This window comes from Blastococcus sp. SYSU DS0533 (genome assembly GCF_054050775.1).
In genome coordinates, this window is record NZ_JBJGZZ010000003.1 from 1 (window position 1) to 55647 (window position 55647).

Here is a 55647-nt window from a genome sequence, read left to right on the forward strand (position 1 = left end):
CGACCAGCGCTCAGCCGCGCTTGCTCCCTGGCTGGAGCACTACAACACTCAACGCCGCCACAGCGCCCTCGGCGGGGAGCCCCCGATCAGCCGACTGGCACCAACGTGATGGCTCGGTACACCTAGGCTCGGACCACCATGAGCAGCCTCTCGGAGCGTCTCACCCGCGGCACGGCCTCCAGCCCCGCCCAGATCGACCACGCGCGGCGCCTGGTGGCCGACTGGCAGCTGTTGGCCGACCTGGCGTTCGCCGACCTGACGCTCTGGGTGCCGCAGTCCTGCGGGTCGTGGTGGTGCGTGGCCCAGGTGCGCCCGCTCACCGCACCCACCAGCCGGCCGGAGGACATGGTGGGCGTCGAGCTGGACGCCGACTCCGCCCGCCCGTTCACCGTGGCGCTCCGGGAGGGGCGCCCCGTCACCGACGGTGAGCCCGACTGGTCGGGGGCGACCCCGCGCCGCCGCGAGGTCATCCCCGTGGCACACGAGGGCACCGGGATCGCCGTGCTGGCCAAGGACACCAACCTCGCGGTGACCAGGTCGCCGTCGACGCTGGAGCTCACCTACCTCGACATCGCCGCCGACCTCTGCCTCATGGTGTCCGCGGGCACCTTCCCCCCGGTCACGCTGCAGGACGCGGAGATGAGCCCTCGGGTGGGGGACGGGCTGGTGCGCCTGGACCGGGCCGGCCGGGTCACCTACGCCAGCCCGAACGCGCTGTCGGCCTACCGCCGGATCGGTGTGGCCGGTGACCTGGCCGGCGCCGTCCTCGCCGAGGTGACGTGCCGCGTGGTGACCGATCGCGTCGCCGGGGAGGCGGCGGCCGCGGGGATCGCAGCTGCGGTCGGCGGGCGCTACCTCGACCCGGTGGACGTCGAGGGCGCCAGCGCGACACTGCTGCTGCGGGCGCTGCCGCTGCAGGCCCCCGGCGCCGAGCACGGCGCGCTGGTGCTCGTCCGCGACGTGACCGACGTCCGCCGGCGCGACCGCGCGCTGCTGACCAAGGACGCGACCATCCGGGAGATCCACCACCGGGTGAAGAACAACCTGCAGACGGTCGCCGCGCTGCTGCGCCTGCAGGCCCGGCGGATGACCGAGCCGGCGGCCCGGGCGGCGCTGGAGGAGTCGGTGCGGCGGGTCGCCTCCATCGCCGTCGTGCACGAGACGCTGGCGGGCAGCCGGGAGGACGTCGTCGACGTCGACGACGTCCTCGACCAGGTGCTGCCGATGCTCGGTGATCTCACCAGCGTGGGCCCCGCAGCCCGCACCCGGCGGATCGGATCGTTCGGGGAGCTGCCCGCGGCCGCCGCGACGCCGCTGGTGCTCGCGGTGACCGAGCTGCTGCACAACGCGGCGGAGCACGCCTTCCCGGAGGGGGCACCGGGCGTGATCGAGCTGGTCGCCGAGCGCGAGGGGGAAGACCTCCGCGTGCGCGTCCGCGACGACGGGCAGGGGCTGCCGCCGGACTTCGACCCCGCGGCGAGCGAGGGGCTCGGGCTGCAGATCGTGCGCACGCTGATCATCAGCGAGCTGGGCGGGAGCCTGGCGATGGGCCCGCTGGAGGGCCGCTCGGGCACCGAGGTGGTGCTGACGCTCCCGGAGAGCGCCCGGCCCCGGCGCTGAGCGCGGCGGGCCCCGGACGACGCCGAGGCCGGCCCGGGAGGTCCCGGACCGGCCTCGTGGCGGTCGGTGCGACTGCGGTGGTGCGGTCGCCGCCAGGTGCACCGGCGGCGCGGTCGTGCTCCGCGGTCAGGCGGTGTGGACCCGGGTGCGAGCCTGGCGCCGCTTCAGCGCGCGTCGCTCGTCCTCGGAGAGCCCACCCCAGACACCGGAGTCCTGGCCGGAGCGCAGGGCCCAGTCCAGGCACGACGAGACCACCGGGCAGCGCTGGCACACGGCCTTGGCCTGCTCGATCTGGACGAGCGCGGGGCCGGTCGTCCCGATCGGGAAGAACAGCTCCGGGTCCTCGTCCCGGCAGAGCGCGCGGTGGCGCCAGTCCATGGCGTTGTACTCCTCGATATCGTCTGCGGTCGGTACGTCAGTCGCTGTACTCGGTCTGCCATCGCCGGGCCGACGCCGGGTCACCCAGCGTCATGTCGTAAGCGACTACCTGCTTTGTTACCGGCAGGTTGCGTTCCAGCAGCGATGTTTTCACGTGCCGGACGCCTGTCAAGGGAAACGCGGTCAGCGCTGACCCCCGCGTGAGCAACCTCACCACGCCCGTGCTAGGCCCGCCACCCGGCAGGAGGAAAACCCTTGCCGGACGATCGAGGAACGCCTCTCAGGCGATGACGCGCAACGCGTGGGGGACGTTCGTGATCCGCACGCCCGTGGCGGTGCCGAGGTGGTCGCCGTCGAGCTGCCAGCCCTGCGGTCGCACCGCCGTCACGGTGAGCTCCTGGAGGTCGTGCCACCGGTGCAGGCCGCGTCCGCGCAGGTCGGGCTCGGGGCGCATGGACTGGCGGAGCGCGCGCAGCATCCGGGCGGTGCCCGTGCGCCCGAGGGCGAAGACGTCCAGCCCGGTGTCGAAGGACGCCTGCGGTGTCGGGTTGACCGGCCGGGCCCCCAGGTACGTCCAGGGGCTGACGTTGGAGACCAGGCAGAGGAACAGCTGCTCCACGGGCGGTTCGCCCGGTACCTCGAGGGCCATGGCCGGCCGCCGCCGCTCGCGGCCGAAGAGGAAGGCGCTCGTGCCCTCCCGGACGTAGAGCGCGCCGGTCGACCGCCGCCCCCGGGCGCGACGGGCCTCGACCCGGGCGATGACCTCGGCGTCGAACCCGAAGCCGGCGGCGAACACGAACCAGCGGGGATCGGTCCACCCGGGGCCGTCGGCCTCGGCGTCTGCGCGGGCGACCGCCTCCGCCGCCGCGGGTGCGACGCCGGTGACCGCCGCGGTGCTGGTACCGGTCGCGCTGGCGGTGCCCAGCGAGACCGACCGGGTGCGGCCGCTGCGCAGCGAGGCGAGGATCTCCGCGGTCGCCTCCACCGGGTCCCGGGACCGGCCCAGCGCCCGGGAGAACACGTTGGTCGACCCGCCGGGCACGACCGCCAGCGCGGGCACATCCGGCCCCGGCCCCTGGGCGAGCAGGCCGTTGACCACCTCGTTGACCGTTCCGTCGCCCCCGAGCGCGACGACGACGTCGATGCCGTCGGCCGCGGCCCGGGCGCCGAGTTCGTGGCCGTGCCCGCGGTGCGTCGTCTCGGCGACGTCGACCTTCAGCTCGCTGGCCAGGGCGCCGACGAGCACGTTGCGCATCTTGGCCGTGGTGGTCGTGGCCGCAGGGTTGACGACCACGAGCGCGCGCATGCCGTCAGGCTAACCAGGGCGTCCCGGCGCCTGCCGGGGATCGCCGGCGCGGGCCGTGGCCGGCGGCCGGCCGCGTAGTCTCGCCGGTGTGACCGAGGACCGCGGCACGCCCGCCCCGCCGCCCCGTCGCCTCGCCGACCGGTTGTTCGGCGCCTCGGCGGCGCAGCCGGCGGCGCGCCCCGTCGAGCCGGGGACGCAGGCGCCGCCGTCGCTGCGCCGGGCCGCGCTCGTGGTGGGGCTGGAGGGCGTGGTCCTCGTCGTCGTCGCGCTCGTCCTGCTCTACCTCACGCTGACCGGCGACCCGGAGAGCGTGCCGCGCGCCCTCGCCGAGGTGGTGCTCGCGTCGCTGGCGGCCGGCGTGCTCCTGGCCGCCGCGCGGGGGCTCTGGCACGTGGCGGCCTGGGCCCGCGGGCCGGTGGTGGCCCTCCAGCTGTTCCTGGGGCTGACCGGCTTCACCTTCGCGTTCTCGGCTCAGCAGCCGCTCGTCGGGCTGCCGATCCTGGCGCTGGTGGCGGCGGTGCTGTACCTGCTGGCCGCACCCGACTCGCGGCTGGCCTACGAGGAGGGCTGAGCCGCCGCCGCGCTCCTCACACCAGCTCGATGACGTCTGCGATCGAGTCGCAGACCCGGCTGGGCCGGAACGGGAAGCGGCTGACCTCGTGCGCCGCCGTCGAGCCGGAGAGGACCAGCACGGTCTCCAGCCCGGCCTCGATGCCGGCGACGACGTCGGTGTCCATGCGGTCACCCACCATGATCGTGGACTCCGAGTGGGCCTCGATCCGGTTCATGGCGCTGCGGAACATCATCGGGTTCGGCTTGCCGACGAAGTAGGGCTTCGCGCCGGTCGCCGCGGTGATCATCGCGGCCACCGACCCGGTCGCCGGGAGCGGGCCCTCGGGGGAGGGGCCGGTGACGTCGGGGTTGGTGGCGATGAAGCGGGCGCCGTTGCCCACGAGCCGGATCGCCCGGGTGATCGCCTCGAAGGAGTACGTGCGGGTCTCCCCGAGGACGACGTAGTCGGGGTCGGTGTCGGTCATGACGTACCCGACCTCGTGCAGCGCGGTGGTGAGCCCCGCCTCGCCGATGACGTACGCCGAGCCGCCGGGCAGCTGCGTGGCGAGGAAGTCCGCCGTCGCGAGCGCCGAGGTCCAGATCGCCTCCTCGGGGACGAGCAGGCCGGTGCGGCTGAGCCGGGCCGCCAGGTCGCGCGGCGTGAAGATGGAGTTGTTGGTGAGCACGAGGAACCGGCGTCGCCGCTCGACCAACCGGTCGAGGAACTCCTTGGCGCCGGGCAGGGCGTTCCCCTCGTGGACGAGGACGCCGTCCATGTCGGTCAGCCAGCACTCGATCGGTCCGCGCTCGGTGGTCACGGGACGAACGCTAGCGCCGAGTGGTCAGCTCCGTCCCGCCGAGGCGAACGAGGCGAGCGCGTCGTCCGTCAGGCGGAACACCGTCCACTCGTCCATGGGGACGGCGCCGGCGGCGCGGTAGAACTCGATCGACGGCGTGTTCCAGTCCAGCACCGACCACTCGAGCCGGCTGTACCCGCGGTCGACGCACACCTGCGCCAGGGTGCGCAGCAGCTCCTTGCCCAGGCCGGCGCCCCGGTGCTGCGGCTGCACGTAGAGGTCCTCGAGGTACACCCCGTGCGTGCCGCGCCAGGTGGAGAAGTTGAGGAACCACAGCGCCGTGCCGACGACCTCGCCCCCGACCACTGCCACGTGGCCGAAGAGGGCGGGGGTGTCGCCGAACAGGCAGGCGGTGAGCTGCTCCTCGGTGAGGCGGACCTCGTGCAGCGCGCGCTCGTACTCGGCGAGCTCGCGCACCAGGCCGACGACGGCGGGGACGTCGTCGGGGCGGATCGGCCGCACGCTCACGACAGGGCCTCCTTGAGCCGGGTGGGCACCAGGCGGCCCAACGGGGAGAGCAGCGGCACCAGGACCGGCGCCAGCAGGTAGCCGTACGCCAACAGGCAGCCGGTGACGACGGGGAACAGCGCGAAACCGATCACCAGCAGCACCGCGGTCGCGACCAGCCCGTACGGGCGGCCGCTCTTCGGGCTGACCAGCGAGCGGAAGGAGCGGAACCGGATGTTGGTGACCATCAGCACCGCCGGGACGGCGACGACCAGGAGCACCCAGAGCCGGTCGCGGCCCTGCATGTCGTCGCCGAAAGCGAAGACCGACGCGAGCACGACGCCCGCCGCGCCCGGGCTGGGCATGCCGGTGAAGTACCGCTTGTCGGCGGTCGGGTCGATCGTCGTGTTGAAGCGGGCCAGCCGGATCGCCGCGCACGCCACCCAGAGGAAGCAGACCACCCAGCCCAGCGGGTCCCACTCGTCGCGGCCCTCGGAGAAGAGCGTGAAGGCCAGCAGCGCCGGGGCCAGACCGAAGGACACCAGGTCGGCCAGCGAGTCGAACTGCAGGCCGAAGGGGGTCACCGCCCCGACCAGCCGGGCGACGGCGCCGTCGGTGATGTCGAACAGCACCGAGAGGCCGATGAGGACGGCGGCGAGGCCGTGGTCACCGCGGATGGAGACCAGGATCGCGCCGAAGCCGCACATCATGTTGCCGAGGGTGAACAGGCTGGGCAGGGTGGCCAGCGCCCGCCGGCGGGTGCCGCGCACCGAGCCCCGCACGAACTCGACGGTGGCCGTGCGCCGTGTCGCCACGGGTGGCCTCAGCGGGTGGCGGGCCAGCGGGCGATGACGGTCTCGCCGCCGCGCACGCGCTGTCCCTCCGTCACGGTGATGGTGCACTCGCGCGGCACGAACACGTCCATGCGCGAGCCGAACTTCATCAGCCCCATGCGTTCCCCCGTCGCCAGCGAGCGGCCGACCCCGGTGCGGGTCACGATCCGGCGCGCGAGGACGCCCACGATCTGCCGGAAGACCACCGTGCGGTCGCCGTCGCGGAGCCGGATCTCGCTGCGCTCGTTCCGGTGCGCCGACTCCTTGCGGTAGGCCGCCAGGAAGCTGCCCTTGCGGTAGGAGCTCTCGACGACCTCCCCGCGGTAGGGCGAGCGGTTCACGTGCACGTCGACCACCGAGAGGAAGACGCTCACCTGCTGCCAGCCGCTCTCGGGGGCGTCGCCTGGGGCCACGCCCTCCTGCGGTTCGCCGGCCACCATGACGACGCCGTCGGCGGGGGAGAGGACGTCGTCCGGACCGGGGGGCGTGGTGTCGCACCGGCGGTCGGGATCCCGGAAGAAGAGCGCCATGTAGGCGGAGAGCCCGAGCAGGGGCCAGGCGGCCAGGCGTGGCCAGCGGCGGCCCGTGACCCGGGCTCCCGCGGCGAGCAGTGCGGCCGGGGTCAGCGGGCCGGCGATGAAGGGCCAGCCGGCGGGGTCGATGCGCATGGTGGCCCCCACGCTACCGGGGGCGGTCGCGCGGGCGCCGTGCCGTCGTCGGACCGCCGGACCCGTGGGCCACGTCCGGGGCTCAGGAGGCGGGTGTGGCGGCGTTGACCAGCCAGCGGACGCCGAACCGGTCGGTGACCTGCCCGAACGTGTCCCCCCACACCTGCTTCTCGAACGGCACGTCCACGGTGCCGCCCGCGGCGAGCCCCTCGAAGTAGCCGGTGAGGGTCTCGGCGTCGTCGCCCGAGAGGGAGCACGAGACCTTGTCGGGCCCGCCCGACTGCGGGTCGTGCCCGTCAGAGGCCATCAGCTCGAGGCCGGTGTCGGTGCGGAGGAAGGCGTGCATGACGCCGTCGTCCGGGTGCTCGCCGCCCCCGCCGCCGGCGTCGCCGAAGGTCATCACCTCCAGCTCCCCACCCAGCACGGAGCGGTAGAACTCCATCGCGGCGCGCGCATCGCCGGCGAAGTGCAGGTACGGGTTGAGACGGACGGCCATGGTCGCTCCTCGGGTCGGTGGCGTTCCGAGGTGGGACGAGGCCCGTGCCCGGAACTCATCGGTGCCCGGGGACGCCACCGGCCGGTGACCCCGAGGGGTCACCGGCCGGCAAGATGCTGGAACGGCCCCGTCCCGAGGCTCGCCCCGAGCGTGCGAGGGGTGAGGAGGACGGGGTCCTCTTTCAGGCCGCGGCCTTGGTCTCCCAGAAGATCTTGTCGATCTCGGCGATGTAGTCGAGCAGCTTCTGTCCCTCGGCCGGGTCCATGCTGCCCTTGCCGCCGGCGGCGCCCGCCTGCTTGGTGGCCTTGTTGAAGAGCTCGTGCAGCTGCGGGTACTTCTCGAAGTGCGGGGGCTTGAAGTAGTCGGTCCACAGCACCCACAGGTGGTGCTTGACCAGGTCCGCCCGCTGCTCCTTGATCATGATCGCCCGGGTCCGGAAGACCGGGTCCTCGTTGCTCTGGTACTTCTCCTGGATGGCCTTGACCGACTCCGCCTCGATGCGGGCCTGGGCCGGGTCGTACACGCCGCAGGGGAGGTCGCAGTGCGCGGTGGCCTCCACGGCGGAGAACATGCGGAACAGACGCATGGGAGGTGCCTCCGGGTTCGTGGGGATGGATCTTCTGCGACCCTACCCGCGGTGATCAGCGCGAACACGTCGGCCGGTCGCGGTCCGGAGGGTCTCCCCGGGCTGGCGACGCGCTGGGTGCTGGCCCGGGTGAGCGGCCCGTCGATGTCCCCGACGGTCCGGCACGGGGACCGCCTGCTCGTGCGCCGGCTGCGGTCGGGTGCGGCGGTGCGCGAGGGCGACGTCGTGCTGGCGCGGTTCCCCACCCGGCCCGAGCTGCTCGTGGTCAAGCGGGTCCGCCGCGCCGTCGAGGGCGGGCACTGGGTGGAGGGCGACAACCCGTTCGTGGCCGACGACAGCCGCGCCTTCGGGGCCGCCGCCGTCGTGGGCCGGGTGGTGGGCCGGGTGTGGCCGCGCCCGGGCCGGCTGCCGCCGGTGCCCCGGGCGTCCGGCTCAGGCCCCGCGTAGCTGCGCGTACCGCTGCGCGCACTCCTCCACCGTGGGCAGCAGACCCTGGTCCCGCGCCTCGGCGAGGGTGGGCGCCGTGCGGTCCTTGGCCGACATCTCGAGCGCGACGTCGGCCGGCCACGGCAGGGCGAGGTCGGGGTCCAGCGGAGAGACGCCGAACTCGCGCCCGGGGTCGTAGGGGGAGGACACCAGGTAGGTGACCGAGCTGCCGTCGGCCAGGGCGAGGAAGGCGTGCCCGAGCCCCTCGGCGAGGTACACCGCCCGCGGCCGCTCGCTGTCGAGCAGCACCGTGTCGTGCACCCCGAACGTCGGCGAGCCGACCCGGACGTCGACGACGACGTCGAGCACCCGGCCCGCCGGGCAGTAGACGTACTTGGCCTGGCCAGGGGGCACGAGGGCGAAGTGGACCCCGCGCAGCACGCCCGCCGCCGAGACGCTGTGGTTGGCCTGCGCGACAGTCGGCGGGTGTCCCAGCCACTGGGACAGGAGGTCGGCGCGGTACCACTCCGTGAAACGCCCCCGCGTGTCCTCGTGCGGCGGCAGGTCGATCACGTAGCTGTCGGGCACGGCGAGCTCGCGGATCTCCACGACCGCACCGTAGCGACAGGGCGGTCCCCGGCCGGGTTTACGCTGCTGTGCCCATGAGCGGAAATCCGACCTCCGGGGACCACGTCGGCACCGACCGTTTCGCCGCCGACCCGGCGTTCGCGGTGCACGAGGGCGGCAAGCTCGTGGTGTCGTCGACCCGCTCGATCGGCTCCGTCGCCGACCTCGCCCTCACCTACACCCCGGGGGTCGCGCGGGTCTCGAGCGCGATCGCCGCCGAGCCGGACCTCGCGCGCCGGTTCACCTGGGCCCCCCGCGTCGTCGCCGTCGTCTCGGACGGCACCGCGGTGCTGGGCCTGGGGGACATCGGGCCGGCCGCGTCCCTGCCGGTCATGGAGGGCAAGGCCTGCCTCTTCAGCGAGTTCGCCGGCCTCTCGTCGGTGCCGATCGTCCTCTCCACCACGGACGTGGACGAGATCGTCGAGACGGTGGCGGCGATCGCACCGTCCTTCGGCGGGATCAACCTGGAGGACATCAGCGCGCCCCGGTGCTTCGAGATCGAGGCCCGGCTGCGCGAGCGCCTGGACATCCCGGTCATGCACGACGACCAGCACGGGACGGCGATCGTGGTGCTCGCCGCGCTGCGCAACGCCGCGAGGGTCGTGGGCCGCGAGCTGGCGGACCTGCGGGTCGTGGTCTCCGGCGCCGGGGCCGCGGGCGTCGCCTGCACCAAGATCCTGCTCGAGGCGGGTGTCGGCGAGATCGCCGTCGCCGACTCGCAGGGCATCCTGCACGCGGGCCGCGAGGTCACGGGCACCAAGCAGTGGCTGGTCGAGAACACCAACCGGGGCGGGTTCGCCGGCACCATGGTGTCCGCTCTCGAGGGCGCCGACGTCTACCTCGGGGTCTCCGGTGGCTCGGTGCCCGAGGCGGCGATCGCCTCGATGGCCGACAACTGCATCGTGTTCTCCCTCGCCAACCCGACGCCGGAGGTCGACCCCGGGATGGCGGCGAAGTACGCCGCCGTCGTCGCGACCGGCCGCAGCGACCTGCCCAACCAGATCAACAACGTGCTGGCCTTCCCAGGCGTCTTCCGCGGCGCCATCGACGCCGGTGCCACGCGCATCACCGAGGAGATGAAGCTGGCGGCCGCCACCGCGATCGCGGGCGTCGTGGGCGACGACCTGCGGCCGGACTACATCGTGCCCAGCCCCCTGGACCGCCGGGTCGCGACCGCCGTCGCCGAGGCCGTGGGCGCCTGCGCCCGGAGGCAGGGGGTCACCCGCTGAGCGTGGGTCGGTAGACCCGCCCCAGCACCCCGGCCAGCAACCGCTCGGCGACCGGCCGGGGGAGGGCTGCCACGAGGGCGTGCACCGGTGCCATGCGCTCGGGGAGCGCGCCGCCGGAGACCCCGGCCAGCTCCAGCAGCGCCTCGACCTCGGCGACCGTCAGCGCCGCCGGGTCGGTGGTCGCGCCCGCGGACACCAGGGCGGGGTCGGGCACGGGGCGGGGGAGGGCGGCCGCCGCGCGCGCGGCGTCGCGGAGGTCGGCCAGCAGCGCGTCCACCCGGTCGGCGGTGGCCGCGGTGACGGTGAGGTGCAGGGTGGCGGGCAGGTCGCCGCCGTCCTGGGCGAAGGGCGGCTGCGGCTGCAGCAGCCAGCCGCGTGCCGTCATCTCGTCGGCGAGGTGCAGCACGTCGATGCCCTCGGGGCCGTCCGCGGCCAGGGCGACGAGCGTCGCGACCGGCCGGCCGACGACCCGCAGCCCGTCGATGGCGGCGGCGCCGGAGGCGAGCCGGACGGCGGCGCCCCGGGCGCGGCGGGCCAGCTCCCGGTACCCGTCGGTGCCCAGCCAGCGGTGCACCGCCCAGGCGGCCGCCATGGCCCCGGCGGGGCGGGTGCCGGCCAGGGTCGGGTTGACCACCGGGTACCCGGGCCAGCCCGCGGTGGCGAACCAGTGCGCGTGCCGCAGCTCCGGGGTGGCGGTGAGCAGCAGCGAGACGCCCTTGGGCGCGTAGCCGTACTTGTGCAGGTCCACCGACAGCGAGGTCACGCCGGGCACCGAGAGGTCGAACGGCCCGGGGACGTCGTCGAGGAACGGCAGGACCCAGCCGCCGATGCAGGCGTCCACGTGGCAGGGGATCCCGGCGGCGGCGGCGAGCCCCGCGACCGTCCCGACCGGGTCGAGCACGCCGTGGGGGTAGGACGGCGCGCTGACGACCACCAGGACCGTGCGCTCGTCGAGCTGGCGGACGACCGCCGACGGGTCGGCCCGGCAGGTGACCGGGTCCACCGGGATGTCCACGACCTCGATGCCGAAGAGGTGCGCGGCCTTGCGGAAGGCGGCGTGGGCCGTCACGGGCAGGAGCACGCGGGGGCGCCCGGTGCCGCCCCGGGCGCGCCACTGCTCGCGCGCGGCCAGGACCGCGAGCGCGCAGCTCTCCGTGCCGCCGCTGGTCAGCGTCCCCACGGCGTCCGGCCCACCCCCGAGCAGCTCGAGCGCGGCGCCGACCAGGTCGTTCTCGATGCGGGCGACGCTGGGGAAGGCGGTGGGGTCGAGCGCGTTGGTCCACTGGAACGCGGCCTGCGCGGCCGAGGCCAGCTCGTCGACCTCGGCGAGCCCGGAATCGTAGACGTAGGCCATCGTCGCCCCGCCGTGGGTGGGCACGTCGTCGCGCTGCAGCGCGGTCAGCTCGGCGAGCACGTCCTGGGGCGTCACGCGGGGACCTCCTGGGTGGGGACGGCGTCGAGCCGGTAGCGGGCGAGCACGGGCAGGCTGGCGAGCACGAGCAGGGCGGGCACCAGGGTGAAGCCGACCCGCACGGCGAGGACGGCGCCGGCCGGCTGTGCGACGACCTCGCCGCCGGTGGAGGAGACGTAGCCGGCGACGGCGAGCAGCCCACCCAGGAGGCCGGGGCCGATGGCGAGGCCCAGGGTCTCGGCCGCCGTCCAGACGCCGGTGAAGACACCCGCCCGGCGCGCGCCGGAGGAGGCCTCGTCGGCGGCGATGACGTCGGGCAGCATGGCCAGCGGGAACATCTGCATGCCGGCGTAGCCGACCCCGACCAGCGCCACGAGGCCGACCGCGAACCCCGTGCCGCCCTCGGGGACGACGGCGAGCGCGCCCGCTGCCCCGGCGAACAGCAGCGAGGCGGCCAGCAGCCCCGCCCGCTTGCCCACCCGGCGGCCCGTCCGCAGCCACAGCGGCATGACCAGGATCGCCGGGCCGACCAGCGCGGCGAACAGCAGCGTCCCCGCCGCGGGGTCACCGAGCACCTGCTCGGAGAAGTACGGCACCCCGGCCAGCATCACGCCGATGCCCAGCGCCTGGACGACGAATCCGGTCAGCAGGACCCGGAAGGGCCGGGAACGCCACGCCAGTCGCAGGGTGGCGCCGAGCCGTCCCTCGCTGCGCACCCGGGTCAGCGTCGGCGCGCCCCGGGTGCCGACGACGGCGCCGAGCATCCCGAGGGCCAGCAGCACGGCGACGAACACCGACATGGCCAGGTGGCCGCTGCGCCCGCCCCCGAAGGCGTCGACGACGGCGGGCGCGCCCGCGCCCGCCAGCAGGATGCCGACCGCGAGCGCGGCGACCCGCCAGGACATCAGCGTCGACCGCTCGTCCGGGTCGTCGGTGATCTCGGCCGGCTGGGCGACGTAGGGCACCTGGAAGCAGCCGTAGGCCGTGGCGGCGAGCAGGAACGTGACGGCCACCCAGCCCGCGGCTGCCGCCGGCGGGGCGCCCGGCCCCGCGAACACCAGGACGAACAGCGGGGGGAGGGCGACGCCGCCGGCCAGCATCCACGGCCGGCGGGGCCCCCAGCGGCTCTCGGTGCGGTCCGAGCGGCTGCCGATCCACGGGTTGAGCAGCACGTCCCAGGCCTTGGGGGCGAAGACCACCAGCCCGGCGATGCCCGCGGCCACGCCCAGCACGTCGGTCAGGTAGTACAGGAGCAGCAGCCCGGGGACCGTGCCGAAGGCGGCCGTCCCGATCGACCCCGTGGCGTAGCCCAGGTGCGTGCCCCGGGTCAGCCGGGGGCCCGATGAGACGGCGGTCACAAGATCGAGACGGTACCCCTTCACGCTGCCGCGGGGTGGCCCCTGCAGGGGACCCGCCGCGAGCGAACGGTGGGGGTCCTGCGTCAGTCGCCCTTGACGTTGACCAGCTGGCGCAGCGTGTGCCGGACCTCGACGAGATCGGCGGCGTCGGCCATCACGACGTCGACGTCCTTGTACGCAGCGGGGATCTCGTCGAGGAACGCGTCGCTGTGCCGCCACTCGATCCCGCGCATCGACTCGTCGAGCTGGGCCCGCGTGAAGGTCCGGCGCGCCTTGCTGCGCGAGTACACCCGGCCGGCGCCGTGCGGCGAGCTGTTCAGCGAGTCCGCGTTGCCCAGGCCGGTGACGACGTAGCTCGCCGTCCCCATCGAGCCGGGGATCAGGCCGGCCTGCCCCCTCTCCGCCTGGATGGCGCCCTTGCGCGACACCCACAGCTCCTCGCCGAAGTGCCGCTCGTGCTGCGTGAAGTTGTGGTGGCAGTTGACCCGCTCCAGCTCCGGGGTCGCGTCGGCGCGCATGTGCCGGGCCAGGGCGTCGGCGACCCGGTCCATCATCTCCTCGCGGTTGAGGAGCGCGAAGTGCTGCGCCCACCGCAGCTCGGCGATGTAGCGGTCGAACTCCGGGGTCCCCTCGTCCAGCCAGGCGAGGTCGCGGTCGGGCAGGTCGAGGCCGTCGCGCCGCGCACGCTCCTGCGCGATCGCGATGTGCTTCTGGGCGATCTTGTTGCCCACTCCGCGGCTGCCGGAGTGGAGGAACAGCCAGACGCGGTCCCGCTCGTCCGCGGTCACCTCGATGAAGTGGTTGCCCGACCCGAGGCTGCCCAGCTGGAGCGCCCAGTTCGGGGCCGTCGTCGTCACCGAGTGCAGGACGCGGTCGCCGAGCTCCTCGGCCGTGGCCTCGAGCTCCGCGACCCGGCGGCGGGCGGTCTCGGTCAGCTTCTTGTTGTAGCGGCCCGCCGACAGCGGGACGGCGCGCTCGATGTCACCGCGCAGCGGCGCGAGCGGGCCCCGTGCCCGCACCTCGTCCACCGACCAGGGCGTGCGGACGGCGATCATGCCGCAGCCGATGTCGACACCGACCGCCGCCGGGATGATCGCCCGCCGGGTGGGCAGCACCGAGCCCACGGTGGCGCCCTTGCCCAGGTGGGCGTCCGGCATCAGCGCGACGTGCGGGTCGACGATGTCGAGGGAGGCGGTGCGCTCGGCCTGCCGGCGGGTCTCCTCGTCGAGGATGCTCGCCCAGTTCAGCAGCTTGTCCGAAAGTCTCTCCACCCGCTGGATTCTCCGGCGGGGCACGGTCGGCGGCGACTCGTTCACCCGGCGCCCGGTCGCGGGTACAGGTGCGGCCATGGCAGCGGGCAGGGCGGCGGTGGCCGCGACGGACCAGTGGGTCGACCCCGACGACGGGATCCGGTACCCCGCAGGGGAGGTGCACGCGTGGGAGCGCGGGCGGAACGAGACGGTCTGCGGGCTGTCGCTGAGCCGCTCGCGCCTCACCCGCTTCCCGCACGTCGGCTGGCCGGACGTGCAGCCGGAGTCGGGCCGGCACGCCGAGGAGGTCCAGGCGGTGTGCCGCCGCTGCCGCGCCGGTCAGGGCGCCCGCCGCGACGACCGCGGGTGGACGCGGACCGATCCACGCCCGTGACCCGGCTCAGCCCCAGCTGAGCAGCCGGTCCACGATCGGGTCGAGCGCGGTGTGCAGCTCGGTGTTGGTGTACGCGAACACGGCCGTGGCGACGACGAACAGCGGGACCAGCGCGACCTTCTCCACGGTGGCGCCGGTGCGGACCGGCGAGAGCGCCAGGCGCTTGCGCTTCACCAGCCAGAGCAGCGGCACCGGCACTCCCGCGGTGGTGATCGCGTCGCCGACGACGTGGGTGAGCACGCCGGCGGCGACCGCCCAGGGCAGCCAGGACGGGGTGCCGGTGTGGTCGAGCAGCAGCCAGGCGCCACACCAGGACAGCAGCAGGTTGCCCAGGATCGTCGTCTCGGCGCGGCCCGGGATCACGAAGTGCAGGGCACGGAGCGCGAGCCCGATCGCGAGCGCGAGCAGCAGCAGGCTGGACCAGAAGGCCCCGGAGGCCGCCATCGCCAGCGCACCGAAGGCCACCGGCGCGAGGACGGCGTCGTGCGTACCCCAGCGGTGCCCGCCCGCGAGCGCCCCGACCGCGCCGGCGGGCACGTCGGTCACGGGGCCCCACATGTCCGACACCGTGGAGTTGCGGTGGTCGAGGTCGGGGAGCATCGCGAACCCGCCGACGGCCGCGACCCATGCACCCTGGCCCACCGCGCCCTGCACCGGGGCCCACGGCAGCGTCGCGGCGCCGGCGGCGAGGCCGGAGAGCGCATGGGAGTGACCGAGCACGTGCCCAGCGTGCCGCCGCGCCGCGCCGGACCGCGGCAGGTGCGGCGGCGTGTCCGGCCTTCAGCCGGCGAGCAGGTGGCGCAGCAGGCGCTCCGGGGGTCGAAGAAGGCCTGCCAGTCGCGGACACAGGTCGAGTTCCGCCCACGGCCGCTCGATGAACCCCGTGCCGTCCAGCTCGTAGACGCGCGCACCCGGCAGGGCCGCGAGCACGGGGAGTGGGTGGCCACCAGGACCTGGGAGCCGGTCGCTGCCACGCCGTGCAGCAACGCCACCAGCCGGAGCGACGACCGGAACGACAGGGCGGACTCCGGTTCGTCGAGCACCCACAACCCGCGCTCGGTGGTCCGCGACTCCAGCAAGGCGAGGGAACCCGCACCATGGGAGCAGGCGGCGAGCGGTACGCCGTCGAAGGCGCGCAGCTCGTGGGCGGCGCTGTCGATGCCGGCGAAGACGTCGTGCACGGCCTCACCGCGCAGCCAGACCCCGCCCTGCGGGCGGGGGCGCTCGCCGGGGAGCTCGAGGTCGCGCCACAGCGCGGCGTCCTCGGTGAAGGGCAGGGGCCCCCAGTGCTTCACCTGACGGTCAGCGACGCCCGCCAGGCGTGCGCGACGGCCTCGACGATCGTCGACTTGCCACTGCCGTTCTCACCGACGAGCACCGCGAGCGGGGGCCCTCACTCGTCGAGGTCGTCGTCGTCCGTGCCGCCCCGGGCGAGCCAGGTGGCCAGCCGCTCGACGGGCACCTCGAAGTCGGGGTGCTGGTCGACGAACGCCTGCATCTGGTCGGCGAGCCAGGCGAGCGTGACCTGCTCCCCGCCCCGCCGTTCGGCGAGCTCTTCCAGGCCCCGGTCGGTGAAGTACATGCCGGAGAACCTACGACGCCCGACCCCCGGGGTGATCGGGGGCCGGGCGTCGTAGGTGGTCGCGCGCGGAGGAGGCCCGGTCAGTCCGCGAAGGCCTCGGCGACCAGCTTGCGCTGCTCGACCTCGTGCACCTTCGCGGAGCCGACCGCCGGGCTCGCCGAAGCCCGGCGGCTGACCCGCCGGAGCTTCCGGCCCGCGGGCAGCTCCTCGGGCAGGTTGACGGCCATGAACTGCCAGGCGCCCATGTTCGCCGGCTCCTCCTGCACCCAGACCACGTCGGTGGCCTCCGGGTAGCGCTCGAGCTCGGCGCGGATCTGCTCGGCCGGCAGCGGGTAGAGCTGCTCGACGCGGACGATCGCGGTGTCGGCGATGCCCTCGTTCTCCCGCTGCGCCATCAGGTCGTAGGCGACCTTGCCGCTGCACAGGAGCACGCGCTTCACCGCGGACCCGTCCAGCGGCTCGCCGCCCACGCCGGTGTCGGCCAGGACCGGGCGGAAGCCCTCGTCGGTGAACGCCTCGACCGGGCTGACCGCCGCCTTGGCCCGCAGCAGCGACTTCGGCGTGAAGACGACCAGCGGCCGGTGCACGTCCGACAGCGCCTGGCGGCGGAGCAGGTGGAAGTAGTTGCCCGGGGTGGTGCAGTTGGCGACGGTCATGTTGTTCTCCGCCGACAGCTGCAGGAACCGCTCGATCCGGCCGCTGGAGTGGTCGGGTCCCTGCCCCTCCATGCCGTGCGGCAGCAGCAGGACGACGCCGGAGCGCTGCCCCCACTTGGCCTCGCCGGAGCTGATGAACTCGTCGATGACCATCTGGGCACCGTCGACGAAGTCACCGAACTGCGCCTCCCAGAGCACCAGGGCCCGGGGGTTGGCCACGGAGTAGCCGTACTCGAAGCCGAGGGCGGCGTACTCGCTCAGCAGCGAGTCGTAGACGAAGAACTTGGCCTGCTCGTCGGTGAGGTTGGCCAGGGGCGTGTACTCCGCGCCGTTCTCCCGGTCGATGAGCACCGAGTGGCGCTGCACGAAGGTGCCGCGGCGGGAGTCCTGCCCGGCCAGCCGGACCGGCACGCCCTCCATCAGCAGCGACCCGAAGGCCAGCAGCTCGCCCATGGCCCAGTCGATGCCGCCCTCGCTCGCCATCGCGGCCCGCTTCTCCAACATCTTCTGGAGCTTCGGGTGCGGGGTGAAGTCCGGCGGGAAGGAGACGTGCGCGTCGCCGATGGTCTTGAGGACCTCCTGCGTGATCGCCGTCCGCACCGTGGACTCCTGCGGCGTGCGCGGGTCCATGACCGGCTCGGGCTTGGAGGAGTCCTGCGCGTCGTGCGTCTCGGCGAACGCCCGCTCGAGCTGACCGCGGTAGTCCTTGAGGGCCTCCTCGGCCTCCTCGAGCGTGATGTCACCGCGGCCGACCAGCGCCTCGGTGTACAGCTTCCGCACCGAGCGCTTGCGGTCGATGATGTCGTACATCTGCGGCTGGGTCATCGAGGGGTCGTCGCCCTCGTTGTGCCCGCGGCGGCGGTAGCAGACGAGGTCGATGACGACGTCCTTCTTGAACTGCTGCCGGTACTCGACCGCCAGCCGGGCCACCCGGACGCAGGCCTCCGGGTCATCGCCGTTGACGTGGAAGATCGGGGCGTTGACCATCCGGGCGACGTCGGTCGAGTAGAGCGTCGAGCGCGCCGAGCCGGGGCTGGTCGTGAAGCCGACCTGGTTGTTGATGACCACGTGGACCGTGCCGCCGGTGCGGTAGCCGCGCAGCTGGGAGAGGTTCAGCGTCTCCTGCACCACGCCCTGGCCGGCGAACGCGGAGTCGCCGTGCAGCAGCACCGGGAGCACCGTGAAGCCCTGCTCGCCCTTGTCGATCATGTCCTGCTTGGCGCGGACGATGCCCTCGAGGACGGGGTTCACCGTCTCCAGGTGGCTGGGGTTGCTGGCCAGCGAGACGGCGATCTCGGCATCGGGCTTGAACGGGTTGCGGAACTTCCCGGTCGCGCCGAGGTGGTACTTCACGTCACCGGAGCCCTGGACGGTCCCCGGGTCGATGTTGCCCTCGAACTCGCCGAAGATCTTGGCGTAGCTCTTGCCGAGCACGTTGGCGAGCACGTTGAGCCGGCCGCGGTGGGCCATGCCGATCGCGACCTCGTCCAGGCCGTGGTCGGTACCGGCGATGAGGACCTCGTCGAGGATCGGGATCACCGACTCCCCGCCCTCGAGGCTGAACCGCTTCTGCCCGACGTACTTCGTCTGCAGGAAGGTCTCGAAGGCCTCGGCCGCGTTGAGTCGGCCGAGCACGTGCTTCTGCTTCTCCCGGTCGGGCTGGGCGTGCTTGACCTCGATCCGCTCCTGGAGCCACTCGCGCTCCTCGGGGTCGGTGATGTGCATGTACTCCACGCCGACGGTGCGGCAGTAGGAGTTGCGCAGCACGCCGAGGATGTCCCGCAGCGCCATGAGCCGCTCGCCGGCGAACCCGCCCACCGGGAAGGTCCGGTCCAGGTCCCACAGCGTCAGCCCGTGCTGGAGGATGTCCAGGTCGGGGTGGGTGCGGACCTTGAACTCCAGGGGGTCCGTGTCGGCCATCAGGTGGCCGTTGCGCCGGTAGGATTCGATGACCTCGATGACCCGGGCTTCCTTGTCGATCTGCCCCTCGCGCGTCACCCGCACGTCCGGCATCCAGCGCACCGGCTCGTAGGGGATCCGCAGCGAGCGGAAGACCTCGTCGTAGAAGCCGTCCTCACCCAGCAGCAGCGCGTGCAGCTTGCGCAGGAAGTCGCCGGACTCGGCGCCCTGGATGATCCGGTGGTCGTAGGTCGAGGTGAGCGTGATGATCTTCGAGACGCCCATCTCGGTGAGCACCTCGGGGCTCATCCCCTGGAACTCGGCCGGGTACTCCATGGCGCCCACGCCGATGATCGCGCCCTGCCCGGCGGTCAGCCGCGGCACCGAGTGGTTGGTGCCGATGGTGCCGGGGTTGGTCAGGCTGATCGTGGTGCCGGAGAAGTCCTCCATCGTCAGCTTGTTGTTCCGGGCCCGGCGGATGATGTCCTCGTAGGCCGCCCAGAAGCCGGCGAAGTCCATCTCCTCGGCGGCCTTGATCGACGCCACCACCAGCGAGCGCGAGCCGTCGGGCTTCGGCAGGTCGATGGCGAGCCCGAAGTTGACGTGCTCGGGCTGCACCAGCACCGGCTTGCCGTCCACCTCGGCGAAGGCGCTGTTCATGTTCGGGAACGAGTCGAGCGCCCGGACGAGCGCGTAGCCGATGAGGTGCGTGAAGGAGATCTTGCCGCCGCGCGCACGGGCCAGGTGGTTGTTGATGACGATGCGGTTGTCGGCCAGCAGCTTGGCCGGGACCGCGCGCACGCTCGTCGCCGTCGGCACGGTCAGCGAGGCGTTCATGTTCTTGACCACCGCCGCGGCGGCGCCGCGCAGAGGGGACTGCTTGCCGTTGCCGGCCGGCGGCTTGGGCGCAGCGGGGGCGGGCTTGGCGGCGGGCTGGTCGGTCTTCTGCACGGGCTGGCTCCCCGTCGGCTGGGACCCGGCGGCCGGGCGCTGGACGTCGGGCTTCTCCGCGGCCGGGGCCGCGGGGGGCGAGGCGGGGGCCTCGGCGGGGGCCGCCCGCTCCGGCGCCGGCGCCGCGGGAGCCGCGTTCCCCGAGGGCGCGTGCTCCCGGTCGTCACCGGCCGGCGGACCGGGACGGTAGTCGGCGAAGAACTCGTGCCACGCCTGATCGACGCTGGACGGGTCGGCGAGGAACTGCTGGTACATCTCCTCGACCAGCCACTCGTTGGTGCCGAACCCGGCGACCGGGGACGAGGTGGACGACGGTCGGGATGAACTCACGCTTGACACGGGGTCGAGTGCCTTCTTCGTCTCGGGGCTGCGTCTGAGGGGCGCGTCGCTGGACCGGGTGTCGAGTCTACGCCCGTGCCGGGTGACCGACCGGGTGCGGAGCGGGATCCGCGCGCCTGTCCCACCTGGTGGTCAGTGCGTGGCGCCGTGGGCGACGAGGAGCTCGACCAGGGCGTCGTTGCCGCTGGCCCGGTCCTCGTCCGCACGTCGGTGCCGGGCCGCCGCGACGCGGCTGATGTCCAGCGCGCTGGCGCCGTCGTGCGTCGTGGCGTTGACGTCGGCCCCGGCGTCCAGGAGCGCCCGGACGATCTCCGGTGCGTCGCCCGTCGCTCCCGCTGCCACGGCGGTGTGCAGGGGGGTGCGACCGGTGTCGGGGTCCCGGCGGTCGACGCCGGCGCCGGCGTCGAGGAGCAGGCGGACCAGCTCCGCGCTGCCGCCGGCGGAGGCCGCGTGCAGGGCGCCCCCGTCGGCGTCCGCACCCCGGTCCAGCAGCAACCGCGCCGCGCCGGCGGCCCCGCCGAACGCCGCCCACGCGAGCAGGTCGACCCCGGTGGCCGGGTCGGTGAGCGCCGCTCCGGCGTCCAGCTCGGCCGCGAGCCGGTCGACGTCGTCGAGGTAGGCCGCGCTGGACGCGTCGAGGACCGCGCCCAGCTCCACCAGCACCGGCACCAGGTCCGGTGCGTGCTCGAGCGCCACGTGCAGCGGGGTGCGGTGCTGGTCGGTGCGCGCGGTGAGGTCCGCGCCTGCGGCGGCCAGCACGCGGACGATCTCCGCACGGTCGCAGGCGACCGCGAGGTGCAGGGGGGTCCAGCCGCCCTGGCCGTCCCGCTCGACGGCGCCCTCGAGGAGCTGGGGCGAGTCGGCGACCGCCGACCGGACGGCATCGGTGTCGCCGTCCACGATCAGCCGGCCGAGGCGTTGGACGGTCATGCGAGTGGTCACGCGTTCTCCGTTCTGCGTTCGTGGCTGCCCGGCGCGTGCTCTCGACCGGTGCAGGGGTCGCGGGGGAGGCTCCGGCCCCTCAGGCGATGTCGCGGCGGACCGCCAGGAAGGTGCCCAGCAGGGCCGCCAGGAGACCGTAACCGAGCAGCAGGAGTCCGCCTTGCCACGCCTGGAGCAGGTCGGGGCCTGCCAAGGTCGCCGTGAGCGCCTCGAGCGCGCCCCCCGGCATCCACTTGTACGCGCCCGACGTGGCCGGGATCGACCTGATGATCGGCTCGACGACGAAGAGGTAGACCAGGCCGCCGACGATCGCGCCGACCTGGTTGCGCAGCAGCGCACCGAGCCCGACGCCGATGATCGCGTAGATGACGAGCGCCAGCCCCGCGCTGCCGAGCGTGCCCAGGTTGCCGGCGTCCAGCGCGGGAACCGCACCGCGCGCGCCGGCGTGGACGGCCACGGCGGCGTAGTTGACGACCAGCACCACCAGCGCGAAGGCCGCCGCCGCGAGCGCGTAGGCCAGCAGCTTGGCGACGACGACCTTCCCGCGTCGCGGGGTGGTGAGGAAGGTCGGGGTGGCCGTCCGGTGCCGGTACTCCTGGGTCATACCGATGATGCCGACGATGAGGAACAGCACGTTGACGTTCACCGCGTTGGCCATCGCCAGCTCTTCGTAGACCGGTGTGCCCACGGCCGGGATGCCCGACTCCGGGTTGCCGGCGAACGCGGTCAGCAGGACGGCGAACCCGACCACCATCACGCAGGCGCCCAGCAGCAGCCCGAGCCAGACCCTGGTCGTGAAGAGCTTGGTCCACTCCGCGCGGATCAGGTCGGTCATCGCGAGGCCTCCGGGGACGGCGCGCCGGCGGCGTACTGCTCCTGGCCGGCGGTGAGCTGGAAGTAGATCTCCTCCAGGCCGCTGGTGCGCGAGCGCAGCTCGTGCAACTCGACCCCGGCGGCGAAGGCGCGGGCCCCGACCTCGGCGGTCGTGCGCCCGGCGACGGTCAGGGAGTCGTCGCCGTCGAGGGTGACGGGCATGCCGTCGGCGCGCAGCGACTCGGCCAGGCGCGCGACCTGCGGGCTGCGCACCAGCACCGTGCCGCCCCCCTCGGCGCCCGAGCGGAGCTGCGCCATCGACGCCTCGCGGACCAGCCGGCCGGCGCCGACGATGACCACGCGGTCCACGGTCTGCTCGACCTCGGAGAGCAGGTGGCTGGAGACCAGGACGGTGCGGCCCTGGTCGTGGGCGAGGTGGCGGATGAACCCGCGGAGCCACTGGATGCCCTCGGGGTCCAGCCCGTTGGCCGGCTCGTCGAGGACGAGCACGGAGGGGTCCCCGAGCAGCGCCGTCGCGAGCCCCAGCCGCTGACGCATGCCGAGGGAGTAGCCGCCGGCGCGCCGCCGGCCGGCGTCGGTGAGGCCGACCTGGGTCAGGACCGCGTCGGCGCGCTCCACCGGCAGCCCGGCGGCGCGGCAGTAGACGCGCAGGTGGTTGCGGCCGGAGCGGGCGGGGTGGAACGCGGTCTCCAGCACCGCGCCCACGGTGCGCACGGGCTCCTGCAGAGACGTGTACGGGGTGCCGTTGAAGGTGGCGGTGCCGGCGTCGGGCCGGACCAGCCCGAGCAGCATGCGGAGCGTCGTCGTCTTGCCGGCGCCGTTCGGACCGAGGAACCCGGTCACCGTGCCCGGCTCGACGGTGAAGCCCAGGTCGCTCACCGCCCGGACGGCGCCGAAGGACTTGGTGAGCCCCCGGACCTCGACCCGCACGGGGTCGGTCGCGGGGGCGTGCGGGGTGGCGATGTCGCTCCTCCTCCGGTGGTGAGGCGTCTGCGGACCATCCAAGCGCACCGGGGCGGCGTTCCGGGAGCCCGCGCGCGCATGTCGCCTGCCGTTCACCCCGCCCGGTGCGCGTGACCCCGGGCACACGTCCGGCCGGCGTCGCCTAGAGTGCGCGCCGTGAGCGAGCCGGTGAACGCCTACTCCACGGTCGTCGTCGGCACCGACGGGTCGGAATCGTCGCTGCGCGCCGTCGCCCGGGCCGGGGCGCTGGCCGGCGCCTGCGGTGCGACGCTCGTGGTCGCCTGCGCCTACCTGCCCGCGGAGACCGACGACCGGGAGCTCGCCCGCGCCCAGGACGTGCTCGGCGACGAGGCGTACCAGGTGGTCGGGTCGCACCCCGCCGAGGAGACCGTGCGCACCGCCGCCGAGCGCGCGCTCGCCGCCGGCGCCGGCGACGTGCGGACCGTGGCCGTCACGGGTTCCCCGGTCGAGACGTTGCTGGAGGTCGTGCGCCGCGAGAAGGCGGACCTCCTCGTCGTCGGCAACCGCGGGCTGAGCGGGATCAAGGGCCGGCTGCTGGGCTCGGTGCCGGCCGACGTCTCCCGCCGCTCGCAGTGCGACGTGCTGATCGTCCACACCACGGGCTGAGGTCCGCGACGGGCATGGACGATCCCGGGGTGGGCCCCGACCACGGCGCCCGCGAGGCGCTGGAGCGGTTGCTGCTCGGCGGCCCCCGGCGGTACACCCGCCTGCAGGTCGGGCGGATGGCCGGGATGCCACCGGAGCGCACGCAGCGGCTGTGGCGGGCGCTGGGCTTCCCCGATGCGGCCGACGACGACCCTGCGTTCACCGACGCCGACATCGCCGCGCTCGGGGTGCTCTCGACGCTGATCGACTCCGGCTTCGTCGACGCCGAGAGCGAGGCGTCCATCGCGCGGGCGATGGGGCAGTCGCTGTCGCGGCTGGCCGACTGGCAGACCGACATGCTGGCCGACGCGCTGCTCCGCGGAGCGCAGCCCGGTGAGGAGCCGGCGGCTACCACCGAACGGGCGGTGGCCGCCGCGCAGGCGCTGCTGCCCCGGCTGCGGGAGGTGCAGGACTACGTGTGGCGCAGGCACCTCGTCGCCAACGTCGACCGGCTGCTCGCGGCCACCGGTCCCGGCGACCGGCGGGAGCTCGCCGTCGGGTTCGCCGACCTGGTCGGCTACACCTCCCGCAGCCGGGGGATGGGCGGGCGCGAGCTGGGCGCGATGGTCGAGGACTTCGAGAGCACCGCCGCCGAGGTGATCGCCCGCCACCACGGCCGGGTGGTGAAGACCGTCGGGGACGGCGTGCTGTTCACCGCGTGGTCGGCGACCGACGCCGCGGACATCGGGCTCGAGCTCCCCGACGCCTGGGCGGCCGACGACCGCCCGCCGCTGCGCGTGGGCGCGGCCTACGGCGCGGTCCTCACGCGCCTGGGTGACGTCTACTCACCGGTGGTGAACCTCGCCAGCCGGCTGACCTCGCTGGCCCGTCCCGGCGCGCTGCTCGTCGACCGCGACCTCGCCGACCGGTTGCGCCCGCTGGAGGACTACCGGGTCCGGCCGCTGCGGCGGGTGTCCGTGCGGGGGTACGACCAGCTGCAGCCGTGGCTGGTGCGGCGGAGCCGAGCGGCCGCGGAGGACAGCGGCTACGGCGACGACGCGTTCGACGTCGACGACGACGCGTCGGCGAGCCGGGACTGATGGATCCGGGAGCCCTTGGCAGGCTGGAGGGGTGAGCGCCACCCTCGTCGCCCGTGGACTGGCGGCCGGTCACGGCGCCCGCGTGCTCTTCTCCGACCTCGACCTCGTCGTCGCACCGGGCGACGTCGTCGGCCTGGTCGGGGTGAACGGCGCGGGCAAGTCCACCCTGCTGCGCACCCTGGCGGGGGAGCTGGCGGCCGAGGCCGGGAGCATCGCGCTCAGCCCGCCCACGGCGACGCTCGGCTACCTGCCGCAGGAGCACGAGCGCCGTCCGGACGAGACGGTCCTGGACGCGCTGGCGCGGCGCACGGGCGTCGCCGCCGCGCAGGTCGTGCTCGACGCCGCGACCGAGGCGCTCGCGGCGGGGCAGCCGGGTGCCGAGGACGCGTACGGCGACGCGCTGGAGCGCTGGCTCTCGCTCGGCGGTGCGGACCTCGACGAACGCGCTGCGGAGGTCGTCGCCGAGGTGGCCCCGGGTGTGGCGCTGGACGCGCCCATGACCGGGCTCTCCGGTGGGCAGGCGGCGCGCGTCGGCCTGGCCTCCCTGCTGCTGTCCCGCTACGACGTCCTGATGCTCGACGAGCCCACCAACGACCTCGACCTCGCCGGGCTGGACCAGCTGGAGCGCTTCGTCGCCGGCTCCCGCGCCGGCGTCGTCGTGGTCAGCCACGACCGGGAGTTCCTCGCGCGCACGGCCAACCGCATCGTCGAGCTGGACCTCGCCCAGCAGCTGGTGCGCGTGCACGACGGCGGCTACGAGGCGTACCTGGTCGAGCGCGAGGTGGCCCGCCGGCACGCCCGCGAGGAGTACGAGGAGTTCGCCGACACGAAGGCCGGGCTCGAGGCCCGCGCGCGGATGCAGCGGAACTGGATGGCCAAGGGGGTCCGCGGCGCGATCAAGAAGCAGAAGGACCCCGACAAGCACCGGAAGAACTTCGCCCGCGCCTCGGCGGAGAAGCAGGCGGCGAAGGCGAAGCAGACCGACCGGCTGATCGAGCGCCTCGAGGTGGTCGAGGAACCCCGCAAGGAGTGGGAGCTCCGCATGGAGATCGCCGCCGCACCGCGTGCCGGCGCGGTCGTGGCGACGCTGCGGGGCGCGGTCGTCCGCCGCGGCGGGTTCACCCTCGGGCCGGTCGACCTGCAGGTCGACTGGGGGGACCGCATCGCCATCACCGGCGCCAACGGCTCGGGGAAGTCGACCCTCCTGGCGGCGCTGCTCGGCCGGGTGCCGTTGGACGAGGGCGCGGCGTCGCTCGGACCCTCGGTCCAGGTCGGCGAGGTCGACCAGGCCCGTGGCCGCTTCCTCGGGGACGAGCCGCTGCTCGACGCCTTCGGTGCCGAGGTGCCCGACTGGCCGACGGCGGAGGTGCGCACGCTGCTGGCCAAGTTCGGCCTCACCGCCGACCACGTGCTGCGCCCGGCGGTCACGCTGTCGCCGGGGGAGCGGACCCGCGCCGCGCTGGCGCTGCTCCAGGCCCGAGGGGTGAACGTGCTGGTGCTGGACGAGCCGACCAACCACCTCGACCTGCCGGCCATCGAGCAGCTGGAGCAGGCGCTCGCCGACTACCCGGGCACGCTGCTCCTGGTCACCCACGACCGGCGGATGCTCGCCGCCGTCGCCACCGACCGGCGGCTCGAGGTCGACGGCGGGCGGGTCACCGAGCGCTGAGCGGGTCAGCCGGCCGGCGTCCCGAGCTCGTCGGCGATGCCGACGGTGTCCATCCCCGCCCACGTGTCGGAGACGTGGTGCGCCAGCACCATCAGGTCGCGCAGCTCGCCGCTGCGGTCGCGGATGTGGTCCTTCAGCAGCGCCTCGCCGGTGAAGCCGAGGTCGCCGAAGAGCGCGAGCGCCGGCCCCTGCTCGGCGACCACCTCGACGACGAGCTTCGACACCCCGGAGGAGACCGCGCCCACCAGTGCCTGCCGGGCCAGCTCCCGGCCGAGCCCGCTCCCGCGGCGGGACGGCGCGACCACCAGGCGGATCTCGCCGACGTGGTCCGACCAACCCGGGAGCGGCCGGACGGCGACGTAACCGGTGACCTCGTCGCCGTCGACGGCCACCCAGCGGCCTCCGGCGGACTCGCCGGTGGCCCAGGAGCGGACGGTCTCCGGATCGGTGACCTCCTCCTTGATGAAGGTCCGGTCACCCTCCGGCAGGTCGCCGAAGAACCGCAGCAGCGCGTCGCAGCGCTCGGGCCCCAGTTCCACCACGGTCACGTCAGGCCTCCTGGGGCTTCTCGTCGGTGTCGAGCAGGTCGCTGCGCCGGCGGACGAAGTCGATGATCGTGGGCACCGTCGTCCTCGCCGCGGTCCGCCCGACGACCAGCCCCATGTGGCCGGCGTCGAGGCAGAGCTCGTGCTTGTCGGGGGAGCCGACCAGGTCGATCAGCGGCGCGGTCGCCGCCGGCGGCACGATGTGGTCGCGGTTGGCGCGCACGGTCAGGAAGGGCACCTGGATGTCGGCGAGGTGCACCGGGTCGCCGCCCACGGTGAGCCGGTCGTTCACCATGCCGTTGGCCCGCACGAGCATCTCCGCCGTCTGCCGGGCCGCGGCGCCGGGGAAGGGCACGTGGTCGTCCGACCACCCGGTCATGGCCTGGTAGGACGCGACGTACTCGTCGTTCCAGAGCCGCTCCCAGAGGGTGACGTAGCGGGTCACCTCCGCGGTCGGGGTCAGCGCCCGGAAGCCCTGGACGACGACCGAGGGCGGGACGTTGCCGTCCGCGTCGAGGACGGAACCCACGTCCATCCCGCCGACGGCGAAGATGTCGGCGAGCGGGCCCATGTGGCGGAAGTCCACCGGCGTGGCCAGCACGGTGAGGCTGCGCAGCGGCGCGTCGGGGTGGTGCGCCGCGTAGAGCAGCGCGAGGTCCCCGCCGAAGCAGTAGCCGAAGAGGTTCACCTCGTCGGCGCCGGAGAGCTCGAGGACCCGGTCGATGCCGGCCGGGATGTAGTCGTCGACGTAGTCCTCCAGCCCGTTGCCCGCGTCCCGCTCGTCGGGCTCGCCCCAGTCGAGCATGTAGACGTCGAAGCCCGCCTCGAGCAGTTGCTCCACGAAGCTGTTGCCGGGCGTCAGGTCGAGGATGTAGCTGCGGCTGACCAGGCTGAACACGATCAGCAGCGGGGGCCCGTACCGGACCCCGCCGTAGGTGGCGGGGTCGTTGCGGTAGTGCCAGAGCTGCGTGCGGCCGCGTTGCCAGACGACGTCCTTGGGGGTCTGGCCGACCCCGGGCCGGTCGACGCCGGCGACGAGCTTGATGCCGTTACGGGCGCGAAGGGTGTTGCGCTCGACGTCGCGCCGGACTCGGTCGAGCACCGTCTGCGGGCTGGGCACCGTCGGCATCGCCGTCCTCCGTGGTGGTGGTCGTGGGTCGCGGAGCACCGGGGCGCGCGGCGGAGCTGCGGCGCCGCTCCTGCTCCAGCTGGATGGTCAGCCGCCGCACCTCGCGGTCGAGCGAGCCGATCTGCGCGCGCAGCCGGCTGATGTCGCTCCCGGCGGGCAGGTTGAGCAGGTGCCAGGCCCGGGCGCTGAGGCCCTGCGCCGAACGGCTCGCGAGGGTCTGCGCCCGCCGCACCAGTGCGGCGCCGAGCGCGAAGTGCTCGGTGCGGACGAGGCTCTCCGCGCGCGGCGCCACGGCACGCTCGGCCGCGTCGAACGCCTGACGCCAGAGCGGGGCGCTCACCGGTCCACCCGGGGCACCCGCCGCGCGGGGTCGAGCGGCTGCTGCGCGAGGTCGGTCATCGGTCGCCCCCCGGTGGTCGGTGCCTGGACGGCAGGGGCCCTACCCGGCTCGACCGGTGATCTACCGCACAGGGCCGATACGGTGGCGCGACAGCCCGCCGACCGCGAGGAGACTCCCGCTCATGCCCGACCGCTCGATCCTCGACTTCTTCCGCCTCGACGACCGCGTCGCCATCGTCACCGGGGCCTCCTCCGGGCTGGGGGCGGTGTTCGCCCGCACGCTGGCCGAGGCGGGCTGCGACGTCGTGCTGGGCGCCCGCCGGGCCGACCGGCTGGCCGAGACCCAGCGCGCGGTCGAGGCGGCCGGGCGGCGGGCGATCAGCGTCGCCACCGACGTCTCCCGGCCGGAGGACTGCCAGGCGCTGGTCGACGCCGCCATGGCCGAGTTCGGCAAGGTCGACATCCTGGTGAACAACGCCGGGGTGGGCACCGCGGTACCGGCGACCCGGGAGACGCCGGAGCAGTTCCGGCAGGTCATCGACGTCAACCTCAACGGCTGCTACTGGATGGCGCAGGCCTGCGGCCGGGTGATGCAGCCGGGTAGCTCCGTCGTCAACATCTCCAGCGTGCTCGGGCTGACCACGGCCGGTCTGCCGCAGGCCGCCTACGCCGCGAGCAAGGCGGGGCTGGTCGGGCTGACCCGCGACCTGGCCCAGCAGTGGACCGGCCGCAAGGGGATCCGCGTGAACGCCCTGGCGCCGGGCTTCTTCACGTCGGAGATGACCGACCAGTACCCCGAGGGCTACCTGGAGTCGCAGCTGTCCCGGGTGCTGGTGGGCCGCAAGGGCGAGCCCGAGGAGCTCGCCGCCGCGCTGGTCTTCCTGGTCAGCGATGCCGGCGGCTACGTCACCGGCACGACGATCCCGGTCGAGGGCGGGATGCTCACCAGCTGAGCGGCGTTCCGCCGGGGGCGTGCGCGGGTCAGAGGTCCCGGCGCACGTTCTCGGCACGTCCCTCGACGGCGCCGTGCCGGACCAGGCTGGCAACGGCCAGGGCGAGGCCGCCCCAGATGACCAGCATGGCCACCACCATCATCACGATCGCGCTGGCGCTCACCGGCGGCCTCCCTCGTCGTACCCGCTGACCGAGCGGTCGCGGGGCCTCGCGTCCGCCACCGGTGCCGCGCCCAGCGGTGTGCCGGGATCGGTGCCCGGTGGTGGTCCGTCCAGGTGCGTCCCGGCGCGCCACGGCAGCCGGGCGAGCAGGAAGCCGATCAGCGGCAGGGCCAGGACGAGCAGCCAGCCGAAGCCCAGCAGGAGCCAGGTGGGGTACCCCTCGTAGGGCGCCGTGAGGTCGTCGCGCACCGCGAGGACGAGCACGATGGCCAGCCCGGCCGGGGCCACGACGCTGGTCAGCACCCGCCAGCCGGTGCCGACCCGGGGGCGGCCGTGCACGTTCAGGTGGTCGCCGAGCCGGGGCAGGGCCCGCAGCACCCAGGCCACGACCAGCATGCTCAGCAGCGCCACCACCAGGATGCCGTACTGGTTGACGAAGTGGTCGACGACGTCGAGCACGTAGATCCCGCTGGTGGTGCTGAAGAGGAGCAGGCTCAGCACCGCGGTGGGGACGACGACCGCGAGCGTGGCGGTGAGCCGGCTTGTGTCGAGCTTGTCGCGGACGGCGGAGATCACGACCTCGATCACGCTGATCAGCGAGGTGATGCCGGCGATGACGAGGGACCCGAAGAACAGGACGCCGATGAAGGCGCCCCCCGGGGCCTCGCTGATGATGGTGGGGAAGGCGATGAAGGCCAGGCCGATCCCGTCGCTGGCGACCTGGCCGACCGCGACCCCACCGGCCTGGGCCATGAAGCCGAGGGCGGCGAACACGCCGATGCCGGCGAGCAGCTCGAAGCTGGAGTTCGAGAACCCCACGACGAGGCCGGAGCCGGTCATGTCCTCGCGGCGGCCGACGTACGAGGCGTACGTGATCATGATGCCGAAGCCGATCGACAGCGAGAAGAAGATCTGGCCGAACGCGGCGGCCCAGACCGAGGGCTCGGCGAGCGCCGCCCAGTCGGGGGTGAACAGGGCGTCGAGGCCGGCGCCCGCCCCGGGCAGCAGCAGCGCCTGGACCACGAGGACGACGAACGCGAGCACGAGCACCGGGATGAAGACCAGCGAGATCGCGCCGATCCCGCGCTGGACGCCGAGCGCCATGACGACCAGGACGGCCAGCCAGACGATCGCCAGGGGCACGAGGACCCCGGGTACCACGTCGGCGGTGACCTCCACGTCACCGGCCTGCAGGTACTCCCCGAAGAAGAAGCCCTCCGGATCGGCGCCCCAGGCCTGGTCCAGCGAGAAGAAGGTGTAGCTCAGCGCCCAGGCGAGCACGGCGGCGTAGTAGACGGCGATCACGAAGCAGATCGCCACCTGCCACCAGCCGAGCCCCTCGGTACCTCGGCGCAGGCGAGCGAACGAGAGCGGTGCGGAGCCGCGGTGGCGGTGGCCGATCGCGTAGTCGAGCAGCAGGAAGGGGACGCCCGCGGTGAGCAGCGCCACGAGGTAGGGCACCACGAAGGCGCCGCCGCCGTTCTCGTAGGCGACGTAGGGGAACCGCCAGATGTTGCCCAGCCCGACCGCGGAGCCGATCGCCGCCAGGATGAAGACCCGCCGGGAGCTGAACGCGCCGCGCCGGCGCTCCTCCTGCGCGGCGGCACCCGCTGTCGAGCTCATCGCACCTCCCGTGTCCAGGCCCGCCGGCGTGCGAGCACCTCGAGCGCCGGGTCGTCGAGGAGGGCGTGCCGGCACCCGGGCCTCATCAAACACCCGCGAGGGCCTCTCCGTCCCCTCCTGGGGCGCCCGGGGAGCGGGGGCGTCCGGCCGATGACTACGGGGTCCGCCGGCGCCCCGGGTGCCGGCGGACCTCAGTTCGAAGGCTGGGCGTGGTGCCGTGCCGCGGCTTCGCCGACGGGGTCGATGTTCCCTGGTGACGCCCCGGCAGCTGCCCGGGGAGGCGGCGCCATGCGGAGCGCGGCTCCTGGGCTGTCCGACCGACGGCGCTCCGTGTCGGGCGAGGCCTGCTGCGGTGGAGCGGGCCGTCCGAGGTGGTAGCCCTGCCCGTACTGCACGCCGAGCGCCTCCAGGGCGGCGAGCTCGTCGGCCGTCTCGATGCCCTCGGCCACCAGCGTCAGGTCCAGGATCTGCCCGAGACCGACGATCGCACCGATGACGGCCCGGTCCTCCGAGGAGGTCGCGATGCCGCGCACGAAGGACTTGTCGATCTTCAGGACGTCGATGGGGAAGCGCCGCAGGTAGCTCAGCGACGAGTAGCCCGTGCCGAAGTCGTCGAGGGCGAGCCGGATCCCGAGCGCTTTCAGCTCTTCGAGCTTGTGCGTCGTGCCAGCCGTGTCCTCCGCGAACAGGGACTCGGTGATCTCCAAGGTCAGGCGGTCCGGCGCGAGGCCGGACGTCCGCAAGGCCTCCCGGACGTCGTCCACCAGATCGGGGTGCTGGAACTGACGCACCGAGACGTTCACGCTGATCCGCGGTCGCCACCCGCCGGGCTGCTGCCACGCCACGGCCTGACGGGTGGCTTCCCGGAGGATCCAGCGGCCGATCGGCACGATGAGGCCGCTGTCCTCGGCCAGGGTGATGAACTGGGCCGGCGGCACCAGCCCGCGCGTGGGGTGCGCCCAGCGCACGAGCGCCTCGTAGCCGCTGATCCGGCGGGGGAGCAGGTCGACGATCGGCTGGTAGTGCAGCACCAGTTCCTGCCGCTCCAGCGCCTGGAAGAGATCCGCCTGCAGGCGCTCGCGGTCGAGGTGGTCGGCGTGGTGGCTGGGCTGGAACACCTCGCAGCGGCCCTTGCCGCTGGTCTTGGCCACGTACATGGCGATGTCCGCCGCACGGAGCAGCCCGATGCCGCTGACGCCGGCGGTGGTCGTCGTGGCCAGGCCGATGCTGAGGCCGGCCCGGACCATGCGGTCGACGACGAGCACCGGTTCGCGGAGCGCCGCGAGGATGCGCTCGGCCACACGCGGGGCCATCTCACCGCTCTGCGGGCCGCCGAGGAGCACGGCGAACTCGTCGCCGGCCAGGCGGGCGAGCGTGTCGCCCGGACGCAGGCAGGCGCCGATCCGCTGGGCCACCACCTCGAGAAGGGCGTCCCCGCCGTCGTGGCCGAGCGTGTCGTTGACCGTCTTGAGGTTGTCGAGGTCCAGGAACAGCACCGCAGCCGGGGTGCCGGTCTCGTGTTCGAGCTCCTCGGCGGCGCGCAGGCGCTCCATGAACAGAGCCCGGTTCGGCAGGCCGGTCAGCGGGTCGTAGAACGCCTGGGTCCGCAACTGCTCCTCCAGTTCCCGGCGGTCGCTGACGTCCCGGGTGGTGAGCACGACGCCGGTGACGGCGGGGTCGTCCCGCAGGTCGTTGACGACGGTCTCGGTCCACCGCCAGGAGCCGTTGCGGTGCCGCATCCGGACAGCGGGGCTGGACGCCGGGGGTGCGCCCCTGACCACCGAGGCGAGCTGGTTGCGGAACGTGCCGGCGTCCTCGGGGTGCACGAGGCCGTGGATGTCGGTGCCGATGAGCGTCCCGGGCGGGTAGCCGAGCACCCAGCCGACCGACGGCGTCTGGTAGGTGACCGTGCCGGAGGCGTCGACGACGGTGATGACATCGGAGGCGTTGCGCACGAGCGAGCGGAAGTGCTCGCCCGCCTCGAGAGCGTCGAGCAGGCTGTTGAAGGCCTGGGCGGTCTCCCCGAGCTGGTCGTCGGAGTCCACGCGGATGCGCTGGGAGGTCGACTGCGTCCAGTCGCCGGTGCGGCTGGCCTGCGAGATGCCCTGGGCGACCGAGCGCAGGTGGCTGCTGAGCACGGCCAGCCGGCCGCCGACGAGGCACCGGCACAGCGCGTAGCTGAGGGCGCCGACGAGGAAGCCGGCGCCGAGGCACGCCGCCTTGAACACCGGGCGCTCGGCGTACTGGGCCGGCACACCCAACCCGGTCGCGAACGGCGGGAAGACCAGCCCGACCGCGATGCCGAGACCGACCATCCAGACCGCCAGGTCCCAGAAGACCCGCGATGTCAGCCGCAGTCCCCGGCGCCGGTGGCGGCCGTGGCCGGCCTCTATCTGCGTTCCGCTCATGCACAGTCACTCGACAACCGGTACGCGCGCTTGAGCCTGCGGCCCGGAGATCCCCCGGACGGGTCAGCGCAGGAGGACGGTGTCGCACGCCCGCTTGAGAAATGCCGCGGGCGGCCGATGGGACAACCATGCAACCGGTACGCGGTACGACCCTGGGCCGGCTCGTCGGCGACGACGTCCGGGTTCCGAGGCTCGGTGGAGAGCTGTCCCGCTACGTCGACCTGGACGCCGCCGCGACCAGCTCGGCGTCCGTCCGGGCGGTGCAGGCCATCCAGGACCTCCTGCCCTGGTACTCCAGCGTGCACCGCGGGGCGGGGGCGAAGTCCCGGTGCACCAGCGCCCGCTACGAGGGCGCGCGGGAGACCGTGCTGGACTTCGTCCGGGCCGACCGTTGCTCGCACGTCGCGGTGTTCACCCGGAACACCACCGAGGCGCTGAACGTGCTGGCGTTCCGGCTGGACCTGCGGCCGGACGACGTGGTCGTGACCACGGCCGTCGAGCACCACGCCAACCTGCTGCCGTGGCGCCGCCACGCGCGGCTGCGGGTCGTCGACGTCGATGCCGGTGGGACCTTCTCCGCGGAGCAGGTCGTCGCCGCGCTCGACCGGCGGCCCACACCGCGGGTCCTGGCGGTCACCGGGGCCTCGAACGTCACCGGCTGGCTGCCCGACCTGGCTGCTATCACGGCCGCGGCACGGGAGAGGGGCGTCTTCGTCGTCGTCGACGCGGCGCAGCTGGCACCGCACCGGCCCATCGACATGGCGGCTCTCGGAGTGGACGCCCTCGCCTTGTCCGGGCACAAGATGTACGCACCTTTCGGTGCCGGGGCGCTCATCGCCCCCCGGCAGGTCCTCGACCGCGGGCAGCCCTTGCTGGTCGGCGGCGGCGCCGTGAAGGCCGTCTCCTTCGACGACGTGGTCTGGGCCGAGGCACCCGACCGGGACGAGGCCGGGTCGCCCAACGTCCTCGGGGCCGTCGCCCTCGCCGCGGCCGCCGAGGAGCTGGGGAGCGACTGGGCCGGCCTGCTGGCCCACGAGCAGGCCCTGACCCAGGCGCTGGATGCCGAGCTGGGCAGCATCCCGGGGCTCCGTCGCTACGGGCCCGCCTCCGGGGACCGGCTGCCGGTGGCCGCCTTCAACCTCGACGGCGTGCCGCACGGACTGCTGGCTGCCCGGCTGTCGACCGAGCACGGGATCGGTGTGCGGAGCGGCTGCTTCTGCGCCCATCCCTACATGGCCCGGCTGCTGGACCTGACCGAGGAGCAGGTGGGCCGCTTCCACCAGGACGCCCGAGCGGGGCGCCGCCAGCTGCCCGGCGCCGTGCGCGCCAGCGCCAACCGGGCCACCTCGGTCGAGGACGTCGCGGCGCTGGGGGAGGCTCTCCGTGCCATCGCCGCGACGCCGGAGGACGGCCGCCGCTACCGGGTCGACGAGCACGGGGACCACGTGCTGTCCGAAGTGCGCGCCCGCGTTCCCGCGGAGGTCTGACCGTCCGGCTGCCCCTCGGGAGACCCGTGCCGGCCGCTGCCCGCCGTCCCTCGCTGCTCCTGCTCTGTGCCCCCGGCAGGATTCGAACCTGCGCACCCGCCTCCGGAGGGCGGTGCTCTATCCCCTGAGCTACGGGGGCTCGGTGGTGGGGCAGGGGAGAAGGTACCAGCCCGCCTCCGAGGCCCGTGCGGCGCCTCCCGCTGCGCCGGTCAGGGCTCCGGAAGAGGGGTGCCGCCCCGGGCCGCGAGCATGCGGGTCATGGTCTCGACCTCCGCGCCCTGGGACCGCACCATCGACCGGGCGAGGTCGCGCACGGCCTGCTCCTCGGCGTTCTCGGCCGCGTAGGCGGCCATGTCGAAGCCGCCCTGGTGGTGGCGGATCATCAACCGGAGGAACTCCACGTCGAACGCGGTGCCGGAGAGCCCGCGGAGCTCGGCGAGCTCCTCCTCGGTGGCCATGCCGGGCATGAGTGCGCCCGTGCCCATGGCCGCCGTGTCGTGCCCGGCGTGCCCTTCGCCTGCGGGCATCCATGCCATGGTGTCGCCACCGGTGAGCGGGACGCCCCAGAGCGACAGCCAGCCCTGCATGCGCCCGGCCTGGTTGGTCTGGGTGGCGGAGATGTCGAAGGCCAGCTGCTCGACCTCGGGGTCGTCGCTGCGCTCGGCCACGAGGTTGGCCATCTCGACGCCCTGCAGGTGGTGCCGCGACATGTCGCGGGCGAAGCCGGCGTCCACCGAGCCGGCCGCGGGCTCGGCGTCCCGGCCGACGCCCAGCGCGACGGCTAGCCCACCGCCGAGGAGGAGCAGGCCGACGCCGATGACGGCGAGGAGCGCGACGCGCAGGGGGCTGCGCCGGTGCGGGTCTCCTGCGCTCACGGGGTCACCTCCCGGGGGACCGGATCGGTCACTGGGTGGCGGCGGGGTCGTCGCTCTCCAGCGGCGGGTCGGCCAGGAAGGTGGGGCTCTCGCAGGTGGCGCCCGGCTCGGGGAAGCTGTCGGCCTTGTAGGTCATCAGGTCGGCGAACTGCTTGATCCGCTCGTCGTCGGCGCTGTCCACCTTCAGCTGGTGCCCCCACGACTGGAGGCTGATCGGGGAGTCGAGCCCCTCGTACGGCGAGAGCATCCGGCCGGAGACGCCCTCGACCAGCCCGGCCAGGGTCTCGACGTCGGCGTCGGACACCTCGTCGGGGTTGTAGGTGACCCACACCGCGCCGTGCTCCAGGCTGTGCACCGCGTTCTCGTGCCGGATGTCGACGTCGTACACCGTTCCGGTGCAGTCGGCCCAGAGGTTGGCGTGCTGCCCGCCGACCGGCGGCGACTCGGTGTACTCGATGGGGCCGTCGTCGTGCAGGCCGCCCTCGTACTCGTACGTCCGGGCGTCGGCGATCTCGTCGATGGAGTCGACCCTGAGGGCGTCGGCCTCCCTGACCTGGACGACGGCGTAGCCGATGACGGCCGCGGCGAAGACGACGACGGCGATCGCGGCGGCGATCAGGCCCCACGGCCGCTGCTGCGCCACGACCTGCGTCGGCGGCCGGGTGCGGCCCCCTGCCCGCCCGCCGGACCGGGTGGACCCACCACCGGTGGCTCGGCTCTTGTCGGGCGTGCGGTCCTTGGCCAAGGCCTCTCCTCGTTCACGGGGCGCGTCCGCGCCGGTGCCGTTCGGGCCGGACGGGCCCGGCTCACCGGGCGCGAGTCTAGGTCGGCTCCCTGTGCGTCAGCTGGGAGCCGGGCGGGGGCGGCGGGGCGCCGCCGGTGCCATCAGTACGCTCGACGGGTGACACCGGAGCAGCTCCAGGACGTCGTCCGCACCGCCGTGGCCGCGGTCGTCGGGCGAGGCGCGCTGCCCGTCGACGTCCCCGCGGAGGTCGTCGTCGAGCGGCCGAAGAACCCCGAGCACGGCGACTACGCCACGAACGTCGCCCTGCGCCTGGCCAAGCCGGCGGGCCGGCCGCCGCGCGAGGTGGCCGGGCTGCTCGGCGAGGAGCTGCGCGCCCACCCGGGGATCGCCGCCGTCGACATCGCCGGCCCCGGCTTCCTCAACATCACCCTCGCGCAGGGCGCGCTGGGCAAGATCGCCGTCGACGCCGTGACGGCCGGGGAGGCCTACGGGCGCACCGGCACCCTGGCGGGGCAGAAGCTCAACCTGGAGTTCGTCTCGGCCAACCCGACGGGCCCGGTGCACATCGGCGGCACCCGGTGGGCCGCCGTCGGTGACGCGATCGCGCGGCTGCTGGAGGCCAGCGGGGCGGACGTCACCCGCGAGTACTACCTCAACGACGCCGGGGCCCAGATCGACCGGTTCGCGCGGAGCCTGCTCGCCGCGGCGCACGGCCGCGAGGTGCCCGAGGACGGCTACGCGGGCAGCTACATCGGAGACATCGCCGCCCAGGTCGTGTCCGCCGAGCCGGGTCTGCTGGACCGGCCCGAGGCCGAGCAGCTGCCGGTCTTCCGGGCCCGCGGCGTGGAGCTCATGGTCGCCGAGATCCGCGCGACGATGGAGGCGTTCGGCGTCCACTTCGACGTCTGGTTCTCCGAGACCTCGCTGCACCAGGTCGGTGCCCTGGAGAAGGCGGTGGCCCGCCTGCGCGAGCAGGGGCACGTGTACGAGTCCGAGGGCGCCGTGTGGCTGCGCACCACGACGTTCGGTGACGACAAGGACCGGGTGCTCGTCAAGGCCGACGGCGAGCCGACCTACTTCGCGGCCGACTGCGCCTACTACCTGGACAAGCGCGAGCGCGGCTTCGACAAGGTCGTGATCATGCTGGGCGCCGACCACTCGGGCTACGTCGGCCGGTACAAGGCGCTGGTGGCCGCGGCCGGTGACGACCCCGGCGTCCACCTGCAGATCCTGCTCGGCCAGCTGGTGAACCTGCTCCGCGACGGCGAGCCGGTGCGGATGAGCAAGCGCGCGGGCACCGTGGTGAACCTCGAGGACCTCGTCGACGCGATCGGCGCCGACGCCGCCCGGTACGCCCTGGCCCGGGCCTCGGTCGACCAGCAGATCGACATCGACATCGACCTGTGGACCCGGAAGACCAACGACAACCCGGTCTTCTACGTGCAGTACGCGCACGCCCGCATCTCCTCGGTGCTGCGGAACGCCGCCGACCTGGGGATCGCGCTCGGCGAGGCGGACGGCGTCGACGTCACCGCGCTGGTGCACGAGCGGGAGAACGACCTCCTGCGGGCCCTCGGGGAGTTCCCGCGGGTGCTCACCTCCGCCGCCGAGCTGCGCGCTCCGCACCGGGTGGCTCGCTACCTGGAGGAGCTGGCCGGGACCTACCACCGCTTCTACGACGCCTGCCGGGTGCTGCCCCGCGGTGACGAAGAGGCCACGCCGCTCACCACCGCCCGGCTCTGGCTCTGCGCCGCGACCGCGGTGGTCCTCCGCAACGGGCTGGGCGTCCTCGGTGTGACCGCGCCGGAGCGGATGTGAGAGCGCACCCCGCGGGGCCGCTGCACGGGAACATCACCCCGCCGACGGCCGCCGGCGCCCCGCCGGAGCAGCTGGGCGCCCTCGATCCGCACGTCTGGCCGCGCTCGGCCACCCGTGTCGACGGCGAGCTGCACCTGGGCGGCCGGGCGGTCACCGACCTGGCCCGCGCGCACGGCACCCCGCTGTTCGTGCTCGACGAGGAGGACTTCCGCGGCCGCGCCGCGGAGTTCGCCGGGGCCTTCGACGACGCCGACGTCCACTACGCGTCCAAGGCGTTCCTCTGCGGCCAGGTGGCCCGCTGGATCGCCGACGACGGCCTGCACCTGGACGCCTGCAGCGGCAACGAGCTGGCGGTGGCCCTGGCGGCCGGGTTCCCCGCGGAGCGGATCGCGCTCCACGGCAACAACAAGTCGCTGGTCGAGCTCCAGCTGGCCGTGGACTCCGGCATCGGCCACGTGGTGCTCGACTCCTTCGACGAGATCGAGCGGCTGGTCCCGTTGGCCGAGAAGCGGGTCGCCGGCGGTGGGGCGCCGGTGGCGGTGCTCATCCGCGCGACCGTCGGCATCGAGGCGCACACCCACGAGTTCATCGCCACCGCGCACGAGGACCAGAAGTTCGGCTTCTCGCTGGCCACCGGGGACGCGCTCACCGCCGCGGTGCGGATCATCCGCGAACCGGCGCTGCGGCTGGCCGGGCTGCACAGCCACATCGGCTCCCAGATCTTCGACACCGCCGGCTTCGAGGCCGCGGCGCACCGGGTGGTCGGGCTGCTGGGGCAGGTGCACCAGGCCACCGGCCAGGTGCTGCCCGAGCTCAACCTCGGTGGTGGCTTCGGCATCGCCTACCTGTCCGAGGACGACCCGGTGAGCCCGGCGGACGTCGCGACGCGGCTGCGCGCCGTCGTCGCCACCGAGTGCACCCAGCTGGGCCTGCCGGTGCCGCGCCTCGCGGTCGAGCCCGGCCGCGCGATCGCCGGGCCGGGCACGGTGACGCTGTACGAGATCGGCACCATCAAGCCGGTGCGGCTGGGGGCCAGCGGCGCCCCCGGGGCACCGCTGGTGCGCAACTACGTCTCGGTCGACGGCGGCATGAGCGACAACATCCGCACCGCCCTCTACGACGCGGCCTACACCTGCGTGCTGGCCAACCGGGTCTCCGAGGCCCCGCCGGCCCTGTGCCGGGTGGTGGGCAAGCACTGCGAGAGCGGCGACATCCTGGTCCGCGACCTCTGGCTGCCCTCGGACGTCCAGCCCGGCGACCTGCTGGCCGTCGCCGCGACCGGTGCCTACTGCTGGTCGATGGCGAGCAACTACAACTACCTGCTCAAGCCCCCGGTGGTCGCCGTCCGGGACGGCGTCGCCAGGGAGATCGTCCGACGCCAGACGCTGGCGGACGTGTTCGCCCTCGACGCGGTCCTCGCCGACCGCCCCGCCCCCTCGCCGGCCATCGACCAGCCGGCGCCCGAGCACCCCGCGGGAGCGACCTCGTGAACCGACCCCTCAAGGTGGCGCTGCTCGGCTGCGGCACAGTCGGCAGTTCGGTGCTGCGGGCGCTGCAGGAGCAGGCCGACGACCTCGGCGCCCGCGTCGGCCGCGCCGTGGAGGTGGCGGGCGTGGCCGTGCGCCGCCCGGACCACCACCCGGACGTGCCCGCGGACCTGCTGACCACCGACGCGCACGCGCTGGTCACGAGGGACGACGTCGACCTCGTCGTCGAGGTGATCGGCGGCATCGAGCCCGCGCGGTCGCTGATGCTCGCCGCCTTCGAGGCGGGCAAGTCGGTGGTCAGCGCCAACAAGGCGCTGCTCGCCGAGGACGGCGTGGCCCTGCACGCGGCCGCGGCCAAGGCCGGGGTCGACCTCTACTACGAGGCGGCCGTCGCCGGGGCGATCCCGATCCTGCGCCCGCTGCGCGAGTCGCTGGTCGGTGACCAGCTGTCCCGGATCGTGGGCATCGTCAACGGCACCACCAACTACATCCTGTCGCGGATGGCCGAGACCGGCGCCGGCTTCGGGGAGGCCTTGGCCGAGGCCACCGAGCTGGGGTACGCCGAGGCCGACCCGACCGCCGACGTCGACGGCTTCGACGCCGCCGCCAAGGCCGCCATCCTCGCCTCCCTGGCGTTCCACACGCCGGTCTCGGCCGCCGACGTCCACCGCGAGGGCATCTCGACGGTGACCGCCACCGACGTGGCGCGGGCCGCGGAGATCGGCTGCACCGTCAAGTTGCTGGCCATCTGCGAGCGGGTGGACGGGAACGGGGACGGCGACTCGGTCGCCGTGCGGGTGCACCCCGCGATGATCCCGACGACCCACCCGCTGGCATCGGTCGGCGGCGCGTTCAACGCCGTCTTCGTCGAGGCGGAGGCCGCCGGGCAGCTGATGTTCTACGGGCAGGGCGCCGGGGGCGAGCCGACCGCGAGCGCCGTCCTGGGCGACCTGGTCGCGGTCGCCCGCAACCGGCTGGCCGGAGCCGCCGGCCAGGGGCCCACGGGTTACGCCGACCTCGCCGTGCGTCCCATGGCCGAGACGCCGACGCGGTACCACGTGAGCCTCGACGTCGCGGACAAACCGGGCGTGCTGGCCGCCGTCGCGCAGGAGTTCGCGCAGCACGGCGTGAGCATCTCCACCGTCCGCCAGACCGGCCGCGGCGACGCCGCCACGCTGGTCATCGTGACCCACAGCGCCCCGGACGCGGCGCTGTCGGCCACCATTGCCGCACTGCGGGAGATGCCCGCGGTCCGGGGTGTCACCAGCGTGCTGCGCGTGGAGGGTCTGCAATGACGGTCTCGTCGGTCGTGTCCCCGGGCTGGCCGGGTCTCATCGAGGCCTACCGGTCGCGCCTGCCGGTGTCGGACACCACCCCGGTGGTCACCCTGCAGGAGGGCGCGACCCCGCTGGTGCCCGCCCGCGAGCTCTCCCGGCGCACCGGCTGCGAGGTGTACCTCAAGGTCGAGGGCGCCAACCCGACCGGCTCCTTCAAGGACCGGGGCATGACGATGGCGATCACCAAGGCCCTCGAGGAGGGGGCGCAGGCGGTCATCTGCGCCTCCACCGGCAACACCAGTGCCAGCGCCGCGGCCTACGCCGCCCGCGCCGGCATGACCTGCGCCGTCCTGGTGCCGCAGGGCAAGATCGCGATGGGCAAGCTCGCCCAGGCGCTGGTGCACGGCGCGAAGCTGCTGCAGGTCGACGGCAACTTCGACGACTGCCTCGCCCTGGCCAGCAAGCTGGCGATCGACTACCCGGTCAGCCTGGTCAACAGCGTGAACCAGTTCCGCATCGAGGGGCAGAAGACCGCCTCGTTCGAGATCGTCGACGTACTCGGCGACGCCCCCGACGTCCACTGCCTGCCGGTGGGGAACGCGGGCAACATCACCGCCTACTGGCAGGGCTACCGCGAGTACGCCGCCGACGGCACCGCCTCGCGCACGCCCCGCATGTTCGGCTTCCAGGCCGCCGGTGCCGCCCCGATCGTGAACGGGCAGGTGGTGGAGAACCCGAGCACGATCGCCACCGCCATCCGCATCGGCAACCCCGCGTCCTGGACCAGGGCCCTGGCCGCCCGGGACGAGTCCGGCGGGCGCATCGACGCCGTCACCGACCGCGCGATCCTGTCGGCCTACCGGCTGCTGGCCCGCAGCGAGGCCGTGTTCGTCGAGCCCGCCTCGGCCGCCTCGGTCGCCGGGCTGCTGCAGGTGGCCGACGCCGGCGAGCTCGAGCCCGGCCAGCGGGTCGTCTGCACGGTCACCGGCAACGGGCTCAAGGACCCGGAGTGGGCCATCTCCGGGGCGCCGGCGCCGGTCACCGTGCCGGTCGACGCCGCGGTCGCGGCGGCCCAGCTCGGCCTGTGAGCGTGCTCGACGCCGGCCGGGTGCGGGTGCGCGTCCCCGCGACCAGCGCCAACCTCGGCCCTGCCTTCGACTGCGCGGGGCTCGCGCTCGCCCGGCACGACGTCCTGGAGTTCTCGGTGGAGCCGGCCGGTCTGGGGGTCGAGATCCGGGGCGTGGGCGCCGGGGAGCTGCCCACCGACGAGTCGCACCTCGTGGTGCGCGCCTTCCGCGCCGCGTGCGCCGAGCTCGGCTGGACGCCCCCCGGGCTGCGGGTGGTCGCCGTGAACGCCATCCCGCAGGGGCGGGGGATGGGGTCCTCGGCCGCCGCGGTCGTCGCCGGGGTCCTGGCGGCGTGGGCCCTGTGCCCCGGGGTCGAGAGCATCGACGGCAACGCCGTCCTCCGGCTCACCACCGAGATGGAGGGGCACCCGGACAACGTGGCGGCCTGCCTCCTCGGCGGGCTCACGCTGTCCTGGACGGGGGAGGGCGGCGTGGGCGCCGACAGCCTGCCGGTGCACGAGGACGTGCTGCCGGTGGTCCTGGTGCCCGACGCCACCCTGTCGACGGAGGTGGCCCGCGGCCTGCTGCCCGAGGTCGTCCCGCACGCCGACGCGGCGTTCAACGCCGGCCGGTCGGCGCTGCTCGTGCACGCGCTGACCTCCGGCGGCCTGCTGCTGGAGGCCACCGAGGACCGGCTGCACCAGCAGCAGCGGCGCGCGGCCATGCCGGCGTCCATCGACCTGGTCGAGCGGCTGCGCGCCGCCGGGCACGCGGCCGTCGTGTCGGGGGCGGGGCCGTCGGTCCTCGTGCTGGCTCGGCGGACCGTGCGCGGTGCCGACCGCGAGCCCGGCGAGGAGGAGGTCGAGGAGATCACCGCGCTGGCGCAGCAGGGCTGGACGGTGCTGCCGCTGGCCGTGGACCCGACCGGCGCTCGGCTCGACCGCCCGGTGCGCCAGGTATCGTCTCGGTAACGGGGAACACGCCGAGATCATCCGGTGTTGTCTCGCCCGTGAGCTGCGACTAGGCTCACGGCGTAGCCGCCCACTCGGGCGAGCCTCGCGCGGGGCCGAAGCAGATGTCCGAACCTCTTCGCCGCTGATCCGCCTCGCACCTCTCGACCTGTCTCCTGACGCGCACCCGCCCACCGGGCCGGTCCGCCGGGGACCGGGCACCCCCTGCGCTGAGACGCGCAGGTCACCGCAGGGAAGGACCTGTACGTGAGCGAAACCACCGACCTCGGCACGACCGGCGCGCCCGATGCCGCCGCCTCTGCCGAGGGCACTGCCGCTTCTGGGTCGGCCGGGCGTCCCCGCCGCCGCGGCAACGGCTTGTCGGGCATGCTCCTGCCCGAACTCCAGCGCCTCGCCGGCGAGCTCGGCATCCCCGGCACCGGCCGGATGCGCAAGAGCGACCTGGTGGCTGCCATCTCCGCGCGCCAGGTGGGCGCCGGCTCCGAGGGCGGGGCGCCCGCGCCCCGCACGGAGAGCGGCTCCACCGGTGGCGCCGAGGCCGCGCGCGGTGCCGCCGCGTCGGCCACGCCCCTCGAGGCCCCCGTCAGCGGTGGCGCCAACGGCGGCCCGGTGACCGGCGAAGCCCCCGTGCGCACCCGTCGGTCGGCCAGCCGCCCGGCCGGCTCGCCCGGCGCCCCGGCCCAGGGCGCCCAGGCGCCTGCCGAGCAGGCGCCTGCCGAGCCGGCTCCTGCCGAGGTTCCCGCGCAGGACACGGCCCCCGCCGAGCCGCGCCAGGAGGAGGAGCGCGACGGCGAGCGGCCGCAGCGCAACCGCGGCCGCAACCGCGGCGAGCGGGACGGCAACCGCGACGGTGCCGACCGCGCCGAGCGGGGCAACCGGGACGGCGGGAACCGCGACGGTGCCGACCGCGCCGAGCGGGGCAACCGGGACGGCGGGAACCACGACGGTGCCGACCGCGCCGAGCGGGGCAACCGCGACGGTGCCGACCGCGCCGAGCGGGGCAACCGTGACGGCAACCGCGGGCCCGACGGCCGCAACGACCGGGGTGGCCGACCGGACAACCGGAGCGACAACCGCACCGACGGTGGTCGCACGGACGGTGGCCGCAACGACCGCCCCGCCGAGGACGACGACGACGACTTCGAGGGCGGGCGCGGCCGGCGTGGCCGTCGCTACCGCGACCGCAACAAGCGCGGTGGCGGCACCCGCGACCGCTTCGAGCAGGGCGAGCCGACGGTCAGCGAGGACGACGTCCTGCTGCCGGTCGCCGGCATCCTCGACGTGCTGGAGAACTACGCGTTCGTCCGCACGTCGGGCTACCTCACCGGTCCGAACGACGTGTACGTCTCCCTCTCGCAGGTGCGCCGCTACGGCCTGCGCCGGGGCGACGCGATCACCGGTGCCGTCCGCCAGCCGCGCGAGGGCGAGCGCAAGGACAAGTACAACGCGCTCGTCCGCCTCGACACGGTCAACGGCCTGGACCCCGAGCAGGCCCGCAACCGGCCGGAGTTCACCAAGCTGACCCCGCTCTACCCGCAGGACCGCCTGCGGCTGGAGACCGAGTCGCACCTGCTGACCACCCGGGTCATCGACCTGGTCATGCCGATCGGCAAGGGCCAGCGCGCGCTCATCGTCAGCCCGCCCAAGGCCGGCAAGACGATGGTGCTGCAGTCGATCGCCAACGCGATCACCACGAACAACCCCGAGTGCCACCTGATGGTCGTCCTCGTCGACGAGCGTCCGGAAGAGGTCACCGACATGCAGCGCTCGGTGAAGGGCGAGGTCATCGCCTCGACCTTCGACCGGCCGCCGGCGGACCACACCACCGTCGCGGAGCTCTCCATCGAGCGGGCCAAGCGCCTGGTCGAGATGGGCCACGACGTCGTCGTCCTGCTGGACTCGATCACCCGGCTGGGCCGCGCCTACAACCTGGCGGCCCCCGCGAGCGGGCGCATCCTCTCCGGTGGTGTCGACTCCACGGCGCTCTACCCGCCCAAGCGTTTCCTCGGCGCGGCCCGCAACATCGAGAACGGCGGGTCGCTGACGATCATCGCCTCGGCGCTGGTCGAGACCGGCTCGACGATGGACACGGTCATCTTCGAGGAGTTCAAGGGCACCGGTAACGCGGAGATCAAGCTGGACCGCCGGCTGGCGGACAAGCGGGTCTTCCCGGCCGTCGACGTCAACGCGTCCGGTACGCGCAAGGAGGAGATCCTCCTGTCGCCCGACGAGCTGGCCATCGTCATCAAGCTGCGCCGGGTGCTCGCCGCGCTCGAGCCGCAGCAGGCGCTGGAACTGCTTCTGGACAAGCTGAGGAAGACGCGCAACAACGTGGAGTTCCTCATGCAGATCCAGAAGACGACGCTGGGCCCCGGCCAGGAGTAACGGGGGTCACCGGTCGGCCGGTCCCCCGATCTGGGAGACTGGTCGACCGAGCCCCGCTGACGCGGCCGGAAATACCCGTCCGGCCCCCGGCGTTCTGACCGACTGAACGACACAGACTTCGTAGAAGAGGCAGCAGCCATGAAGCCCGACATCCACCCGGCCTACAACGTCACCACCGTGACCTGCGGCTGCGGCAACACCTTCACGACCCGCAGCACCTCCCCGACCGGTCAGCTGACGGTCGAGACCTGCTCCGCCTGCCACCCGTTCTACACCGGCAAGCAGCGCATCCTCGACACCGGTGGCCGCGTCGCCCGCTTCGAGAAGCGGTTCGGCAAGCGCGGCGCCGGCGCCTCGGCCGACGCGCAGTAGCACCCCCGACGGCGCCCGTCCCACCCGCGTGGTGGGGCGGGCGCCGTCGTCATGTCCGGCCCGCGCCGGCTCCCCGCAGTTCCCGCACCCCGAGAGGCAGCAGCAGCGATGAGCACCACCGAGACGTCGGCGCCCGACCGGCTGGCCGGGTTGCTCGCCGAGCACGCCCGCCTGGAGCAGGAGCTGGCCGATCCGGCCGTGCACGCCGACCAGGCCCGCGCCCGCCGGATGGGCCGCCGGTACGCCCAGCTGGCGCCGCTGGTGGAGACCGCCCGCGCGCTGGAGCAGGCGCGCGACGACCTGAGCGCCGCCCGGGAGCTCGCCGCCGAGGACGCCTCCTTCGCCGCCGAGGCCACGGCTCTCGAGCAGCGGATCGCCGAGCTCACCGACCGGCTGCGCGAGCAGCTGCTGCCGAAGGACCCGGACGACGACAAGGACGTCATCCTCGAGATCAAGGCCGGGGAGGGTGGCGCCGAGTCGGCGCTGTTCGCCGGCGACCTGCTGCGCATGTACCTGCGGTACGCCGAGCGGCGCGGCTGGGCCACCGAGGTCCTGGACGCCGTCGACGCCGAGCTCGGCGGCTTCAAGGACGTCTCCATCGCGGTCAAGTCGCGCACGGACGAGGGCATCTGGTCACGGTTGAAGTTCGAGGGCGGCGTGCACCGGGTGCAGCGGGTGCCCGCGACCGAGAGCCAGGGCCGCATCCACACGTCGGCGGCCGGGGTCCTCGTGCTGCCCGAGGCCGAGGAGGTCGACGTCAGCGTCGACCCGAACGACCTGCGCATCGACGTCTTCCGCTCGTCGGGCCCCGGCGGGCAGAGCGTGAACACCACCGACTCGGCCGTGCGGATCACCCACCTGCCCAGCGGCATCGTGGTGAGCTCGCAGAACGAGAAGAGTCAGCTGCAGAACCGCGAGTCCGCGCTCCGGGTGCTCCGCTCGCGCCTGCTGGCCGCCGCGCGCGAGGAGGCCGCCGCCGCAGCGAGCGACCAGCGGCGCAGCCAGGTGCGCACCGTCGACCGCAGCGAGCGGGTGCGCACGTACAACTTCCCGGAGAACCGGATCTCCGACCACCGCGTCGGCTACAAGTCGCACAACCTCGACCAGGTGCTGGACGGCGACCTCGACGGCGTCATCGACGCGCTGGTGGCCGCGCACACCGCCGAGCTGCTGGCGGCCGGCTCCTGAACGCGCGGCCGCTCCTGCGTGGCGCGGCCGCCCGGCTCGCCGAGGCCGGTGTGGAGAGCCCGCGGGTGGACGCCGAGCTGCTGCTGGCGCACGTCCTCGGCGTCCCGCGCACCCGGCTCCTCACGCTGGACGACGTCGACGGCGCGGCGACCGCCCGGTTCGAGGCGCTGGTGGCCCAGCGCGCCGACCGGGTGCCGCTGCAGCACCTCACCGGTCGGGCACCCTTCCGCCACCTCGAGCTGCTGGTCGGCCCGGGGGTGTTCGTGCCCCGGCCGGAGACCGAGCAGCTGGTGAGCTGGGCGCTCGAGCGGTTGGCCGGCGTCGCCGAGCCCGTCGTCGTCGACCTCGGATCGGGCTCCGGCGCGATCGCGCTCTCCCTGGCCCACGAGCACCCCGGCGCGCGGGTGACGGCTGTGGAGCGCGACCCCGGCGCGATCGGGTGGACGCGGCACAACGCCGGCGCGCGGGCGGAGGCGGGGGACACCCCCGTCACCGTGCTCGACGGCGACATGACCGATCCGGAGCTGCTGCGGGAGCTGGACGGCCGCGTCGACCTCGTGGTCAGCAACCCGCCCTACGTGCCCGACGGCGCCCGGGTGCCGCGCGAGGTCGCCGACCACGACCCGCCGCTCGCGCTCTGGGGCGGTCCCGACGGTCTGGACGTCGTCCGCGGGCTGCTCGTCACCGCGGCACGGCTGCTGCGACCCGGCGGCTGGATCGGCATCGAGCACGCCGACCAGCAGGGGGAGTCGCTGCCCGCCGTCGTCCGCTCCCACGGGGGTTTCACCGACGTCGACGACCACCCCGACCTCGCCGGCAGGCCCCGTTACACCACCGCCCGCCGCGCCGGCTGAGCCGGCACTCGGACGGGTGCTTCCTGAGCACCCGCCGGTCACCCGCAGCAGTGTGGTGGCACGAGGGAACGGACGAGAGGGGTGCACGATGGGGCCACCGGCCGAGGTGCTGGCGAACCGGTACCGGCTGACGTCCGTGATCGCCGGCGGTGGCATGGGACAGGTGTGGCGGGGGCACGACACGCTCCTCGACCGCCCCGTCGCCGTCAAGGTGCTGCAGGACCAGTTCGCGGGGGACGAGGTGTTCCGCGCCCGCTTCCGGGCGGAGGCGCAGCACGCCGCGTCCCTCACGCACCCGAACATCGCTGCGGTCTTCGACTACGGCGAGGTGCCGACCGGGCCCGGAGCGGCACCGCTGGCCTACCTGGTCATGGAACTCGTGGAGGGGGAGTCCCTCGCAGGGCTGCTCGCCCGGGAGGGGCGCCTGGCACCGGAACGGGTCGTCGACGTCGTCCGGCAGGCGGCCGCCGGGCTCGCCGCCGCGCACGCCGCCGGGCTCGTGCACCGCGACATCAAGCCCGCCAACCTGCTGGTCACGCCCCGAGGGACCGTGAAGCTGGCCGATTTCGGGATCGCCCGGTCCGCCGCGAGCGCCGCGGTGACCGGCACCGGGCAGATCATCGGCACGGCCCACTACTTCTCACCGGAGCAGGCGGCCGGGGGGCGGGCGACCCCGGCCAGCGACGTCTACGCGCTGGGTGCGGTGGCGTACGAGTGCCTGACGGGGCGCCGGCCCTTCGACGCCGAGAGCCCCGTCCAGGTCGCCGTCATGCACATCCGCGACGAGCCGGCGCCCTTGCCGGCGGCCGTCCCGGCCGGGGTGCGTGCGCTCGTGGAGCGGGCCATGGCCAAGCACCCGGCGGCCCGGTTCGCGGACGGTGGCGCTCTGCACGAGGCCGCTGCGCGCTGCGCCGCCGGCTTGCCCGCCGGACCGGTGCGGCCGGGGGTCACCGCGGTGCTCCCCGTGCCCGGCCCGGGCACCAGGCCCCTGCCTGCCCTGGTGACGCCCCCGCTCGGGCGCCGGCGCCCGCCACGGGGACTGGTCCCCCTGCTCGCGGGCATGGCCGCCGTCCTGCTGGCGGTGGTGCTGGCGGTGCTCCTCCTACCGGGCGGGGCCGACCGCCCCTCCGGCGGGACCGCGCCGACGGGGACGACGCCCGCGGGCGTCGAGGTGGTGGTCGCGGACCACCTCGGCCGGCCCGTGCAGGACGTGCGCGCCGAACTGGTCGCTCGCGGGCTGCGGGTGGAGGTCGTGCCCGTCGAGGTCACGGACGTGCCGGCCGGCGCGGTGACGGCGGTGGACCCGGTGGGGACGCTGGCCTCCGGGGACCTGGTGCGGCTGTCCTACGCGGTGCCGCCCCTGGCGGTGCCCGCGCCCGTCGACCAGGGCGGCGGTGAGCGGTCGGAGGACCAGGAGAAGGAGGACGATAAGGAGAAGACGGAGGAGGAGAAGCGGGAGGAGAAGCGGGAGGAGAAGGAGCAGGAGGCCGAGGAGGAGAAGGAGGGCGAGGAGGCGGACGAGGGCGGGAGGTGAGTCCGGCCGGACGCGCGTGCCCACCTCGATGACAGACTCCTCACCCGTGGCCGACTTCTACGACTGCTCCGACCCGGAGGCGCGCGCCGCCGGCCTCGACGCCGCGGCGGCGGCGATCGGCCGGGGCGACCTGGTGCTGCTCCCGACCGACACCGTCTACGGCGTGGCCGCCGACGCCTTCTCCCCGGCGGCGGTGCGCCGGCTGCTGGAGGCGAAGAACCGCGGCCGGGCGATGCCGGTACCGGTGCTGGTCGGCGAGGCCTCCACCCTGGCCGGGCTGGTGCTGCAGACCCCGGCGGTCGCGACGCGGCTGGCCCAGGAGTTCTGGCCCGGCGGCCTCACCCTCGTGGTCGAGCACGCACCGTCGCTGGCGTGGGACCTGGGCGACGCCCAGGGGACGGTGGCCGTGCGGCTCCCCGACGACGAGCTCACCCGCGACCTGCTGCGCCGCACCGGGCCGCTGGCGGTCTCCAGCGCCAACCGCTCGGGGCGGCCGGCGGCGACCACCGCCGAGCAGGCCGTCCAGCAGCTCGGTCTGCACGCCGCGGTGGTGCTCGACGGCGGCCCCCGCACGAGCTCCGGGGCGAGCACGATCGTCGACTGCACCGGTCCCGTGCCCCGGGTCCTGCGGGTGGGGGCCGTGCCGGTCGAGCGGCTGCGGGAGGTCGTCCCCGAGCTCAGCGACTGAAGAAGGGCCCCGTCCTCCCCACCCTGCGCACGCTCAGTTCGGGCCCCGGCACGGGGCCGCTCCCCGGGTCCGCTGTTCGCACGGGTCGGAGCGATACCGTGGACCGGCCGCCGCCCGCGCCGGTGCCGCGGCCGGCATCCGATCCGTCTGGAGTGCGCCTGAGATGAGCAGCCCCTACTGGGGACCGGACTTCGAGGCCCTCGCGGCCTTCGACCCCGACATCGCCGGCGTGGTCACCGGTGAGCTGGACCGGCTGCGCGGTGGGCTGCAGCTGATCGCCAGCGAGAACTTCACCAGCCCGGCCGTGCTGGCGGCGCTGGGCAGCACGCTGTCGAACAAGTACGCCGAGGGGTACCCGGGGCGGCGGTACTACGGCGGCTGCGAGGTCGTCGACCGCGCCGAGGAGATCGGCATCGAACGGGCCAAGGAGCTCTTCGGCGCCGAGCACGCCAACCTGCAGCCGCACTCCGGGGCCAACGCCAACCTGGCCGCGTACGGCGCTTTCCTCTCGCCGGGGGACACCTTCCTCGGCATGGCGCTGCCGCACGGCGGCCACCTCACGCACGGCACCAAGGTCAGCTTCAGCGGCAAGTGGTTCCGCGCCGTGCAGTACGGCGTCGACCCGCGGACCGAGCACATCGACTACGACCAGGTGCGCGACCTGGCCCGCGAGCACCGGCCGAAGCTGATCGTGGCCGGCGGCTCGGCCATCCCGCGGCTGATCGACTTCGCCGCCTTCCGCCAGATCGCCGACGAGGTGGGCGCGATCTTCATGGTCGACGCCGCGCACTTCATCGGCCTGGTCGCCGGGAAGGCGATCCCCAGCCCGGTGCCGCACGCCGACGTGGTGACCTTCACCACGCACAAGGTCCTGCGCGGTCCGCGCGGTGGCGCCATCGTGTGCCGGGCCGAGCACGCGAAGGCGATCGACAAGGCCGCCTTCCCGATGATGCAGGGCGGACCGCTCATGCACGCCGTCGCGGCCAAGGCGGTGAACTTCAAGGAGTGCCTGCAGCCGGCGTACCAGGCCTACGCCCGCCAGGTGATCGCCAACGCGCAGGCGCTCACCGAGGGCCTGGCCGCCGAGGGGCTGCGGCCGGTCGCCGGCGGCACGGACACCCACCTGGCGCTGCTCGACCTGCAGGGGACGGGTGTGACCGGTGCAGACGCCGAGCAGCGGTGCGACGCCGCGGGCATCGTGCTCAACAAGAACGCGATCCCCTTCGACCCCCAGCCGGCGTCCGTGGCCTCGGGCATCCGGGTCGGCAGCCCCGCCGTCACGACGCAGGGCATGACGGAGGCCGAGATGAAGTCGATCGCCTCCCTCATCGGTGCCGCCATCCGCGACGCCGACGGCAGCCGGACCGCCGAGGTCGCCGCGGGTGTCCGCGAGCTCGTCGGCGCCCACCCTGCGTACCCCGACCCGACCCGACCGACTGCCTCCCCCGAGCCGGCGCGGACCGCCTGAGCCCGTGCGCGAGTACGTCGTCGTCCTGCTCACCGCGGCGCTGGTCACCTTCCTGGCCACGCCGGTGGTGCGGATGTTGGCGATCCGGTTGCGGATGATGGCGGCCCCGCGCGAGCGGGACGTGCACGTCATCCCGACCCCGCGGGGCGGAGGTGTGGCCATGTACCTCGGGGTGGTGGCCGCGGTCCTGGTGGCCTCGCGGCTGCCGGCCCTGCAGCGGACGTTCGACGACACCCAGGTCTACGCGGTCCTCGTCGCGGGCGGCCTCATCTGCCTGCTGGGGGTGCTGGACGACAAGTGGGGCCTGGACGCGCTGACGAAACTCACCGGGCAGATCGCCGCGGCCGGGGTCATGGTCCTGCTCGGGGTCCAGCTCGCGTTCCTGTTCCTCCCGGTGGCCGACATCGGCACGGTGTCGCTCGGGCCGGACGTCGGGGTCCCGCTGACCATCCTGCTGACAGTGTTCGCCGTGAACGCCCTGAACTTCATCGACGGCCTCGACGGCCTGGCCGCCGGTGTCTCGGCGATCGCGGCCCTGGCGTTCTTCGCCTACAGCTTCCACCTCGGGCTCACCGGCTACGTCGAGACCGCCAGCGCCCCGGCGTTGATCACCGCGGTCCTCGCGGGGGCCTGCCTGGGCTTCCTGCCGCACAACTTCAGCCCGGCCAGGATCTTCATGGGCGACTCGGGCTCCATGCTCGTCGGGCTCATGCTCTCGGCCGCGGCGGTGACCGCCACCGGCGGGGTGGACGCCCAGACGTTCGACTCGGCGGCCAGCCTCCTGCCGCTGACCCTGCCCCTGCTCGTGCCGATCGCGATCCTGTTCATCCCCTTCACCGACCTGGTGCTGGCCGTGGTCCGGCGCACGCGGAAGGGGCAGTCGCCGTTCTCGCCGGACAAGATGCACCTGCACCACCGGCTGCTGTCCATCGGCCACTCGCACAAGCGCGCGGTGCTGGTCATGTACTTCTGGGCCGCGCTGCTCTCCTTCGGCGCGGTGGGGATGTCCATCACCGGCGGCCGGGTGGAGCTCGTCGTGGCCGTCGCGGTCCTGCTCGTCGTCGGTGTGGTCGTCGTGCTCAGCCCGCGGGCCCGCCGGGCCGCCCGCGAGGCCCGCGCCGCGGAGCTGGAGGCGCAGCGTCGCCGCAGCCGGGCCGACCACCCGACCGCGCGGGCGCACCGCGGTGGGAACCGGGAACCGGCGCCTCCGGCTCCCGGCGCGGAGCGCGTCCCGCTCTGAGCGCGCGGCCGGCCTCGCACCGGTAGGGCGGCCGGTTCGCTCCAGGTACCGTGAGGCGTGCACTCGCAAGGTGAACCGGCCACGAGACCCGACCCCTACGGCGCCATGCTCCGCGGCGGCCTCGTCCCCGCGACCGTCGTCGGAGTCCTCTCCCTCGCCGTCTTCGTGGCGGTCGAGGGCGCGCTCGGCGCGGCCGGCAGCGCCCTGGCCATCGCCGTCGTCCTGGTGAGCACCGTCTCCACCCTGGTGCTGCTGCGCCGGATGGCCGGGCTCGATCCGCGCGTCGTCTTCATGGGCGCGCTCGTCGGCTACTTCTTCAAGGTGATGCTGCTCGGGGTCTTCCTCGTGCTGTTCCGCAACGCGGAGTGGCTCTCCCCGATCGCGTTCGCCGTCACGGCCATCGTGGTGTCGCTGGCCGGCACCATCGGCGAGATCGTCGCCTTCACCCGGGTGAAGACCTACATCTACGACGAGCCGGGCGCGGCGTCCGGGGCGGCGCGTTGACCGAGCCCGGCCGGACCGAGCGGCCGACGCCGGTCCACCACCAGATGGTGGCGGGCGCGCATTTGCGCGAGGCGTGGGACGCGCTGGGCATGCTGCTCTCCGGTGTGCTGGTCTTCGGGCTCCCGGGCTGGTGGCTCAGCGAGGCGCTCGGCCAGGTGTGGGTGCTGCCCGTGGCCCTCGTCCTGGGGATGGCCGCTTCGATCTCCGTGATCTGGGTCCGCTACGCTCACCACGGCCCGTGAGGCCTGCCACGCCGCAGATGCGGAAGGCGGCCCTCCGGGCCGTAGTACGAAACCACCCAGAAGTTCGTGACGGAGGCTGAGTAGTGACGACCGTGGTCTCGGCCGCCGAGGAGTTCGTACCGCCGAGTGCGCCGGACTTCTGGCAGCCGCTCGTCGGCGACGGCGCCTTCGCCATCACGCGTTCGATGATCGTGATGGTGCTGGTGACCATCGGCCTCGCGGTCGTCATGATGCTGGCCACGCGCCGGCTGTCGGTGGTCCCCGGGCGCGGGCAGTACCGGCTCGAGGGCGTGTACGGCCTGGTCCGCAACTCGATCGGCCGGGACATCATCGGCTCGGACCACTTCCGGCCCTACGTCCCGCTGCTGTTCACCCTGTTCACGCTCATCCTGGTGAACAACCTGATGGGCATCATCCCGCCCGTCCAGTTCCCCACGATGAGCCGGATCGGCTTCCCCCTCGCCCTGGCGCTCGGGGTCTACGTCGTCTACCTGGTCGCCGGCGTCCGCCGTCGCGGGCTCGGGGGCTTCCTCAAGAACCTGGTGCCCAGCGGGCTCCCCTTCTGGGTCGTCCCGGTCGTCTTCATCCTGGAGCTGGTGACGTTCCTCGTCACCCGCCCGGTGACGCTCACGCTGCGGCTCTTCGGCAACATGTTCGCCGGCCACATCCTGCTGCTGCTGTTCGCGCTCGGCGGGGAGTACCTGCTCCTGCACGGCGAGGGCCTGCTGAAGCTGGTGTCCATCCCGGCCTTCCTCATGTTCATCCTCTTCAGCGCGTTCGAGATCCTGATCGCGTTCCTGCAGGCCTACGTCTTCATCCTGCTGGCCTCTGTGTACATCGCAGAGGTCTACGCGGACGACCACTGACGTCCGCGGAGCACCGCCCCCGAGTTGCACAACCGATGTGCGCCACCCGGCAGCACACCGACTGAGAGGAACGGACACACCCAATGGAAGGCAACCTTGCGATCATCGGCTACGGCCTGTCGGCCATCGGGCCGGGCGTGGGCATCGGCCTGATCTTCGCTGCCTACGTGGCCGGCGTCGCCCGTCAGCCCGAGGTCCGCGGTGTGCTGCAGACCATCGCCATCCTCGGCTTCGTGCTCTGCGAGCAGCTCGCCATCTTCGGCATCGCCCTGGCCTTCGTCTTCAGCTGACCGAGGACCGGAAGGAGAACTCGTGATGGGCGCGATCGACAACGCGGCCGACATCCTGGCCGCCGAGAGCGGTGAGGGGGGCTTCTGGGAGGACGCCTACCCGGTCATCCCGCACCCGGGTGAGCTGATCGTCGGCATCATCTCCTTCGCCATCCTGTACTTCCTCTACAAGCGCTTCGTCGTGCCTCGGCTCGAGGCCATGCTGGCCGAGCGCCAGCGCACCATCGAGGGCGGCATCGAGCGCGCCGAGGCCATGCAGGCCGAGGCCAAGGCGGCGCTCGAGCAGTACCGCGCGCAGCTGGCCGAGGCCCGCAACGAGGCGGCGCAGATCCGTGACCAGGCCCGTGCCGAGGGCCAGCAGATCATCGAGGAGCTGCGGGTCCAGGCGCAGGAGGAGTCGGCGCGGATCGTCGCCCGTGGCGAGGAGCAGATCGCTGCTGCCCGCCAGCAGGTGGTCAACGAGCTGCGCGGGCAGGTCGGTGGCCTGGCCGTCGAGCTCGCGGGCCGGGTCGTCGGGGAGTCCCTCGCCGACGAGGCGCGCCGGCAGGGCACGGTGGACCGCTTCCTCGACCAGCTCGACGAGCTGGCCGCCGGCAGGTCCGACGGCCGGAGCGGCAGCACCGTCGCCGGGGGCACCCGCTGATGGACGCCTCGAGCCGTGCGGCGCTGCTCGCCGCCCGGGAGCGGCTGGACGAGCTGACCCGGGACCCCTCGGGGTTCCTGGGGAAGGCCAAGGACCGGCTGACCGGGCAGGCCCGGGCGACCGGTGCCGAGGAACAGCTCGCGCTGGCCGAGGAGCTGTTCGCGGTGGCCCGGCTGCTGGATGCGCAGCCCTCGCTGCGCCGGGCGCTCACCGACCCCTCGGGCAAGCCCGAGGAGCGGGCGGCGCTGGCGCAGCGGCTGTTCGGCAGCCGGCTGTCCGCGGTGGCCCTCGACGTCGTCGAGTACAGCGTCCGGCAGCGCTGGTCGCGGCCGTCCGACCTCATCGAGGCGGCGACGACCCTGGCCACCGAGGCCGCGCTCGACGCCGCCGGTGCCCGCGGTGAGCTGGACGGGGTGGAGGACGAGCTCTTCCGCTTCGGCCGCATCATCGAGGGCGACCGGGAGCTGTCCCGGATCCTGAGCGACCGCAGGGCCCCGGCCGCGGGCAA

Annotated in this window: 57 protein-coding genes, 1 tRNA gene and 1 pseudogene (1 of these 59 only partly in view); 30 read left to right on the forward strand and 29 right to left on the reverse strand. The window is 73.9% G+C overall.

The genetic code is table 11. The features are described 5' to 3' along the window. Both ACI79W_RS04875 and ACI79W_RS04880 read left to right on the forward strand, forming a co-directional pair. A partial coding sequence (locus ACI79W_RS04875) for an integrase core domain-containing protein (protein WP_456561255.1) occupies window positions 1–109 on the forward strand: 109 nt, incomplete at its 5' end. A gap of 29 nt (window positions 110–138) precedes the next feature. After that, window positions 139–1620, forward strand: coding sequence for a sensor histidine kinase (locus tag ACI79W_RS04880; protein ID WP_456560952.1), 1482 nt, complete (start codon window positions 139–141; stop codon window positions 1618–1620). 126 nt (window positions 1621–1746) lie between these two features. On the opposite strand, the gene ACI79W_RS04885 is transcribed toward ACI79W_RS04880, so the two are convergent. Both ACI79W_RS04885 and ACI79W_RS04890 read right to left on the reverse strand, forming a co-directional pair. Beyond that, a complete protein-coding gene (locus ACI79W_RS04885; RefSeq protein ID WP_091928851.1) occupies window positions 1747–1998 on the reverse strand; it encodes a WhiB family transcriptional regulator in 252 nt (83 codons plus the stop codon). Between the two features lie 280 nt (window positions 1999–2278). After that, window positions 2279–3304 (reverse strand): diacylglycerol/lipid kinase family protein, encoded by a 1026-nt coding sequence (locus ACI79W_RS04890; RefSeq protein ID WP_456560953.1) that lies wholly within the window; start codon window positions 3302–3304, stop codon window positions 2279–2281. 88 nt (window positions 3305–3392) lie between these two features. Here ACI79W_RS04890 and ACI79W_RS04895 point away from each other — a divergent pair, with 88 nt between their 5' ends. Next, on the forward strand, window positions 3393–3875 hold the full coding sequence (locus ACI79W_RS04895) for a hypothetical protein (protein WP_456560954.1): 483 nt from the start codon (window positions 3393–3395) through the stop codon (window positions 3873–3875). 16 nt (window positions 3876–3891) lie between these two features. On the opposite strand, the gene ACI79W_RS04900 is transcribed toward ACI79W_RS04895, so the two are convergent. The 6 genes from ACI79W_RS04900 to sodN form a co-directional block, all read right to left on the reverse strand. Continuing rightward, window positions 3892–4674: an HAD-IIA family hydrolase gene (locus tag ACI79W_RS04900; protein WP_456560955.1), complete on the reverse strand. Its 783-nt coding sequence runs from the start codon at window positions 4672–4674 to the stop codon at window positions 3892–3894. Between the two features lie 24 nt (window positions 4675–4698). Then, the gene (locus ACI79W_RS04905; protein ID WP_456560956.1) at window positions 4699–5181 is read right to left on the reverse strand and encodes an N-acetyltransferase family protein; all 483 of its coding nucleotides are present in this window, start codon (window positions 5179–5181) and stop codon (window positions 4699–4701) included. Next, window positions 5178–5975 (reverse strand): CDP-diacylglycerol--serine O-phosphatidyltransferase, encoded by a 798-nt coding sequence (pssA, locus tag ACI79W_RS04910; RefSeq protein WP_456560957.1) that lies wholly within the window; start codon window positions 5973–5975, stop codon window positions 5178–5180. The genes ACI79W_RS04905 and pssA overlap by 4 nt, the downstream gene beginning before the upstream one ends. Window positions 5976–5983: 8 nt before the next feature. Beyond that, on the reverse strand, window positions 5984–6661 hold the full coding sequence (locus tag ACI79W_RS04915) for a phosphatidylserine decarboxylase (RefSeq protein WP_456560958.1): 678 nt from the start codon (window positions 6659–6661) through the stop codon (window positions 5984–5986). Between the two features lie 82 nt (window positions 6662–6743). Beyond that, complete coding sequence (locus ACI79W_RS04920; protein WP_456560959.1) at window positions 6744–7157, reverse strand: VOC family protein; 414 nt, start codon at window positions 7155–7157, stop codon at window positions 6744–6746. A gap of 181 nt (window positions 7158–7338) precedes the next feature. Continuing rightward, window positions 7339–7743, reverse strand: coding sequence for a superoxide dismutase, Ni (gene sodN / locus ACI79W_RS04925; protein ID WP_456560960.1), 405 nt, complete (start codon window positions 7741–7743; stop codon window positions 7339–7341). Between the two features lie 51 nt (window positions 7744–7794). Between sodN and ACI79W_RS04930 the strand changes: the two genes are divergently transcribed. Continuing rightward, window positions 7795–8190: a S26 family signal peptidase gene (locus tag ACI79W_RS04930; RefSeq protein ID WP_456560961.1), complete on the forward strand. Its 396-nt coding sequence runs from the start codon at window positions 7795–7797 to the stop codon at window positions 8188–8190. Here the strand turns inward: ACI79W_RS04930 and ACI79W_RS04935 are convergent. Beyond that, complete coding sequence (locus tag ACI79W_RS04935; RefSeq protein ID WP_456560962.1) at window positions 8176–8778, reverse strand: dTDP-4-dehydrorhamnose 3,5-epimerase family protein; 603 nt, start codon at window positions 8776–8778, stop codon at window positions 8176–8178. The two genes, ACI79W_RS04930 and ACI79W_RS04935, sit on opposite strands and share 15 nt — an antisense overlap. 53 nt (window positions 8779–8831) lie before the next feature. Here ACI79W_RS04935 and ACI79W_RS04940 point away from each other — a divergent pair, with 53 nt between their 5' ends. Next, a complete protein-coding gene (locus ACI79W_RS04940; RefSeq protein WP_456560963.1) occupies window positions 8832–10025 on the forward strand; it encodes an NAD(P)-dependent malic enzyme in 1194 nt (397 codons plus the stop codon). On the opposite strand, the gene ACI79W_RS04945 is transcribed toward ACI79W_RS04940, so the two are convergent. From ACI79W_RS04945 to ACI79W_RS04955, 3 genes are all read right to left on the reverse strand, one after another. Next, window positions 10015–11454, reverse strand: coding sequence for a pyridoxal phosphate-dependent decarboxylase family protein (locus ACI79W_RS04945; RefSeq protein WP_456560964.1), 1440 nt, complete (start codon window positions 11452–11454; stop codon window positions 10015–10017). The genes ACI79W_RS04940 and ACI79W_RS04945 overlap by 11 nt on opposite strands. Then, entirely contained in the window at window positions 11451–12794 is a 1344-nt protein-coding gene (locus ACI79W_RS04950; RefSeq protein WP_456560965.1) for an MFS transporter, read from the reverse strand. Before ACI79W_RS04950 ends, ACI79W_RS04945 begins: the two co-directional genes overlap by 4 nt. Before the next feature lie 83 nt (window positions 12795–12877). Further along, window positions 12878–14065, reverse strand: coding sequence for an RtcB family protein (locus ACI79W_RS04955; protein WP_456560966.1), 1188 nt, complete (start codon window positions 14063–14065; stop codon window positions 12878–12880). Between the two features lie 76 nt (window positions 14066–14141). Between ACI79W_RS04955 and ACI79W_RS04960 the strand changes: the two genes are divergently transcribed. Then, a complete protein-coding gene (locus ACI79W_RS04960) occupies window positions 14142–14438 on the forward strand; it encodes a hypothetical protein (RefSeq protein WP_456560967.1) in 297 nt (98 codons plus the stop codon). A gap of 6 nt (window positions 14439–14444) precedes the next feature. Here ACI79W_RS04960 and ACI79W_RS04965 read toward each other — a convergent pair whose 3' ends face one another. The 8 genes and pseudogenes from ACI79W_RS04965 to ACI79W_RS05000 all read right to left on the reverse strand — a co-directional run bounded on the left by ACI79W_RS04965 (window position 14445) and on the right by ACI79W_RS05000 (window position 22571). After that, a complete protein-coding gene (locus ACI79W_RS04965; protein WP_456560968.1) occupies window positions 14445–15158 on the reverse strand; it encodes a metal-dependent hydrolase in 714 nt (237 codons plus the stop codon). A gap of 60 nt (window positions 15159–15218) precedes the next feature. Beyond that, window positions 15219–15368, reverse strand: coding sequence for a hypothetical protein (locus ACI79W_RS04970; protein WP_456560969.1), 150 nt, complete (start codon window positions 15366–15368; stop codon window positions 15219–15221). A gap of 361 nt (window positions 15369–15729) precedes the next feature. After that, a pseudogene (locus ACI79W_RS04975) lies at window positions 15730–15825 on the reverse strand (AAA family ATPase); the annotation flags it as partial. A gap of 6 nt (window positions 15826–15831) precedes the next feature. Continuing rightward, window positions 15832–16020 carry a DUF6104 family protein gene (locus tag ACI79W_RS04980; RefSeq protein ID WP_113812910.1) on the reverse strand — a complete coding sequence of 63 codons (189 nt, stop codon included), beginning with the start codon at window positions 16018–16020 and terminating at the stop codon, window positions 15832–15834. Between the two features lie 80 nt (window positions 16021–16100). Then, window positions 16101–19856, reverse strand: coding sequence for a multifunctional oxoglutarate decarboxylase/oxoglutarate dehydrogenase thiamine pyrophosphate-binding subunit/dihydrolipoyllysine-residue succinyltransferase subunit (locus ACI79W_RS04985; RefSeq protein WP_456560970.1), 3756 nt, complete (start codon window positions 19854–19856; stop codon window positions 16101–16103). Window positions 19857–19997: 141 nt separating this feature from the next. Beyond that, window positions 19998–20807 carry an ankyrin repeat domain-containing protein gene (locus ACI79W_RS04990; protein ID WP_456560971.1) on the reverse strand — a complete coding sequence of 270 codons (810 nt, stop codon included), beginning with the start codon at window positions 20805–20807 and terminating at the stop codon, window positions 19998–20000. A 79-nt stretch (window positions 20808–20886) separates the two neighbouring features. Next, window positions 20887–21642, reverse strand: coding sequence for an ABC transporter permease (locus tag ACI79W_RS04995; RefSeq protein ID WP_456560972.1), 756 nt, complete (start codon window positions 21640–21642; stop codon window positions 20887–20889). Beyond that, the gene (locus ACI79W_RS05000) at window positions 21639–22571 is read right to left on the reverse strand and encodes an ABC transporter ATP-binding protein (protein WP_456560973.1); all 933 of its coding nucleotides are present in this window, start codon (window positions 22569–22571) and stop codon (window positions 21639–21641) included. Before ACI79W_RS05000 ends, ACI79W_RS04995 begins: the two co-directional genes overlap by 4 nt. A gap of 189 nt (window positions 22572–22760) precedes the next feature. Between ACI79W_RS05000 and ACI79W_RS05005 the strand changes: the two genes are divergently transcribed. Genes ACI79W_RS05005 through ACI79W_RS05015 form a run of 3 tightly spaced genes read left to right on the forward strand, consistent with a single transcriptional unit; the run spans window position 22761 to window position 25979 of the window. Further along, entirely contained in the window at window positions 22761–23231 is a 471-nt protein-coding gene (locus ACI79W_RS05005; RefSeq protein ID WP_456560974.1) for a universal stress protein, read from the forward strand. 14 nt (window positions 23232–23245) lie between these two features. Next, window positions 23246–24310 (forward strand): adenylate/guanylate cyclase domain-containing protein, encoded by a 1065-nt coding sequence (locus ACI79W_RS05010; protein WP_456560975.1) that lies wholly within the window; start codon window positions 23246–23248, stop codon window positions 24308–24310. Between the two features lie 31 nt (window positions 24311–24341). After that, window positions 24342–25979 (forward strand): ABC-F family ATP-binding cassette domain-containing protein, encoded by a 1638-nt coding sequence (locus tag ACI79W_RS05015; RefSeq protein ID WP_456560976.1) that lies wholly within the window; start codon window positions 24342–24344, stop codon window positions 25977–25979. 5 nt (window positions 25980–25984) lie between these two features. Here ACI79W_RS05015 and ACI79W_RS05020 read toward each other — a convergent pair whose 3' ends face one another. The 3 genes from ACI79W_RS05020 to ACI79W_RS05030 are packed head-to-tail and all read right to left on the reverse strand — an operon-like array spanning window position 25985 to window position 27993. After that, the gene (locus tag ACI79W_RS05020) at window positions 25985–26527 is read right to left on the reverse strand and encodes an N-acetyltransferase family protein (protein ID WP_456560977.1); all 543 of its coding nucleotides are present in this window, start codon (window positions 26525–26527) and stop codon (window positions 25985–25987) included. A gap of 1 nt (window position 26528) precedes the next feature. After that, entirely contained in the window at window positions 26529–27653 is a 1125-nt protein-coding gene (locus tag ACI79W_RS05025) for an alpha/beta fold hydrolase (RefSeq protein WP_456560978.1), read from the reverse strand. Further along, window positions 27574–27993: a hypothetical protein gene (locus tag ACI79W_RS05030; RefSeq protein WP_456560979.1), complete on the reverse strand. Its 420-nt coding sequence runs from the start codon at window positions 27991–27993 to the stop codon at window positions 27574–27576. Before ACI79W_RS05030 ends, ACI79W_RS05025 begins: the two co-directional genes overlap by 80 nt. Before the next feature lie 181 nt (window positions 27994–28174). Here ACI79W_RS05030 and ACI79W_RS05035 point away from each other — a divergent pair, with 181 nt between their 5' ends. Further along, a complete protein-coding gene (locus tag ACI79W_RS05035; RefSeq protein WP_456560980.1) occupies window positions 28175–28945 on the forward strand; it encodes an SDR family NAD(P)-dependent oxidoreductase in 771 nt (256 codons plus the stop codon). A gap of 28 nt (window positions 28946–28973) precedes the next feature. Here the strand turns inward: ACI79W_RS05035 and ACI79W_RS05040 are convergent, their stop codons facing one another. The 3 genes from ACI79W_RS05040 to ACI79W_RS05050 form a co-directional block, all read right to left on the reverse strand. Next, on the reverse strand, window positions 28974–29108 hold the full coding sequence (locus ACI79W_RS05040) for a methionine/alanine import family NSS transporter small subunit (RefSeq protein WP_456560981.1): 135 nt from the start codon (window positions 29106–29108) through the stop codon (window positions 28974–28976). Beyond that, window positions 29105–30730 (reverse strand): sodium-dependent transporter, encoded by a 1626-nt coding sequence (locus ACI79W_RS05045; RefSeq protein WP_456560982.1) that lies wholly within the window; start codon window positions 30728–30730, stop codon window positions 29105–29107. Before ACI79W_RS05045 ends, ACI79W_RS05040 begins: the two co-directional genes overlap by 4 nt. A gap of 191 nt (window positions 30731–30921) precedes the next feature. Next, the gene (locus ACI79W_RS05050) at window positions 30922–33138 is read right to left on the reverse strand and encodes a putative bifunctional diguanylate cyclase/phosphodiesterase (protein ID WP_456560983.1); all 2217 of its coding nucleotides are present in this window, start codon (window positions 33136–33138) and stop codon (window positions 30922–30924) included. A gap of 128 nt (window positions 33139–33266) precedes the next feature. On the opposite strand from ACI79W_RS05050, the gene ACI79W_RS05055 reads away from it, so the two are divergent. Next, window positions 33267–34625 (forward strand): aminotransferase class V-fold PLP-dependent enzyme, encoded by a 1359-nt coding sequence (locus tag ACI79W_RS05055; RefSeq protein WP_456560984.1) that lies wholly within the window; start codon window positions 33267–33269, stop codon window positions 34623–34625. Between the two features lie 67 nt (window positions 34626–34692). Here ACI79W_RS05055 and ACI79W_RS05060 read toward each other — a convergent pair. The 3 genes from ACI79W_RS05060 to ACI79W_RS05070 form a co-directional block, all read right to left on the reverse strand. Then, window positions 34693–34764 (reverse strand) — tRNA-Arg (locus ACI79W_RS05060). Window positions 34765–34834: 70 nt separating this feature from the next. Beyond that, window positions 34835–35500, reverse strand: coding sequence for a DUF305 domain-containing protein (locus ACI79W_RS05065; protein WP_456560985.1), 666 nt, complete (start codon window positions 35498–35500; stop codon window positions 34835–34837). Window positions 35501–35528: 28 nt separating this feature from the next. After that, window positions 35529–36245, reverse strand: coding sequence for a DUF3105 domain-containing protein (locus tag ACI79W_RS05070; RefSeq protein ID WP_456560986.1), 717 nt, complete (start codon window positions 36243–36245; stop codon window positions 35529–35531). A 156-nt stretch (window positions 36246–36401) separates the two neighbouring features. Between ACI79W_RS05070 and argS the strand changes: the two genes are divergently transcribed. From argS to ACI79W_RS05165, 19 genes are all read left to right on the forward strand, one after another. Next, window positions 36402–38063: an arginine--tRNA ligase gene (gene argS / locus ACI79W_RS05075; protein ID WP_456560987.1), complete on the forward strand. Its 1662-nt coding sequence runs from the start codon at window positions 36402–36404 to the stop codon at window positions 38061–38063. Beyond that, window positions 38060–39553, forward strand: coding sequence for a diaminopimelate decarboxylase (lysA, locus tag ACI79W_RS05080; protein ID WP_456560988.1), 1494 nt, complete (start codon window positions 38060–38062; stop codon window positions 39551–39553). The genes argS and lysA overlap by 4 nt, the downstream gene beginning before the upstream one ends. Beyond that, on the forward strand, window positions 39550–40845 hold the full coding sequence (locus ACI79W_RS05085) for a homoserine dehydrogenase (RefSeq protein WP_456560989.1): 1296 nt from the start codon (window positions 39550–39552) through the stop codon (window positions 40843–40845). The genes lysA and ACI79W_RS05085 overlap by 4 nt, the downstream gene beginning before the upstream one ends. Further along, window positions 40842–41915, forward strand: a complete 1074-nt coding sequence (thrC, locus tag ACI79W_RS05090) for a threonine synthase (RefSeq protein WP_456560990.1) — start codon at window positions 40842–40844, stop codon at window positions 41913–41915. Before ACI79W_RS05085 ends, thrC begins: the two co-directional genes overlap by 4 nt. Further along, entirely contained in the window at window positions 41912–42865 is a 954-nt protein-coding gene (gene thrB, locus ACI79W_RS05095; protein WP_456560991.1) for a homoserine kinase, read from the forward strand. Before thrC ends, thrB begins: the two co-directional genes overlap by 4 nt. A gap of 246 nt (window positions 42866–43111) precedes the next feature. Beyond that, the gene (gene rho / locus ACI79W_RS05100; protein ID WP_456560992.1) at window positions 43112–45250 is read left to right on the forward strand and encodes a transcription termination factor Rho; all 2139 of its coding nucleotides are present in this window, start codon (window positions 43112–43114) and stop codon (window positions 45248–45250) included. A gap of 138 nt (window positions 45251–45388) precedes the next feature. After that, a complete protein-coding gene (gene rpmE, locus ACI79W_RS05105; protein WP_456560993.1) occupies window positions 45389–45622 on the forward strand; it encodes a 50S ribosomal protein L31 in 234 nt (77 codons plus the stop codon). Window positions 45623–45730: 108 nt separating this feature from the next. Next, window positions 45731–46810, forward strand: a complete 1080-nt coding sequence (gene prfA, locus ACI79W_RS05110) for a peptide chain release factor 1 (protein WP_456560994.1) — start codon at window positions 45731–45733, stop codon at window positions 46808–46810. A gap of 14 nt (window positions 46811–46824) precedes the next feature. Beyond that, a complete protein-coding gene (prmC, locus tag ACI79W_RS05115) occupies window positions 46825–47664 on the forward strand; it encodes a peptide chain release factor N(5)-glutamine methyltransferase (protein ID WP_456561256.1) in 840 nt (279 codons plus the stop codon). 88 nt (window positions 47665–47752) lie between these two features. Beyond that, window positions 47753–49198: a protein kinase domain-containing protein gene (locus tag ACI79W_RS05120; RefSeq protein ID WP_456560995.1), complete on the forward strand. Its 1446-nt coding sequence runs from the start codon at window positions 47753–47755 to the stop codon at window positions 49196–49198. 46 nt (window positions 49199–49244) lie between these two features. After that, on the forward strand, window positions 49245–49886 hold the full coding sequence (locus tag ACI79W_RS05125; RefSeq protein WP_456560996.1) for an L-threonylcarbamoyladenylate synthase: 642 nt from the start codon (window positions 49245–49247) through the stop codon (window positions 49884–49886). Between the two features lie 163 nt (window positions 49887–50049). Then, complete coding sequence (locus ACI79W_RS05130; protein WP_456560997.1) at window positions 50050–51354, forward strand: serine hydroxymethyltransferase; 1305 nt, start codon at window positions 50050–50052, stop codon at window positions 51352–51354. A 4-nt stretch (window positions 51355–51358) separates the two neighbouring features. Further along, entirely contained in the window at window positions 51359–52594 is a 1236-nt protein-coding gene (locus ACI79W_RS05135; RefSeq protein ID WP_456560998.1) for a glycosyltransferase family 4 protein, read from the forward strand. Between the two features lie 57 nt (window positions 52595–52651). Continuing rightward, window positions 52652–53098 (forward strand): hypothetical protein, encoded by a 447-nt coding sequence (locus tag ACI79W_RS05140; RefSeq protein ID WP_456560999.1) that lies wholly within the window; start codon window positions 52652–52654, stop codon window positions 53096–53098. Further along, window positions 53095–53340 (forward strand): hypothetical protein, encoded by a 246-nt coding sequence (locus ACI79W_RS05145; RefSeq protein ID WP_456561000.1) that lies wholly within the window; start codon window positions 53095–53097, stop codon window positions 53338–53340. Before ACI79W_RS05140 ends, ACI79W_RS05145 begins: the two co-directional genes overlap by 4 nt. Window positions 53341–53423: 83 nt before the next feature. After that, window positions 53424–54206, forward strand: a complete 783-nt coding sequence (gene atpB, locus ACI79W_RS05150) for a F0F1 ATP synthase subunit A (RefSeq protein WP_456561001.1) — start codon at window positions 53424–53426, stop codon at window positions 54204–54206. Window positions 54207–54289: 83 nt separating this feature from the next. After that, window positions 54290–54496 (forward strand): ATP synthase F0 subunit C, encoded by a 207-nt coding sequence (locus ACI79W_RS05155; protein ID WP_091928810.1) that lies wholly within the window; start codon window positions 54290–54292, stop codon window positions 54494–54496. Window positions 54497–54521: 25 nt separating this feature from the next. Continuing rightward, complete coding sequence (locus ACI79W_RS05160) at window positions 54522–55139, forward strand: F0F1 ATP synthase subunit B (RefSeq protein ID WP_456561002.1); 618 nt, start codon at window positions 54522–54524, stop codon at window positions 55137–55139. Further along, window positions 55139–55647: the 5' portion of a F0F1 ATP synthase subunit delta gene (locus tag ACI79W_RS05165; RefSeq protein ID WP_456561003.1), read on the forward strand. Its footprint extends 364 nt past the window's final position; only the first 509 of its 873 coding nucleotides appear in the window; the start codon lies at window positions 55139–55141; its stop codon lies beyond the right edge, outside the window. Before ACI79W_RS05160 ends, ACI79W_RS05165 begins: the two co-directional genes overlap by 1 nt.

What these genes read in the sequence shown, in the direction of transcription:
- sodN (WP_456560960.1), bottom strand. Translation starts at nt 7,743, where the DNA reads ATGCGTCTGTTCCGCATGTTCTCCGCCGTGGAGGCCACCGCGCACTGC.
- ACI79W_RS05120 (WP_456560995.1), top strand. Translation starts at nt 47,753, where the DNA reads ATGGGGCCACCGGCCGAGGTGCTGGCGAACCGGTACCGGCTGACGTCC.
- rpmE (WP_456560993.1), top strand. Translation starts at nt 45,389, where the DNA reads ATGAAGCCCGACATCCACCCGGCCTACAACGTCACCACCGTGACCTGC.
- thrC (WP_456560990.1), top strand. Translation starts at nt 40,842, where the DNA reads ATGACGGTCTCGTCGGTCGTGTCCCCGGGCTGGCCGGGTCTCATCGAG.
- ACI79W_RS05025 (WP_456560978.1), bottom strand. Translation starts at nt 27,653, where the DNA reads ATGCCGACGGTGCCCAGCCCGCAGACGGTGCTCGACCGAGTCCGGCGC.
- ACI79W_RS05045 (WP_456560982.1), bottom strand. Translation starts at nt 30,730, where the DNA reads ATGAGCTCGACAGCGGGTGCCGCCGCGCAGGAGGAGCGCCGGCGCGGC.
- ACI79W_RS04960 (WP_456560967.1), top strand. Translation starts at nt 14,142, where the DNA reads ATGGCAGCGGGCAGGGCGGCGGTGGCCGCGACGGACCAGTGGGTCGAC.
- ACI79W_RS04915 (WP_456560958.1), bottom strand. Translation starts at nt 6,661, where the DNA reads ATGCGCATCGACCCCGCCGGCTGGCCCTTCATCGCCGGCCCGCTGACC.
- ACI79W_RS04940 (WP_456560963.1), top strand. Translation starts at nt 8,832, where the DNA reads ATGAGCGGAAATCCGACCTCCGGGGACCACGTCGGCACCGACCGTTTC.
- ACI79W_RS05160 (WP_456561002.1), top strand. Translation starts at nt 54,522, where the DNA reads ATGGGCGCGATCGACAACGCGGCCGACATCCTGGCCGCCGAGAGCGGT.
- ACI79W_RS04880 (WP_456560952.1), top strand. Translation starts at nt 139, where the DNA reads ATGAGCAGCCTCTCGGAGCGTCTCACCCGCGGCACGGCCTCCAGCCCC.
- ACI79W_RS04885 (WP_091928851.1), bottom strand. Translation starts at nt 1,998, where the DNA reads ATGGACTGGCGCCACCGCGCGCTCTGCCGGGACGAGGACCCGGAGCTG.
- ACI79W_RS05130 (WP_456560997.1), top strand. Translation starts at nt 50,050, where the DNA reads ATGAGCAGCCCCTACTGGGGACCGGACTTCGAGGCCCTCGCGGCCTTC.
- ACI79W_RS05055 (WP_456560984.1), top strand. Translation starts at nt 33,267, where the DNA reads ATGCAACCGGTACGCGGTACGACCCTGGGCCGGCTCGTCGGCGACGAC.
- ACI79W_RS04890 (WP_456560953.1), bottom strand. Translation starts at nt 3,304, where the DNA reads ATGCGCGCGCTCGTGGTCGTCAACCCTGCGGCCACGACCACCACGGCC.
- ACI79W_RS04995 (WP_456560972.1), bottom strand. Translation starts at nt 21,642, where the DNA reads ATGACCGACCTGATCCGCGCGGAGTGGACCAAGCTCTTCACGACCAGG.
- ACI79W_RS05035 (WP_456560980.1), top strand. Translation starts at nt 28,175, where the DNA reads ATGCCCGACCGCTCGATCCTCGACTTCTTCCGCCTCGACGACCGCGTC.
- ACI79W_RS04980 (WP_113812910.1), bottom strand. Translation starts at nt 16,020, where the DNA reads ATGTACTTCACCGACCGGGGCCTGGAAGAGCTCGCCGAACGGCGGGGC.
- ACI79W_RS04920 (WP_456560959.1), bottom strand. Translation starts at nt 7,157, where the DNA reads ATGGCCGTCCGTCTCAACCCGTACCTGCACTTCGCCGGCGATGCGCGC.
- prfA (WP_456560994.1), top strand. Translation starts at nt 45,731, where the DNA reads ATGAGCACCACCGAGACGTCGGCGCCCGACCGGCTGGCCGGGTTGCTC.
- ACI79W_RS05050 (WP_456560983.1), bottom strand. Translation starts at nt 33,138, where the DNA reads ATGAGCGGAACGCAGATAGAGGCCGGCCACGGCCGCCACCGGCGCCGG.
- ACI79W_RS05155 (WP_091928810.1), top strand. Translation starts at nt 54,290, where the DNA reads ATGGAAGGCAACCTTGCGATCATCGGCTACGGCCTGTCGGCCATCGGG.
- ACI79W_RS05010 (WP_456560975.1), top strand. Translation starts at nt 23,246, where the DNA reads ATGGACGATCCCGGGGTGGGCCCCGACCACGGCGCCCGCGAGGCGCTG.